The 53,402-nt window shown below is 68.6% G+C and carries 58 protein-coding genes, 1 tRNA gene and 2 pseudogenes (1 of these 61 running past the window's edge); 32 read left to right on the forward strand and 29 right to left on the reverse strand.

The window, feature by feature from the left end:
• Window positions 1–196 (forward strand): annotated as a pseudogene (locus tag QQJ79_RS02735) (MotE family protein); the annotation flags it as partial.
• On the opposite strand, the gene QQJ79_RS02740 reads toward QQJ79_RS02735, so the two are convergent.
• Window positions 193–570 carry a hypothetical protein gene (locus QQJ79_RS02740; RefSeq protein ID WP_284220880.1) on the reverse strand — a complete coding sequence of 126 codons (378 nt, stop codon included), beginning with the start codon at window positions 568–570 and terminating at the stop codon, window positions 193–195. The pseudogene QQJ79_RS02735 and the gene QQJ79_RS02740 sit on opposite strands and share 4 nt — an antisense overlap.
• Window positions 571–701: 131 nt before the next feature.
• Between QQJ79_RS02740 and QQJ79_RS02745 the strand changes: the two are divergent.
• Together QQJ79_RS02745 and QQJ79_RS02750 are read left to right on the forward strand one after the other, a co-directional pair.
• Window positions 702–890 (forward strand): annotated as a pseudogene (locus QQJ79_RS02745) (glutathione S-transferase family protein); the annotation flags it as partial.
• Between the two features lie 99 nt (window positions 891–989).
• A complete protein-coding gene (locus QQJ79_RS02750) occupies window positions 990–1,322 on the forward strand; it encodes a glutathione S-transferase family protein (protein WP_284221001.1) in 333 nt (110 codons plus the stop codon).
• Here QQJ79_RS02750 and QQJ79_RS02755 read toward each other — a convergent pair.
• Together QQJ79_RS02755 and QQJ79_RS02760 are read right to left on the reverse strand one after the other, a co-directional pair.
• Entirely contained in the window at window positions 1,319–1,558 is a 240-nt protein-coding gene (locus QQJ79_RS02755; RefSeq protein ID WP_284220881.1) for a zinc-finger domain-containing protein, read from the reverse strand. The genes QQJ79_RS02750 and QQJ79_RS02755 overlap by 4 nt on opposite strands.
• 62 nt (window positions 1,559–1,620) lie before the next feature.
• On the reverse strand, window positions 1,621–1,875 hold the full coding sequence (locus tag QQJ79_RS02760) for a hypothetical protein (RefSeq protein ID WP_284220883.1): 255 nt from the start codon (window positions 1,873–1,875) through the stop codon (window positions 1,621–1,623).
• Window positions 1,876–2,042: 167 nt separating this feature from the next.
• Between QQJ79_RS02760 and QQJ79_RS02765 the strand changes: the two genes are divergently transcribed.
• The gene (locus tag QQJ79_RS02765; RefSeq protein ID WP_284220884.1) at window positions 2,043–3,017 is read left to right on the forward strand and encodes an ABC transporter ATP-binding protein; all 975 of its coding nucleotides are present in this window, start codon (window positions 2,043–2,045) and stop codon (window positions 3,015–3,017) included.
• Between the two features lie 174 nt (window positions 3,018–3,191).
• Window positions 3,192–3,479, forward strand: coding sequence for a YkvA family protein (locus tag QQJ79_RS02770; protein WP_431307565.1), 288 nt, complete (start codon window positions 3,192–3,194; stop codon window positions 3,477–3,479).
• A gap of 23 nt (window positions 3,480–3,502) precedes the next feature.
• Here QQJ79_RS02770 and QQJ79_RS02775 read toward each other — a convergent pair whose 3' ends face one another.
• From QQJ79_RS02775 to QQJ79_RS02790, 4 genes are read right to left on the reverse strand one after another with little or no spacing between them, the layout of a single operon-like run.
• Complete coding sequence (locus QQJ79_RS02775; protein WP_284220885.1) at window positions 3,503–3,877, reverse strand: Tat pathway signal protein; 375 nt, start codon at window positions 3,875–3,877, stop codon at window positions 3,503–3,505.
• A gap of 34 nt (window positions 3,878–3,911) precedes the next feature.
• Window positions 3,912–4,907, reverse strand: coding sequence for a biotin synthase BioB (gene bioB, locus QQJ79_RS02780; protein ID WP_284220886.1), 996 nt, complete (start codon window positions 4,905–4,907; stop codon window positions 3,912–3,914).
• Window positions 4,908–4,948: 41 nt separating this feature from the next.
• Window positions 4,949–6,277: an amidohydrolase family protein gene (locus QQJ79_RS02785; RefSeq protein WP_284220889.1), complete on the reverse strand. Its 1,329-nt coding sequence runs from the start codon at window positions 6,275–6,277 to the stop codon at window positions 4,949–4,951.
• A gap of 39 nt (window positions 6,278–6,316) precedes the next feature.
• Entirely contained in the window at window positions 6,317–7,246 is a 930-nt protein-coding gene (locus tag QQJ79_RS02790) for an aspartyl protease family protein (RefSeq protein ID WP_284220892.1), read from the reverse strand.
• Window positions 7,247–7,395: 149 nt separating this feature from the next.
• Here QQJ79_RS02790 and ahcY point away from each other — a divergent pair, with 149 nt between their 5' ends.
• The 3 genes from ahcY to QQJ79_RS02805 all read left to right on the forward strand — a co-directional run bounded on the left by ahcY (window position 7,396) and on the right by QQJ79_RS02805 (window position 9,720).
• Complete coding sequence (ahcY, locus tag QQJ79_RS02795; RefSeq protein ID WP_284220894.1) at window positions 7,396–8,787, forward strand: adenosylhomocysteinase; 1,392 nt, start codon at window positions 7,396–7,398, stop codon at window positions 8,785–8,787.
• A 133-nt stretch (window positions 8,788–8,920) separates the two neighbouring features.
• On the forward strand, window positions 8,921–9,127 hold the full coding sequence (locus QQJ79_RS02800) for a twin transmembrane helix small protein (RefSeq protein WP_284220896.1): 207 nt from the start codon (window positions 8,921–8,923) through the stop codon (window positions 9,125–9,127).
• Window positions 9,128–9,147: 20 nt separating this feature from the next.
• Entirely contained in the window at window positions 9,148–9,720 is a 573-nt protein-coding gene (locus QQJ79_RS02805; protein ID WP_284220897.1) for a cob(I)yrinic acid a,c-diamide adenosyltransferase, read from the forward strand.
• A gap of 60 nt (window positions 9,721–9,780) precedes the next feature.
• Here the strand turns inward: QQJ79_RS02805 and QQJ79_RS02810 are convergent, their stop codons facing one another.
• Window positions 9,781–10,113, reverse strand: coding sequence for a hypothetical protein (locus tag QQJ79_RS02810; protein WP_284220899.1), 333 nt, complete (start codon window positions 10,111–10,113; stop codon window positions 9,781–9,783).
• A 122-nt stretch (window positions 10,114–10,235) separates the two neighbouring features.
• Between QQJ79_RS02810 and QQJ79_RS02815 the strand changes: the two genes are divergently transcribed.
• Both QQJ79_RS02815 and QQJ79_RS02820 read left to right on the forward strand, forming a co-directional pair.
• On the forward strand, window positions 10,236–11,000 hold the full coding sequence (locus QQJ79_RS02815) for an electron transfer flavoprotein subunit beta/FixA family protein (protein ID WP_284220901.1): 765 nt from the start codon (window positions 10,236–10,238) through the stop codon (window positions 10,998–11,000).
• Complete coding sequence (locus QQJ79_RS02820) at window positions 11,000–11,929, forward strand: electron transfer flavoprotein subunit alpha/FixB family protein (protein ID WP_284220903.1); 930 nt, start codon at window positions 11,000–11,002, stop codon at window positions 11,927–11,929. The genes QQJ79_RS02815 and QQJ79_RS02820 overlap by 1 nt, the downstream gene beginning before the upstream one ends.
• Window positions 11,930–12,097: 168 nt before the next feature.
• On the opposite strand, the gene QQJ79_RS02825 is transcribed toward QQJ79_RS02820, so the two are convergent.
• Window positions 12,098–12,598 (reverse strand): hypothetical protein, encoded by a 501-nt coding sequence (locus QQJ79_RS02825; RefSeq protein ID WP_284220905.1) that lies wholly within the window; start codon window positions 12,596–12,598, stop codon window positions 12,098–12,100.
• On the opposite strand from QQJ79_RS02825, the gene QQJ79_RS02830 reads away from it, so the two are divergent.
• From QQJ79_RS02830 to arfB, 5 genes are all read left to right on the forward strand, one after another.
• Window positions 12,591–12,869: a DUF167 family protein gene (locus QQJ79_RS02830; RefSeq protein WP_284220907.1), complete on the forward strand. Its 279-nt coding sequence runs from the start codon at window positions 12,591–12,593 to the stop codon at window positions 12,867–12,869. The two genes, QQJ79_RS02825 and QQJ79_RS02830, sit on opposite strands and share 8 nt — an antisense overlap.
• Window positions 12,870–12,963: 94 nt before the next feature.
• Window positions 12,964–14,463, forward strand: a complete 1,500-nt coding sequence (locus QQJ79_RS02835; RefSeq protein WP_284220909.1) for an amidohydrolase — start codon at window positions 12,964–12,966, stop codon at window positions 14,461–14,463.
• Window positions 14,463–15,812, forward strand: coding sequence for an amidohydrolase family protein (locus tag QQJ79_RS02840; protein ID WP_284220910.1), 1,350 nt, complete (start codon window positions 14,463–14,465; stop codon window positions 15,810–15,812). The genes QQJ79_RS02835 and QQJ79_RS02840 overlap by 1 nt, the downstream gene beginning before the upstream one ends.
• 116 nt (window positions 15,813–15,928) lie before the next feature.
• Window positions 15,929–16,399: a YaiI/YqxD family protein gene (locus tag QQJ79_RS02845; RefSeq protein ID WP_284220912.1), complete on the forward strand. Its 471-nt coding sequence runs from the start codon at window positions 15,929–15,931 to the stop codon at window positions 16,397–16,399.
• Complete coding sequence (arfB, locus tag QQJ79_RS02850) at window positions 16,396–16,800, forward strand: alternative ribosome rescue aminoacyl-tRNA hydrolase ArfB (RefSeq protein ID WP_284220913.1); 405 nt, start codon at window positions 16,396–16,398, stop codon at window positions 16,798–16,800. The genes QQJ79_RS02845 and arfB overlap by 4 nt, the downstream gene beginning before the upstream one ends.
• A gap of 4 nt (window positions 16,801–16,804) precedes the next feature.
• Here arfB and QQJ79_RS02855 read toward each other — a convergent pair whose 3' ends face one another.
• The 4 genes from QQJ79_RS02855 to QQJ79_RS02870 all read right to left on the reverse strand — a co-directional run bounded on the left by QQJ79_RS02855 (window position 16,805) and on the right by QQJ79_RS02870 (window position 20,388).
• Window positions 16,805–17,242 (reverse strand): hypothetical protein, encoded by a 438-nt coding sequence (locus QQJ79_RS02855; RefSeq protein WP_284220915.1) that lies wholly within the window; start codon window positions 17,240–17,242, stop codon window positions 16,805–16,807.
• Between the two features lie 22 nt (window positions 17,243–17,264).
• Window positions 17,265–18,860 carry a 2-polyprenylphenol 6-hydroxylase gene (gene ubiB / locus QQJ79_RS02860; RefSeq protein WP_284220917.1) on the reverse strand — a complete coding sequence of 532 codons (1,596 nt, stop codon included), beginning with the start codon at window positions 18,858–18,860 and terminating at the stop codon, window positions 17,265–17,267.
• On the reverse strand, window positions 18,848–19,624 hold the full coding sequence (locus QQJ79_RS02865) for a class I SAM-dependent methyltransferase (protein ID WP_284220919.1): 777 nt from the start codon (window positions 19,622–19,624) through the stop codon (window positions 18,848–18,850). The genes ubiB and QQJ79_RS02865 overlap by 13 nt, the downstream gene beginning before the upstream one ends.
• A 65-nt stretch (window positions 19,625–19,689) precedes the next feature.
• Window positions 19,690–20,388, reverse strand: coding sequence for a Crp/Fnr family transcriptional regulator (locus QQJ79_RS02870; RefSeq protein WP_284221002.1), 699 nt, complete (start codon window positions 20,386–20,388; stop codon window positions 19,690–19,692).
• A 124-nt stretch (window positions 20,389–20,512) separates the two neighbouring features.
• Between QQJ79_RS02870 and QQJ79_RS02875 the strand changes: the two genes are divergently transcribed.
• Entirely contained in the window at window positions 20,513–20,812 is a 300-nt protein-coding gene (locus QQJ79_RS02875; RefSeq protein WP_284220923.1) for a 4a-hydroxytetrahydrobiopterin dehydratase, read from the forward strand.
• Window positions 20,812–21,603 carry an SDR family oxidoreductase gene (locus QQJ79_RS02880; protein ID WP_284220925.1) on the forward strand — a complete coding sequence of 264 codons (792 nt, stop codon included), beginning with the start codon at window positions 20,812–20,814 and terminating at the stop codon, window positions 21,601–21,603. The genes QQJ79_RS02875 and QQJ79_RS02880 overlap by 1 nt, the downstream gene beginning before the upstream one ends.
• A 122-nt stretch (window positions 21,604–21,725) precedes the next feature.
• Here the strand turns inward: QQJ79_RS02880 and QQJ79_RS02885 are convergent, their stop codons facing one another.
• On the reverse strand, window positions 21,726–23,012 hold the full coding sequence (locus QQJ79_RS02885; RefSeq protein WP_284220926.1) for a DUF885 domain-containing protein: 1,287 nt from the start codon (window positions 23,010–23,012) through the stop codon (window positions 21,726–21,728).
• Window positions 23,013–23,187: 175 nt separating this feature from the next.
• Between QQJ79_RS02885 and QQJ79_RS02890 the strand changes: the two genes are divergently transcribed.
• The 4 genes from QQJ79_RS02890 to QQJ79_RS02905 all read left to right on the forward strand — a co-directional run bounded on the left by QQJ79_RS02890 (window position 23,188) and on the right by QQJ79_RS02905 (window position 24,583).
• A tRNA-Arg gene (locus tag QQJ79_RS02890) sits at window positions 23,188–23,264 on the forward strand.
• 84 nt (window positions 23,265–23,348) lie between these two features.
• Window positions 23,349–23,696 (forward strand): acyl-CoA thioesterase, encoded by a 348-nt coding sequence (locus tag QQJ79_RS02895; RefSeq protein ID WP_284221003.1) that lies wholly within the window; start codon window positions 23,349–23,351, stop codon window positions 23,694–23,696.
• Between the two features lie 57 nt (window positions 23,697–23,753).
• Window positions 23,754–24,344 (forward strand): peptide deformylase, encoded by a 591-nt coding sequence (locus tag QQJ79_RS02900; protein WP_284220927.1) that lies wholly within the window; start codon window positions 23,754–23,756, stop codon window positions 24,342–24,344.
• The gene (locus QQJ79_RS02905) at window positions 24,344–24,583 is read left to right on the forward strand and encodes a hypothetical protein (protein WP_284220928.1); all 240 of its coding nucleotides are present in this window, start codon (window positions 24,344–24,346) and stop codon (window positions 24,581–24,583) included. Before QQJ79_RS02900 ends, QQJ79_RS02905 begins: the two co-directional genes overlap by 1 nt.
• A 15-nt stretch (window positions 24,584–24,598) precedes the next feature.
• On the opposite strand, the gene QQJ79_RS02910 is transcribed toward QQJ79_RS02905, so the two are convergent.
• Window positions 24,599–25,522, reverse strand: coding sequence for a dienelactone hydrolase family protein (locus tag QQJ79_RS02910; RefSeq protein ID WP_284220929.1), 924 nt, complete (start codon window positions 25,520–25,522; stop codon window positions 24,599–24,601).
• 143 nt (window positions 25,523–25,665) lie between these two features.
• Window positions 25,666–26,439, reverse strand: a complete 774-nt coding sequence (locus tag QQJ79_RS02915; RefSeq protein ID WP_284220931.1) for a helix-turn-helix domain-containing protein — start codon at window positions 26,437–26,439, stop codon at window positions 25,666–25,668.
• 238 nt (window positions 26,440–26,677) lie between these two features.
• Here QQJ79_RS02915 and fmt point away from each other — a divergent pair, with 238 nt between their 5' ends.
• Window positions 26,678–27,634, forward strand: a complete 957-nt coding sequence (fmt, locus tag QQJ79_RS02920; RefSeq protein WP_284220934.1) for a methionyl-tRNA formyltransferase — start codon at window positions 26,678–26,680, stop codon at window positions 27,632–27,634.
• A gap of 10 nt (window positions 27,635–27,644) precedes the next feature.
• Entirely contained in the window at window positions 27,645–28,382 is a 738-nt protein-coding gene (gene truA / locus QQJ79_RS02925; protein ID WP_284220936.1) for a tRNA pseudouridine(38-40) synthase TruA, read from the forward strand.
• Between the two features lie 58 nt (window positions 28,383–28,440).
• On the opposite strand, the gene QQJ79_RS02930 is transcribed toward truA, so the two are convergent.
• Window positions 28,441–28,578: an entericidin A/B family lipoprotein gene (locus QQJ79_RS02930; protein WP_284220938.1), complete on the reverse strand. Its 138-nt coding sequence runs from the start codon at window positions 28,576–28,578 to the stop codon at window positions 28,441–28,443.
• A 99-nt stretch (window positions 28,579–28,677) separates the two neighbouring features.
• Between QQJ79_RS02930 and QQJ79_RS02935 the strand changes: the two genes are divergently transcribed.
• The 4 genes from QQJ79_RS02935 (at window position 28,678) to QQJ79_RS02950 (ending at window position 35,338) form a co-directional block, all read left to right on the forward strand.
• Window positions 28,678–30,339, forward strand: coding sequence for a thiamine pyrophosphate-binding protein (locus QQJ79_RS02935; RefSeq protein ID WP_284220940.1), 1,662 nt, complete (start codon window positions 28,678–28,680; stop codon window positions 30,337–30,339).
• A gap of 9 nt (window positions 30,340–30,348) precedes the next feature.
• Entirely contained in the window at window positions 30,349–30,798 is a 450-nt protein-coding gene (locus tag QQJ79_RS02940) for a hypothetical protein (protein WP_284220942.1), read from the forward strand.
• Window positions 30,799–30,843: 45 nt separating this feature from the next.
• Window positions 30,844–33,747: a DNA polymerase I gene (polA, locus tag QQJ79_RS02945; RefSeq protein WP_284220944.1), complete on the forward strand. Its 2,904-nt coding sequence runs from the start codon at window positions 30,844–30,846 to the stop codon at window positions 33,745–33,747.
• A 79-nt stretch (window positions 33,748–33,826) separates the two neighbouring features.
• Window positions 33,827–35,338, forward strand: coding sequence for a KAP family P-loop NTPase fold protein (locus QQJ79_RS02950; protein ID WP_284220946.1), 1,512 nt, complete (start codon window positions 33,827–33,829; stop codon window positions 35,336–35,338).
• 460 nt (window positions 35,339–35,798) lie between these two features.
• Here QQJ79_RS02950 and QQJ79_RS02955 read toward each other — a convergent pair whose 3' ends face one another.
• The 3 genes from QQJ79_RS02955 to QQJ79_RS02965 form a co-directional block, all read right to left on the reverse strand.
• Complete coding sequence (locus QQJ79_RS02955) at window positions 35,799–36,521, reverse strand: hypothetical protein (protein ID WP_284220948.1); 723 nt, start codon at window positions 36,519–36,521, stop codon at window positions 35,799–35,801.
• 99 nt (window positions 36,522–36,620) lie between these two features.
• A complete protein-coding gene (locus QQJ79_RS02960; protein ID WP_284220949.1) occupies window positions 36,621–36,896 on the reverse strand; it encodes a hypothetical protein in 276 nt (91 codons plus the stop codon).
• Between the two features lie 12 nt (window positions 36,897–36,908).
• Entirely contained in the window at window positions 36,909–37,118 is a 210-nt protein-coding gene (locus tag QQJ79_RS02965) for a hypothetical protein (RefSeq protein ID WP_284220951.1), read from the reverse strand.
• Between the two features lie 559 nt (window positions 37,119–37,677).
• Between QQJ79_RS02965 and QQJ79_RS02970 the strand changes: the two genes are divergently transcribed.
• From QQJ79_RS02970 to rplS, 3 genes are read left to right on the forward strand one after another with little or no spacing between them, the layout of a single operon-like run.
• A complete protein-coding gene (locus QQJ79_RS02970; protein ID WP_284220952.1) occupies window positions 37,678–38,892 on the forward strand; it encodes a BaiN/RdsA family NAD(P)/FAD-dependent oxidoreductase in 1,215 nt (404 codons plus the stop codon).
• A gap of 10 nt (window positions 38,893–38,902) precedes the next feature.
• On the forward strand, window positions 38,903–39,667 hold the full coding sequence (gene trmD, locus QQJ79_RS02975) for a tRNA (guanosine(37)-N1)-methyltransferase TrmD (RefSeq protein ID WP_284220953.1): 765 nt from the start codon (window positions 38,903–38,905) through the stop codon (window positions 39,665–39,667).
• A gap of 1 nt (window position 39,668) precedes the next feature.
• Complete coding sequence (gene rplS, locus QQJ79_RS02980; RefSeq protein WP_284220954.1) at window positions 39,669–40,097, forward strand: 50S ribosomal protein L19; 429 nt, start codon at window positions 39,669–39,671, stop codon at window positions 40,095–40,097.
• Between the two features lie 103 nt (window positions 40,098–40,200).
• On the opposite strand, the gene QQJ79_RS02985 is transcribed toward rplS, so the two are convergent.
• The 7 genes from QQJ79_RS02985 to QQJ79_RS03015 all read right to left on the reverse strand — a co-directional run bounded on the left by QQJ79_RS02985 (window position 40,201) and on the right by QQJ79_RS03015 (window position 49,505).
• Complete coding sequence (locus QQJ79_RS02985; RefSeq protein ID WP_284220956.1) at window positions 40,201–43,905, reverse strand: calcium-binding protein; 3,705 nt, start codon at window positions 43,903–43,905, stop codon at window positions 40,201–40,203.
• 89 nt (window positions 43,906–43,994) lie between these two features.
• Window positions 43,995–44,480: a PA2169 family four-helix-bundle protein gene (locus tag QQJ79_RS02990; protein ID WP_284220958.1), complete on the reverse strand. Its 486-nt coding sequence runs from the start codon at window positions 44,478–44,480 to the stop codon at window positions 43,995–43,997.
• 75 nt (window positions 44,481–44,555) lie between these two features.
• A complete protein-coding gene (locus QQJ79_RS02995) occupies window positions 44,556–45,362 on the reverse strand; it encodes a tryptophan 2,3-dioxygenase (RefSeq protein ID WP_284220960.1) in 807 nt (268 codons plus the stop codon).
• Between the two features lie 31 nt (window positions 45,363–45,393).
• The gene (locus tag QQJ79_RS03000; RefSeq protein WP_284220962.1) at window positions 45,394–45,648 is read right to left on the reverse strand and encodes a hypothetical protein; all 255 of its coding nucleotides are present in this window, start codon (window positions 45,646–45,648) and stop codon (window positions 45,394–45,396) included.
• The gene (locus QQJ79_RS03005) at window positions 45,633–46,019 is read right to left on the reverse strand and encodes a DUF1318 domain-containing protein (protein ID WP_431307566.1); all 387 of its coding nucleotides are present in this window, start codon (window positions 46,017–46,019) and stop codon (window positions 45,633–45,635) included. Before QQJ79_RS03005 ends, QQJ79_RS03000 begins: the two co-directional genes overlap by 16 nt.
• Complete coding sequence (locus QQJ79_RS03010; protein WP_284220964.1) at window positions 46,019–46,219, reverse strand: YnbE family lipoprotein; 201 nt, start codon at window positions 46,217–46,219, stop codon at window positions 46,019–46,021. Before QQJ79_RS03010 ends, QQJ79_RS03005 begins: the two co-directional genes overlap by 1 nt.
• Window positions 46,220–46,301: 82 nt before the next feature.
• Window positions 46,302–49,505: an intermembrane phospholipid transport protein YdbH family protein gene (locus tag QQJ79_RS03015; RefSeq protein ID WP_284220965.1), complete on the reverse strand. Its 3,204-nt coding sequence runs from the start codon at window positions 49,503–49,505 to the stop codon at window positions 46,302–46,304.
• A gap of 424 nt (window positions 49,506–49,929) precedes the next feature.
• Between QQJ79_RS03015 and QQJ79_RS03020 the strand changes: the two genes are divergently transcribed.
• Window positions 49,930–51,255, forward strand: coding sequence for a M23 family metallopeptidase (locus tag QQJ79_RS03020; protein ID WP_284220967.1), 1,326 nt, complete (start codon window positions 49,930–49,932; stop codon window positions 51,253–51,255).
• A 9-nt stretch (window positions 51,256–51,264) separates the two neighbouring features.
• Here QQJ79_RS03020 and QQJ79_RS03025 read toward each other — a convergent pair whose 3' ends face one another.
• On the reverse strand, window positions 51,265–51,909 hold the full coding sequence (locus QQJ79_RS03025) for a glutathione S-transferase family protein (protein WP_284220969.1): 645 nt from the start codon (window positions 51,907–51,909) through the stop codon (window positions 51,265–51,267).
• Window positions 51,910–51,957: 48 nt separating this feature from the next.
• Here QQJ79_RS03025 and QQJ79_RS03030 point away from each other — a divergent pair, with 48 nt between their 5' ends.
• Window positions 51,958–52,851 (forward strand): alpha/beta fold hydrolase, encoded by an 894-nt coding sequence (locus QQJ79_RS03030; RefSeq protein ID WP_284220970.1) that lies wholly within the window; start codon window positions 51,958–51,960, stop codon window positions 52,849–52,851.
• 3 nt (window positions 52,852–52,854) lie between these two features.
• Here the strand turns inward: QQJ79_RS03030 and maiA are convergent, their stop codons facing one another.
• A protein-coding gene (maiA, locus tag QQJ79_RS03035; RefSeq protein ID WP_284220971.1) for a maleylacetoacetate isomerase crosses the window boundary here: on the reverse strand, window positions 52,855–53,402 show its 3' portion. The gene runs 85 nt beyond the window's last position; only the last 548 of its 633 coding nucleotides appear in the window; the start codon falls outside the window, past its right edge; it ends in the stop codon at window positions 52,855–52,857.

Here is a 53,402-nt window from a genome sequence, read left to right on the forward strand (position 1 = left end):
GCGAACGCCCCCGTCCCCCACGGCCCGGCCGGCTTCACCTCCGCCCGAGGTGGTCGCCCCGCCGCCGGCGGTCGCTGCCGCGCCCCTGATCGAGATTGTTCCCGCGCCGGTCCCCGGCCCGGCCCCGACCGAGGCCGAGCGACCTTCGACCGACCCCGATGCGCCGATCGCGACGCGGCCGCAGCCGCTCGGCTAACGGATAACGGCGTAGCCGCGTTCGACCAGGCGTCGCAGGCCCTCATAGGCCTCGGCCAGCTCTTCATAAGCGGCGCGCGCCGAGGCCAGTCGCGCGATCTGGTCCGGGGTCGAGGGCGCGCCCGATTCCGACTGGCGAAGGCTTTCGGCCACCCATTTGGCCCGCGCCGTCGCCGTCAGCACAGCCAGCCTCTGGAACATGGACGCGTCCAGTTTCGGCAGCATCTGGCCGATGACCTCGCGGTTGGCCACGAACGCCGAATAGTCGATCTGTTCGAGCAGGCCGCGCAGCCGCCGCTGTTCGTGGGGATCGGTGTCCTGGGGCTCGAAATGGTCGCGCTGGCGGCGATAGCTGGACGTCTGGATGGTCGACATGGGCTGTCTTCCGAATTGGAGCGGGTTCGAGGGTGCGCTCCCCGCCTTAACGAGGGGTTGCGAGGCCGCACAAGACGCGCGAGCCTCGGCTGATGTCCCTGATCCTCTAGTCCCATCCCTACGCGGCCTATGGCCAGAAGGCCTCCGTCGCCCTGTACGAGCTCGGCCTGCCGTTCGAGCTGAAGCTGGTCGAGGCCGCGAACGAGGCCGTGATGGCCCAGTTCCGCGCCCTGTCGCCCTTCGCCAAAATGCCCACCCTCGTCGATACGACGACGGGCGAGACCCTCTACGAATCCACCATCGTCATCGAGCACCTCGACCGCCTGGCCGGCGCCGGGCGGCTGATCCCCGCCGAGCCCGGAGCGGCGCTGGAGGCGCGTCTGGTCGACCGGATGGTCGACACCTACGCCGGCGGGCCGATGAACCGCATCATCCCGCGCAAATTCCGCCCGGCCGGCCATGAGGACCCCTTCGGCGACGCCCAGGACGCGGAAATCCTGGCCGGGGCGTGGGACTGGTTGGAGGCTCGGCTGGCCGACGGGCGGACCTGGGGCGCGGGCGAGACCTTCACCCTCGCGGACTGCGGCGCCGCCCCGATCCTCACCTATGCGCGGCGGCTGGTCCCGTTCGGCGACCGGCCGCGCCTGCGGGCCTGGCACCAGCGCCTCATGGCGCGGCCTTCGTTCGTGCGGGCTCTGGAAGACGCAGCGCCGTTCGGCGACCTGATGCCGGCGCCGCCCGCCGAGGACTAGTGGGCTTCAGGCGGCCGTGCGGCGGGGCTGAGGTATTCATTCTCGGGCTTCGGATGGGCGTCCAGCACGAAGCGGCGGTCGCAATAGGCGCATTCGACGAAGTCGTCCCCGCCCATGTCCATATAGACCAGCGGATGGCCCAGGGCCCCGCCGCCGCCGTCGCAGGCCACGCGTTTGGTCGGGACCACGATGGCTTCCGGCGGCGGAATGATCGCATCGGCGTGGCGCGGCGGCATGGACGACCCTGACTGGTGGCGGCGGACAACGGCCGACTCCCTAGAAGCCCGGGCGCGCGGCGTCAAACCATCCGGGGCTTGCGGCGGAAGACCCGGTCGAAGAAGGCCTTGCGCTTGCGGAACAGGGACCAGCCGAGACAGCCCGCGGCGACCCACAGACCGATCTCGCCGATCACCGCGGCCGGGCCGCCGATCAGCATCGTCTCCCGCAGGGCGATCTCGCCCATCCGGTTCAGCACCACCACGGCCGTGAAGGCCCCATAGCCGAGAAGACAGAAGGCGAAGGCTGTCCAGCCGATCATCTTCGTGCGGGTCATTGCGGTCGCTCCGTCAAGCAAGCTGTTCATAATGACAAGCGTGCTAGACATTTTATTGAGTCATGTCAAGCGTCATTGACACTTCGGGACAGCGTCGCCCGGCGGGGCCTTGGCGACGGCGGACGGCGCGCCTACCTAGGCCGGTCCCGACGATCGAAAGCCGCCGCATGTCCGAAGCCGCCGCCCTGCCTGACAACGCCATCGAGGTGCGGGGACTGGAAAAGACCTATGCGGGTTCGAAGAAGGCGCCGCCCAAGGTCGCCCTGCGCGGCGTCGACCTGGTCATTCCGCGCGGCTCGATGTTCGGCCTGCTGGGCCCCAACGGCGCCGGCAAGTCGACCCTGATCAACATCCTCGCCGGGGTGGTCAACAAGACCGGCGGCACGGCCGAGATCTGGGGCCGCGACATCGACAAACAGCCGCGCGACGCCCGCGCCGCCCTCGGCGTGGTGCCGCAGGAGATCGTCGCCGACGTCTTCTTCACCCCGCGCGAGGCGCTCGAGGTCCAGGCCGGCTTCTATGGCGTGCCGGCCAACGAGCGCCGCTCCGACGAACTGCTGGCCGCCCTCGGCCTCAGCGACAAGGCCCACGCCTATGTCCGCGCCCTGTCCGGCGGCATGAAGCGTCGTCTGATGGTGGCCAAGGCGCTGGTGCACAATCCGCCCATCCTGATCCTCGACGAGCCCACCGCCGGGGTCGACGTCGAGCTGCGCCGCCAGCTGTGGGACTACGTCCGCCGCCTCAACGCCGAGGGCGTGACCATCCTGCTGACCACCCACTACCTCGAAGAGGCGCAGGAGCTCTGCGACACCATCGCCATCATGAACCGCGGCGAGGTCGTGGCCTGCGAGCCCACGCCCCAGTTGCTGCGCCGTCTGGACACCCGCAACGTCGTGGTCACCCCCGAGGGCGCGCTGGACGGCCTGCCGAAACTCAAGGGATTCGAGGCCGTGGCCCGGCCCAACGGGGCCTTCGCCGTCACCTATAAAAAGGGCCAGTCCTCGGTCGAACAGGTGCTGGCCGCCGTGCGCGCGGCGGGCGTGACCATCGCCGACATCGTCACCGAGGACCCGGATCTTGAGGACGTCTTCCTGGCGTTGACCTACGGGGACACAAGTCAGGTGAGCCCGACGAAGGACTGAGTCGCGCGGGAGGCGGCGCATCGCCTGTCCTTCGGGTAAGGGGCCTCCCGACCGGTTGCTGGCGCTTTGGGAGAGACAGGCTTGGACATCGGCGAGCGGCTGACAGCCTGGGCCAGGAGCCTGAAGCGTGACGTGGCGGCTCTCTGGATCGCCGCCAGAAGCCCGCGAACGCCCATGGCCGCGAAGATCGTGGCCGGCGCGGTCGCGGCCTACGCCCTCAGCCCGATCGACCTCATCCCCGATTTCATCCCTGTCCTGGGCTATCTGGACGACATCATCCTCGTGCCGCTCGGGATCGCCCTCGCCGTCCGGATGATCCCTGCAGCCCTGATGGCGGAGTTCCGCGCCGAAGCCGTGTCCATGGACAGGCGCCCCAGCCGCTGGGCGGCGGCGTTCATCGTGGGGCTTTGGTTTTGCGGGCTCGGGGCCGGGGTCCTGTGGTTCTGGGGAAGGAGTCGCTGACCGCCCATGGCGGTCGCTCGCCCCTAGACGACCATCACCGTCCCGATGAGCAGCCGGGCGCCGGCCCGCCCCATCACCGTATTGGTCGCGGCCTGGAGCTGGGCCACCAGTCGTTCGACGTCCGGCGGCGTCCCGGGCAACAGCGCATTGGCCGACTGCTGCACCACCGCCGCATAGGCGGCCCGCAGGCGCGGGGCCGACTGGGCGACGCGGGTGCGGAGGGCGGCGTCGGGGGTATCGACCCCGGTCTCGACCGTCATCACGCCCAGCCGACCGCCGGGCCGCCTGACATTGGCGGTGATGGTCGGCAGCCGCAGATAGGTCGCCTGGGCCGCGCCTCCGCCGCCGCTGGTCCTGAGCGGCTGGGTCTTCAATCCGAGAAGGGCGCGACGTTCCATGGGCCGACGCTAGCGTCCGGCGCTTAAGACGTGGTTACGCCGCCGCCTCGACCGCGACCGGCTCCATCGGCTTGAGGTCCAGCAGGGCGAACAGGGCGGCGTCCTCGTCCTGTTCCGGATTGGGCGTGGTCAGCAGCTTGCCGCCGACGAAGATGGAGTTGGCGCCGGCGAGGAAGCACAGGGCCTGCATCTCGGCGCTCATCGTCTCGCGCCCGGCCGACAGTCGCACCATGGCCTTCGGGCAGACGATCCGCGCCACGGCGACGGTGCGGACGAATTCGATCGGATCGATCTCGCCCTCCCGCTTCACCCGGTCGCCCAACGGCGTGCCGGTGACCGGCACCAGGGCGTTGACCGGCAGGCTGTCCGGATGGACCGGCAGGGTCGCCAGCGCGTGCAGCAGGCTGGCCCGGTCGCGCCGCGCCTCGCCCATGCCGACGATGCCCCCGCAGCAGGTGCTCATGCCCGCCTCGCGCACATGCTGCAGCGTATCCAGCCGGTCCTGATAGGTCCGCGTCGTCACGACCTGGGCGTAGTACTCCGGGCCGGTGTCGAGGTTGTGGTTGTAGTAGTCGAGACCGGCCGCCTTCAGCTGCCGCGCCTGGTCGGCGGACAGCATGCCGAGCGTGGCGCACGTCTCCAGCCCGAGGGCCTTCACCCCCGCGATCATGGTCGCCAGCTTCGGCGTGTCGCGGTCCTTGAGCTCACGCCAGGCCGCCCCCATGCAGAAGCGGCTGGCCCCGCCGGCCTTGGCCGCCATGGCCTCGGCGATGACGGCGGTCGCGTCCATCAGCTTCTCGGCCTTCAGGCCGGTGTCGAAACTGGCCGACTGCGAGCAGTAGCCGCAGTTCTCGGCGCAGCCGCCGGTCTTGATCGACAGCAGCTGACTCTTCTGCACTTCCGACGGATCGAACCACGCCCGGTGCACGGTCGCGGCGTCATAGACGAGGTCCATGAACGGCCGGGCGAAGAGTCCCTCGACCTCGTCCAGGGTCCAGTCGTGGCGGGGCGTCGAGAGGTCACGGGTCATGGGCGCCTGCTTAGCGCCGCCGCAGCCGCCCGCCAAGCCGCCTACTCCTCGTCGCGATAGACCCGTCCGTCGCGCATGACGAAGTCCATGGAAGTCAGAACCGACACATCGGTCAGCGGGTCGCCGTCGACAGCGATGATGTCAGCGCGCTTGCCGGGCTCGAGCGTCCCGATCTCCGCGGACAGGCCGAGCAGGTCGGCCGCGTTCACCGTCGCCGCCTGGATCGCGCTCATCGGCGTCATGCCGTTGGCGACCATCAGGGCGAACTCATCGGCGTTGCGGCCATGCTTCGACACGCCCGCATCGGTGCCGAAGGCGATCCTCACCCCCGCCGGGACCGCCCGCTGAAGCGACTGGCCGGTGATCGAGATGCGCCACTGGATCTTGGGCAGGACCTCCGGCGAATAGGCGTTCGGATCAGCGGCCAGACGCTCGATATAGCCGTTCACCGTCGACAGGGTCGGGACATAGTAGGCGCCCGACTGACGGAACAGGCGAAGCGTCTCGTCGTCGAAAATGGTGCCGTGCTCGATGGAATCGGCGCCCAGACGCAGCGCCATATTGATCCCGTCCGCGCCGTGGGCGTGGACCGCGACCTTGAGTCCGTACAGGTGCGCCGTCTCGATCAGGGCGCGGGCCTCGTCCTCGAACATCTGGGCGCCCAGACCGGCGCCGATGCGGCTGTTGACCCCGCCGGTGGTGGCGATCTTGATCACCCGGGCCCCGCGTCCGACCTGGATCCGCACCGCCTCCCGGCAGCTCTCCGGGCCGTTGCAGACGTTGTCGTGCGGAATGGTCTCGCGCAGGTCGTCATTGAACCCCAGCCGCCCGTCCATATGGCCGGAGGTGGTCGAGATGCTCTCGCCCGAATCGATGATGCGCGGCCCCGGCAGGCGGTGGGCGGCGGTGGCGTCCGCCAGCGCCAGGGTCACCCCGCCCTCGTCGCCGAGGTTCCGCACTGTGGTGAAGCCCGCCATCAGCGTCTTCTGCGCATTCTCCGCCGCGCGATAGGCATGGGTCGGCAGGTTCTCGGTGACGCCGGACAGAAATCCCGCCTGGCCGCCGAGATCGGAGACCAGATGCACATGGCTGTCGATCAGGCCCGGCAGGACGAAACGGTCGCGCTGGTCGATGACGGTCGCGCCGGGGAAGGCGGCGGCGTCCACGAAACCGTCGCGGATCTCGACGATCCGGCCGTCGCGCACCACCACGGTCGAGGGTCCGCGCGGCGCCTGACCCGGACGATCCAGCAGCCGTCCCGCCTGGATCAGGGTGACGGGGCCGGCGCTCGCCGGAGCGGCTTCCTGGGCGAGACCCGCGCCGCCCATTGTCAGCGCCGCCAGCGCGCCTGCGATCATTGCTTTCATCATGGTCTCCCCGGAATTACGCCAGATAGACACAAATCGCGTTCAGGGGTCCAGCAGCAGTTCGCCGCGCCGCAGGTCGATGGTCACCGTCTGGAAAAGCCCCAGCAGGTCCACGCCCAGAAGCATCGCGGGCTCATCGGCCAGGCCCCAGACGGCGAAGGTGTGCAGGTCGCCGACCAGAACCGGAATCCGCGTCAGCTGCACCCCGCCGAGCTGGAGCTCGGGCAACAGCATGGCCTGGGTCAAGGCCCCGCTCCCTGTCGGCGACAGAACGCGGCTCAGGCTCGATCCGTCGGGAAGGATGAGCGGCTGGGCGTTGGCGTGAACGGCGAGGGCGGAGTTGATGATCGTCATCTTGGCGCCGGTGTCGACGATGACCTTGCAGGGGGTGGCCCGCGCGATCGCGTCGATCAGCAGCAGCCCGTTGAACCGCTGCCGCCCCGCCGCCCGCGCCCGCGCGTCCAGGTTCAGGCCGTCGAGGGCGCGCTCGCGGCCTCGTCGCGGAAGGGTGACATTGACCCGGGTGCGGCCCCTGAAATTGAGCACCAGTCTCAGACCGGCCAGAAGGTCCGTCCCCAACAGCCCGTCCAGCCCGTCCATGTTCGCGCGGCCCGCGACCACCAGCCTGGCGTCGCGCACATCCAGCGCCCCGGTGCGCAGCCGGGCCGCCCGGACGGTCGGAGCCTGCTCCTGCGCCACCACCGTGTGCATCGTCACCTCGCCCGCATCGGCCAGGCCGAGGCTGACGGCCAGATCCTGCGCAATGACCGAGGCGTTGGCGGCGCTGTCGATGGCGAACGCATAGGGGCCCTGATCATGGATCATGACCGGAACGGTCAGCAGGCCCCGTTGCTGGCTGCTCGTCGCGAAGGCGAGCGCCTCCTGCGCCCGGGCGGGCGCCGGGCGTCCGAGGGCCGCCGTCAACAGCCCTGCCAGGGCCGCCGCCCGACGGGTCATCTCTCCGCTCGGCATGGTTCGCTCCTCGCGGCGAGGGTGACACGAAACGCCGGGACGCACGAGACGGCGCGACAAACACATAAAGATATCCTTATGTGTTTCTTGCCCCCGCGCCGCGACCGGTCTATAGGCCGCGCGAACACTCTCCCGGAAAGCCCCGCTCCATGACCGACTACATCGTCCGCGACATCTCGCTTGCCCCCTTCGGCAACAAGGAAATCGCCATCGCCGAGACCGAAATGCCGGGCCTGATGGCGCTGCGCGAGGAGTTCGGGCCGCAACAGATCCTCAAGGGGGCCCGCATCGCCGGCTCGCTGCACATGACGATCCAGACCGCCGTCCTGATCCAGACGCTGGAAGCCCTCGGCGCCGAGGTCCGCTGGGCCTCCTGCAACATCTTCTCGACCCAGGACCACGCCGCGGCCGCCATCGCCGCCAACGGCACCCCGGTGTTCGCCACCAAGGGCGAGACGCTGGAAGAGTACTGGGACTACGCCCACAAGATCTTCGAATGGGCCGACGGCGGCTATCCGAACCTGATCCTCGACGACGGCGGCGACGCCACCCTGCTGTGCGTCCTCGGCCCCAAGGCCGAGAAGGACCTGTCGCTGCTCGACAACCCCCAGAACGAGGAAGAGGAAGCCCTCTACAAGGTGATGAAGCGCTACATCGCCGAGAAGCCCGGCTTCTACTCCGCCATCCGCGACGCCATCGGCGGCGTGTCGGAAGAGACCACCACCGGCGTCCACCGCCTGTACGAAATGGCCAAGAAGGGCGACCTGCCGTTCCCGGCCATCAACGTCAACGACAGCGTCACCAAGTCCAAGTTCGACAACCTGTACGGCTGCCGTGAGAGCCTCGTCGACGCCATCCGCCGCGGCACCGACGTCATGCTGTCGGGCAAGGTCGCCGTGGTCTGCGGCTACGGCGACGTCGGCAAGGGCTCGGCCGCCTCGCTGCGCCAGGGCGGCGCCCGGGTGAAGGTCACCGAGGTCGATCCCATCTGCGCCCTGCAGGCGGCGATGGAAGGCTATGAGGTCGTCACCGTCGAGGACGTGGCCCACGAGGCCGACATCTTCGTCACCGCCACCGGCAACAAGGACGTCCTGACCGTCGATCACATGCGGGCGATGAAGAACAACGCCATCGTCTGCAACATCGGTCACTTCGACTCGGAGATTCAGGTCGCCGGCCTGAAGAATTTCAAGTGGGACGAGATCAAGCCTCAGGTCCACCATGTGGAATTCCCGGACGGCAAGAAGATCATCCTGCTGTCGGAAGGCCGTCTGGTGAACCTGGGCAACGCCACGGGCCACCCCTCCTTCGTGATGAGCGCCAGCTTCACCAACCAGACGCTGGCCCAGATCGAACTGTGGACCAACGCCAAATCCTACGAGAACCAGGTCTACGTCCTGCCGAAACACCTGGATGAAAAGGTCGCCACGCTCCACCTGGCCAAGCTGGGCGCCAAGCTGACGACCCTGTCGAAGGAACAGGCCGACTACATCTCGGTCCCGACCAGCGGCCCGTTCAAGCCGGACCACTACCGCTACTAGGCCGAGGCGGATCAGAACATCGAAGGGGGTCGGCATCTTCCGGATGCCGACCCTTTTTTTGGCGCGCTCGATCATGGCGCACTGCGGCGTCGCCGCACTGGCCTCGCCCCGCGACCGCGCCTAGATTGCCGCCATGGGCGACATCATCAACATCCTCATTCTCGTTGCGATCCTGGCGGTGACCGTCACCCTGGGGTTCGGCATCTATTCCCTGCACAGGGGCGGCGACCAGGATCGGTCGCGCTCCAACAAGCTGATGCGGCTGAGGGTCGGGCTTCAGGCCGTGGCGATCGTGCTGCTGTGCGTCGGCATGTGGTGGAAGTCCACGCATGCCGGTTAGCGGCTTGGGGAGCTGAGCCTGTGGTGGTCCTGAACCGCATCTATACGAAGACCGGCGACGGCGGTCAGACGCGGCTGGCGTCGGGGGCGACGGTGTCCAAGAGCGACCGCCGGGTCGAGGCCTACGGGGCCGTGGATGAGCTGAACAGCGTCCTGGGCGTCGCCCGGCTGCATTCCGGCCAGAACGACCGCATCGACGCCATGCTCGGCCGCATCCAGAACGAACTGTTCGACCTCGGCGCCGACCTCGCCACCCCGCTGGATCCGCCGCCGAAATGGGAGGCCCTGCGCATCATCGACAGCCAGGTCGAACGGCTCGAGACCGAGATCGACTGGATGAACGAGAGCCTGAAGGAACTGGACAGCTTCATCCTGCCGGGCGGCTCTCCCCTGTCGGCGCATCTGCATCTGGCCCGCACCGTCGCCCGTCGGGCCGAGCGCGAGGCCGTGCGGCTGATCGAAGCGGGCGAGGCGGTGACGCCGGAGGCGATCCGCTACCTCAACCGGTTGTCGGACCACCTGTTCGTCGCCGCCCGCCGGGCCAACGCCAACGGCGCCGACGACGTCAAATGGAAGCCGGGCGCGACGCGCTAGAGCGAAATCGGTCTTGGAGGACGCAGTCCGCCCAGGCTCAGATTTTGCGCCGCCATGATGTTATTGCGCCGCCAGGGCTATGCGCTGGCGTTCTGCGTCGGCGTCACGGGCCCGCTGCCGGGCGGCCAGGGAGTCCTCGATGGCCACCAGTTCGCGGTTCTTCTCCGCCGAGGCCGCGGCGCGTTCGCCGGGGTTGGGCCGGCCGGTGATCTCGGCGATGGAGATCGGCCGGCCGCATTCCTTGCCCTCGGGGTCCCACCACCCGCCGCCCGCCTCGCAGCGATCGCCCGGGGCCACGACCAGCCGCTCATAGGCGAACATCCCGGCCATGAGCACGGCGAAGATCGACAGGAACAGGACGCTGAGCCGTTTCATGGTCAGGAGGCGATGCATGGAAGCGTTCCGAGGCTGGGCGAGACGGACGATCCGGTCCGTTGACGCGGCGTTACGTTGACAGGCCGGGTGAGGCGTACCATTCCCTCACCCAACATTCCGGCGCTTTCGTGGATAGCACAATGAAGGTTCTCGTCCCCGTCAAACGGGTGATCGACTACAACGTCAAGGCTCGCGTCAAGGCGGACCAGACCGGCGTTGATCTCGCCAACGTCAAGATGAGCATGAATCCCTTCGACGAGATCGCCGTCGAAGAGGCCGTGCGCATGAAGGAGGGCAAGGAGCACCACGCCGCCGGCACGGCGACCGAGATCGTGGTCGTCTCCATCGGCGTGACCCAGGCCCAGGAGACCATCCGCACCGCCCTGGCCATGGGCGCGGACCGCGGCCTGCTGATCCAGTCCGACGCCGACCTCGAGCCCCTCGCCGTCGCAAAGCTGCTCAAGGCCGTGGTCGATGAGGAGAAGCCGGACCTGGTTCTGCTCGGCAAACAGTCTATCGACGGCGACAACAACGCCGTCGGCCAGATGCTGGCGGCCCTGCTCGACTGGCCCCAGGCCACCTTCGCCGGCAAGATCATCATCGGCGGCGGCAAGGCGACCGTGACCCGCGAGGTCGACGGCGGCCTGCAGACCCTGGCCGCTTCCCTGCCGGCCGTGGTCTCGGTGGACCTGCGCCTCAACACCCCGCGCTACGCCTCCCTGCCCAACATCATGAAGGCCAAGAAGAAGGAGATCGCGGTCAAGGCGGTCGCCGACTACGGCGTCGACACGGCGCCGCGCCTGACGGTCAAGAAGGTCACGGCCCCGCCGACACGCTCCGCCGGGATCAAGGTGGCGGACGCCGCCGAACTGGTTGCGAAACTCAAGACCGCGGGGGTCCTGTAATGGCCGTTCTCGTTATCGCCGACCGCGACGGCGACGCCGTCCGCGACACCACCCACAAGACCGTCACCGCCGCCCTGAAGCTGTCGGGCGACGTCGACATCCTGGTCATCGGCCAGGGTTCGAAGGCCGCGGCCGACGCCGCCGCGAAGATCGCCGGCGTACGCAAGGTCCTGCTCGCCGAAAGCGCCGGTCTGGGTCACCAGCTGGCCGAAGCCGTCGAGGCGACCGTCGTCGGCCTCGCCGGCGGCTATGACGCCATCCTCTCGCCGGCCACCACCGACGGCAAGAATTTCATGCCGCGCATCGCCGCGAAGCTGGATGTCGCCCCGATCTCGGACATCATCGAGGTCGTGTCGAACGACACCTTCGTGCGCCCGATCTACGCCGGCAACGCGCTGGAGACGGTGCAGTCGTCCGACGCCAAGAAGGTCATCACCGTGCGTCCGACCAGCTTCGACGCCGCGGCCGAAGGCGGCTCGGCCAAGGTCGAGACCGTCGCGGGCGCCGACGCCGGCAAATCGGCCTTCGTCAGCGAGGAGATGGTCAAGTCGGACCGTCCGGAACTGGGCGCGGCGAAGATCGTCGTCTCCGGCGGCCGGGCCCTCGGTTCGGCGGAAGAGTTCCACGCCGTCATGGACCCGCTGGCCGACCGCCTCGGCGCCGCCGTGGGCGCCTCGCGCGCCGCCGTCGACGCCGGCTACGCCCCCAACGACTATCAGGTCGGCCAGACCGGCAAGGTTGTCGCCCCGGCCCTCTACATCGCCATCGGCATCTCGGGCGCCATCCAGCACCTCGCCGGGATGAAGGACTCCAAGATCATCGTCGCCATCAACAAGGACGCCGACGCCCCGATCTTCCAGGTCGCCGACTACGGCATCGTCGGCGACTACAAGACGGTCGTGCCGGAGCTGATGAAGGCGCTGGGGTAGAGTCCAGCCGGCGACAAATCCGTTGTCATCCCGGACGCCTCAAGGCGGCGATCCGGGGCGCCAGAGGACACTCACCTGATCCTCCCGGAAGCGGCTTCAGCCGCTGTCCGGGAGACACGTCAGGGCAAGTGCGACTGTCGCCCAGGCTGGACGAGCCGCGGGTTCGCCCTATTTCTGGTCCCGGATAAGAATCGGGGCCTGCCAGGCATGGATATGCATGAGTTCTTGCATCGCCGCGTTCCGTGGCGAGTGGCACGTCTCTACTATCGTGCGTGCGCTCATTTGCGCCGTCTGGGCCGCCTTCTTCGGTACCGGCGAATGCCACGGGGCGGCTGGGGCAAGGGCTGGCGGGTGCTGGTCTTCCGCTACGCACACAAGCCCCGGCGGCAGCTCCATGTTCTGGCGCCCGTCGACGGGGACGAATTCGACTGGGAAGTCTTGCGGCTTCATGTCCGGGGCGAGCCCTGGCCCCGGCATACGCACGAGGCCGGACAGCAGACGGGCGTGATGGGCCGGGCCGGTCACCACACCTGTGTGGTCACGGAAGAGTTCGGCGCCCAGCGACTCTCGATGGGAAAGCTTGTACCCGGCGAATTCGGCGGCGGGGTCGACGTGGGGTTCGTTCTCATCGATGTCCGGGACGCAGCCATATGAGACGACCGTGGCCAATCTCGCCGTTCGCCTGACCCCCGGCGCCGCCGCCGACCGCATCGACGGTTGGGACGTCGACGTCGAGGGCCGCCCTGTCCTCAAGGTCCGCGTGCGCGCCCGGCCCATCGAGGGCGAGGCCAATGAGGCCCTGATCAAGCTGATCGCCAAAACTCTCTGCGTGCCGAAATCCGCGGTGGCGATTCAGCGCGGCGGCCAGTCGCGGACCAAGATCCTGGTCGTCGCGGGCCTGTCCGAAGACGAAGCGAAGGCGCGCCTTACCGGTTTGTAATGTTTCCGGCTTTGACGGATCACCCCGGAGGCTTTTGTAATCCGCCCCGACCTGCGCCCCACCCTTCACGACGGGCGCTTCCGGGGAGCGTCCGATGAGATTCCACGCCTTGCGGGGCGCCAGCCTCGCCACCCTCGCCTGCGTGCTGGCGGGTTCACTGGCCCTGTCGGCCTGCGCCACGACCGGCGACGGCGACGAGACCCCCGCGGCCGACGGCTCGTCCGACGCCGAGGCCCGCGAGCCCCTGGCCCGCGGGCTGGACGTCGCGGACGTTCCCGACCCCTTCCCCTCGACCTATCGCGGCCTGCCGCGCGAGAACATGGCCATCGTCGGCGGTACGGTCTTCACCGGCGCCGGCCAGAAGATCGAGAACGGCGTGGTCATCGTCACCGACGGCAAGGTGGCCGCGGTCGGCGACGCCTCCACCCCCGTGCCCGCCGGCTATCGCGTCGTCGACGCCCGCGGCCGGTTCGTGACCCCGGGCATCATCGACGTCCACTCGCACCTCGGCGTCTATCCCTCGCCCGGCGTCTCGGGGATGAGCGACGGCAATGAGGCGACCAACCCCAACACCGCCCAGGTCTGGGCCGAGCATTCGCTCTGGCCCCAGGACCCCGGCTTCAACGCCGCCCGCGCCGGCGGCGTGACGACCCTCCAGATCCTGCCCGGCTCGGCCAATCTGTTCGGCGGCCGCGGCGTCACCGTGCGCAACGTGCCGTCGGTGACCATGCAGGGCATGAAGATGCCCGGCGCCCCCTACGGCCTGAAGATGGCCTGCGGCGAGAACCCCTCGCGCGTCTACGGCGGCCGCAACACCTCGCCGGCCACCGGCATGGGCAATGTCGCCGGCTATCGCGCGGCCTTCATCGCCGCCCGTGAATACAAGGCCAAATGGGACAAGTGGCGCGAGGACGGCGAGGGCTCGCCCCCGACCCGCAACCTGCAGCTCGAGACCCTGGTCGGGGTGCTGGACGGCTCGGTGCTGGTCCAGAATCACTGCTACCGCGCCGACGAGATGGCGGTGATGATCGATATCGCCAAGGAGTTCGGCTACCGCATCACCGCCTTCCACCACGCCATCGAGGCCTACAAGGTCGCGCCCCTGCTGGCCCGCGAGGGCATCTGCGCCGACATGTGGACCGGCTGGTGGGGCTTCAAGATGGAGGCGCTCGACGGGGTCGAGGCCAACGCCGCCCTGGTCGATGCGCCCCAAGGCTCCTGCGCCGTCATCCACTCCGACGACGCCGAACTGACCCAGCGGCTGAACCAGGAGGCCGCGGCCGCCCTCGCCGCCGGCCGCCGCATCGGCATGAACATCTCCGAGGAGCGGGCGATCAGCTGGATCACCCTCAACCCCGCCCGTTCGCTCGGCATCGCCGACCAGACCGGTTCGCTCGAGGCCGGCAAGCGCGCCGATGTGGTGATCTGGAGCGCCAATCCGTTCAGCGTCTACGCCCGCGCCGACCAGGTCTTCATCGACGGCGCCCTGACCTTCGACCGGATGAACCCGGCCTATCAGCCCCTGTCCGACTATGAACTGGGCCAGCCCGGCTTCGGCCTGCCGGCCGCCAACGTCCTGCAGGGAGCCCGCTGATGCGCCTCAAGAGCCTCATCCTCGGCGCCGTCTGCCTGGCCGCCGTCGCCACCCCCGCCCTCGCCCAGACCCTGACCGCCATCACCGGCGGCCGGGTGCTGACCGGAACCTCGGTGATCGAGAACGGCACCGTGGTCATCCAGAACGGCCGGGTCGTCTCGGTCGGGACCGGCGCAGCCCCCGCCGGCGCCCGCGTCATCGACGCCCGCGGCAAGGTCGTCACCCCCGGCCTGGTCGCGGTCGACAGCGGCCTCGGCGGTTCGGAGATCTCCTCCGTCGCCGGCTCGGACGACCTGTCCAACGGGGCCAACTCCATCAGCGCCTCGTTCGATGTCAGCTACGGCCTCGATCCCTGGTCCTTCACCCTGCCGGTGGCCCGTCTCGGCGGCATCACCCGCGCCATCGTCGTGCCCAGCCATGCGGGCGGCGGCGGCGGCGGTCATCGCCATGACGACAGCGATTTCGCCGGCGTCGGCGACGGCGGTCTGCAATCGCCCGGCCTGTTCGCCGGTCAGGCGGCCATCATCCATCTGGCCGCCGGGACCGACATCCTGGTCAAGCCGCGCGTGGCCATGGTCGCTCCGTTCGGCGAGGCCGGGGCCGGCATCGCCGGCGGCGCCCGCGGGGCCCAGTTCACCCAGTTCAAGGAAACCCTGGCCGAGGTCCGCCTCTACGCCCGCAACCGCGGCGCCTATGACCGGGCGGGCCTGCGCGACCTCAGCCTGTCGCGGGCCGATCTCGAGGCCCTGATCCCCGTCGCCAACGGGACCATGCCCCTGATCGTCACCGTGCGCCGCGCCGCCGACATCCAGCAGGTGCTGCGCCTCGCCCGCGAGGAAGGCGTCCGGATCATCCTCGACGGCGCCGAGGAAGGCTGGCTGGTCGCCGACCAGATCGCGGCGGCTGATGTCCCCGTCCTGCTGAACCCCATCTCCAACCTGCCGGGCAATCTCGAGACCCGGGCGGTCCGGATGCAGAACGCCGCGGCGCTCGACGCCGCGGGGGTGATCATCGCCATCAAGGGCAATGACGGCTCCCACCGGGTGCGCGAGACCCGCTACAACGCCGGCAACGCCGTCTCTCACGGCCTGTCCTATGAGTCGGCGATCGAGGCGATCACGGTCAATCCGGCCCGCATCTTCGGCATGGCCGGCCAGTTCGGCGAACTGCGCGCCGGCGCGGCGGCCGACGTCGTGGTCTGGTCCGGCGACCCGCTGGAGCCGCTCAGCAACGCCGAGACCATCTTCATCGGCGGCGCCGAACAGGCCCCGACCAGCCGCCAGTTCCTGCTCCGCGACCGCTACCGCGACGGCGGCGAAGGGGCGATGCCGCCGGCTTACAGCCGGTAGGGTGTCGGGTATGGGGTGCGGGGTGTAGGGAAAGGCGGTCAGGTTTTACGGACAACATGCTCGGGGTATGAGCGGGCTGTCTTCCTAACCCCCACACCCCACACCCCACCCTGCCCATGACCGCGTCCGCCCTTCCCCGCCTCTTCATCGACGCCGACGCCTGTCCGGTGAAGGACGAGGTCTATCGCGTCGCGGCCCGCTACGGCCTGCATGTGTTCGTGGTCTCCAACAGCTGGATCAACACCCCGCGCGAAAAGTGGATCGAACAGGTCGTGGTCGACGCCGGCCCCGATATCGCTGACGACTGGATCGCCGAGCGGGCGGGACCGGGCGACATCGTCATCACCGCCGACATCCCCCTGGCCGACCGCTGCCTCAAGGCCGGCGCCCAGGCGCTGAAGGCCAATGGCCAGCCCTTCACCCCGGACTCGATCGGCTCGGCCCTGGCCGGACGGATGGTCGGCGAGCATCTGCGCTCGATGGGGGTGGCCACCTCGGGCCCGCCGCCGTTCGGGCCGAAGGATCGCTCGGCCTTCCTGCAGGCGCTGGACCAGGCCGTGGTGCGGGCGAAACGTGTGGTCCGGTGACCGTCATCCCCGAAAGCGAGCTGGAGTTCCGCTTCTTCCGCGCCGGCGGGCCGGGCGGGCAGAACGTCAACAAGGTCTCGACCGCGGTGCAGATGCGTTTCGACGCCCGCAACTCGCCGTCGCTGACGGAGCCGGTTCGGGCGCGGCTGATGAAGCTGGCGGGCAGCCGGCTGACGCTGGACGGGGTCATCCTGATCACCGCCGTCCGCTATCGCACCCAGGAGCGCAACCGCGCCGACGCCATCGAACGGCTGCAGGGTCTGGTCGACAAGGCCTCGATCGCCCCGGTCTATCGCGTGCCGACGAAGCCGACGCGCGCCTCGAAGGAGCGGCGGCTGGAAGGCAAGGCCAAACGCTCGACGATCAAGAGCGGGCGCGCGCGGCCCGGGGGCGACGACTGACGGCCTATTCCGCCGGGCGGAACAGCAGGGCGGCGACCTTGTCGGCCTCATTGAAGCCGATCACCCACTGGGTCGCGGCGTTGGCGAAGATCACGGCGAACAGGTCCGCGCCATTCTGATTGCCGACGAAGTCGACCGCCTGCACCGGACCGAAGCCCGCGATCAGGGGCTGGATCGCGGCCTCCTGCTCACGCACCCGGGCGGCCAAATCGTCGCTCATCAACGAATAGTCGATCGTGCCCGCCTGGGCCCCGGCGATGATCTCGCGCAGCACGTCTTCGGCCCGGGGATTGGCGGGCGTCGGAGCCGCCGCAAGAACCGGGGCGGCGCGCGCGGCTGTGGCGGGGGCGTCGAAACTGTTGGGCATCGATGCGGCGGCGACCTGGGCCTGGGCCGCGGCGGGAAGGAGCAGGAGGGCGGCGGCGATCAAAAGCGGCTTCATGGGGTCGTCTCCAATACTGGGATCAGACGATGGCGGGCCAAAGCGACAGAACAAGGGCGGCCGCGGCCGCCGACATTGCAAGCGTGACACAGACAATTACCCAGGCCGGCGTGTGCGCCTCGCGGATGACGACGGTCTGCGGCTGCGGCGGGTTCTGCGCCAGCCGGGCCAGCGCCTTCAGGGTGGCGCGAATTTCCTCGATGGCGTCACGGACCTGGGCCTGCGGCCCCAGTTCGCGGCGGATCCAGCGCTCGACCACCGGACTGGCCGCGGCCCAGAGGTCGTGATCCGGGTTCAAACGCCGCGCCACGCCCTCGACCGAGACCATGGTCTTCTGCAGCAGGATCAGTTCGGGGCGCAGGTGCATGTCGAACAGGTCGGTGATCTCGAACAGCTGGCCCAGCAGCCGGCCCATGGACACCTGGGACGCCGCCTTGCCGATGACCGGCTCGCCGACCGCGCGCAGGGCCTGGGCGAAGGCCTCGACCGAATGTTCGGGCGGCACATAGCCGGCCTCGAAATGCACGCGGCTGATGCGGTCGTAGTCGCGGCTCAGGAAACCCCAGAGGATCTCGGCCAGATAGCGCCGCTCGGCCGGGCCCAGCCGCCCGACGATGCCGAAGTCGATCGCCGTCAGCTCCGCCGGCGCATGGCAGAACAGGTTCCCCTCATGCAGGTCGGCGTGGAAGGTCCCGTGGTCCAGCGCCTGGGTCAGGAAGGCGCGGACGACGTTGTCGGCCAGGGCGTTCCTGTCCAGCCCCGGCTGGTCGGCGGCCGCCGGATCGGTCATGGCCATGCCGGGCGCCCATTCGAGCGTCAGCACCCGCTTGCCGACCCCGTCCCAGATCACCGCCGGCGCGGTCATATGGCCGCCGGCCGCGGCGTCCCTGTCCATGATGTCCTTGAGTTCGGAGGCGGCGGCGGCCTCGAGCCGCATATCCAGCTCCAGCCGCAGGGTGCGGGCCACCGTCTCGACGAAGGCCAGCGGTTCCAGCCGCCGGGCCACAGGCACGAAACGCACGGCCAGCCGCGCGGCCAGCCGCATCGAATCCAGTCCCTGGGCCACGCGGCGTTCGACGCCGGGACGCAGCACCTTGACCGCCACCTTGCGGCCGTCGGCCAGCCAGGCCGGATGGGCCTGGGCCAGCGAGGCCGCCGCGACCGGCGGGCCGAAATCGGTGAACAGGGCTTCGACCGGCCGGCCCAGCGACCGCTCGACCTCCCGCCGGGCCTCCTCGACGGAAAAGGGCTCCAGGGCGTCTTTCAGGCGTCCGAGGTCGCGCGCGAACTCGATGCCGAAGATGTCGGCGCGGGTGGCCAGCACCTGACCCAGCTTGATCGCCACCGGCCCCAGATGCTCGAACGCCTTGCCCAGCCGCTGGCCGGGGCGGCCGTCGCGGCCTTCCTTGCCGGCGAAGGCGTGCAGCAGATGCGCCAGCCAGCGGATCCAGACCGGCAGCAGGGGGGTGATCTCCCGCGGCGCGAGGGCGTCGTGGCGCACCAGCACCCAGCCCCAGCCCAGCAGGCGCAGGGTCGCCTCGACCGGGCGCCGTACGGGCTCGGCCAGCGGCGGCGGGGGCGCGGTCTTGTAGTCGGCGGGACTGGTCAGATCGCCCACCCGTGATGGATGGCGGCGACCCCGCCCGACAGATTGGTCACGGTCACGCGGCTGAAGCCGGCGTCCTCGATCATGCCCTTGAAGGTCGTCTGGTCGGGGAAGCGGCGAATGCTCTCGACCAGATACTGGTAGCTGTCCCGGTCGCCCGCGACCCAGCCGCCGATGCGCGGAATGGCGTGGAAGGACCAGGCGTCGTAGGCCTTGCGGATCGCCGAGGCGGTGGGCCGCGAAAACTCCAGACACAGGAACCGCCCGCCGGGCTTCAGAACGCGCCGAGCCTCGCGCAGGGCCTGCGGAATGTCGGCCACATTGCGGATACCGAAACTGATCGAATAGGCGTCGACCGAGGCGTCCGGCAGCGGCAGGGCCATGGCGTCGCCGACCGACCACGACATCTCCGGCTCGCCGCCCTTGTGCACGCCGGCCATGATCATCTCGGCGTTGTAGTCCAGCACGATGACCGAGGCGTCGTCTCCGCCCCGCCGCTCCTGCGCCGCCCGCGCCATCTTCGCATAGCGCCGCGCCATGTCGCCGGTGCCGCCGGCGACGTCCAGAATGGTCTCGCCCGGCCGCGGGTTCAGCTTCGCCGCCGCCGCATCCTTCCAGAGCCGGTGCACGCCCCCGCTCATCAGGTCGTTCATCAGGTCGTAGCTGGAGGCCACGCTGTCGAACACGCCACGCACCAGTTGCACCTTCTCCGTCGCATCGACATCGCGAAAGCCGAAGGAGGAGGTCTTGCCGGTCGAGGCGGAGGCGTGGGTCATGGGCGCGGTCTAGCGCGTCGCCGTCCCGCCGTCACCGGGCCGCGTGGTCGCGGTCGCGGGCGCCGTCAGTGAACCCCTGTCCGGGGACGCGGCACGCCGAGGTCCTTCATCAGGCTGCGGATCGCGCCGTAGCAACCGCAGGCGGCGGCCTCCAGCGCCTTGCGGTCGGTGACCTCGACCCATCCGCGGCCGCGGCGGATCAGCCCCTTGTCGACCAGCAGGGTTCCCACTTCCGACACCGTGGCGCGGCGCACGCCCAGCATTCCGGCGATATCGGCCTGGGTCAGGTCGAACCGGTCGCTCTCGGCGCGATCGTGGATGGTCAGCAGCCAGCGCGCCAGCCGTTCGTCCAGCCGGTGCTGGGCGTTGCAGGCCGCGGTCTGCTGGACCTGGGCGAACAGGCTCTCGGTGAATTTGGCCAACGCCGTCCGCATCGCCTCGCTCTCGTGCAGGGCGTCGGCGAAGACGTCCGAGGGACAGCAGGCCGACACGCCCTCGACCTGGGCGATGGCCCGGCTGGCGGCGCGGGCGTTCATCGGCCCGCAGGTGACGCCGACCAGACCCTCGCGGCCGATGGCGGCGGTCTCGATCATCCGGTCGTCGTCCAGAATGGTCATCAGCGACACCACCCCGCTCATCGGGAACCAGACCTCCTCGACCGCCTCGCCGGCGTCGTACAGCATCTGGCCCTGCTCGAAGGGCCGCTCATGCAGATGGGGTTCGATCCTCCGCCGGTCGGCGGGAGCAAGGGCGGCGATCCACATATTGTCCAAGGTCGACTCCCGGCGTGAATGGTGACGCTGGGTAACGCCAAAGCTTGACCGCGCGTTCCGTACAGCTTGTGGACCCCCGGCGGGCGCGATACGGCGGAGGGAACAGGAGGACGCCATGGCCGACCGGATTGACGTTACGGAAGCTCTGAAGGACCTGCCGCTGTGGGGCGCCCACGGCGGCGACCGGCCCGCCATCGTGCGCAATCTGGCCTTCGCCGACTTCAACGCCGCCTTCGGCTTCATGACCCGCGTCGCCCTTCTGGCCGACAAGGTCGATCATCACCCCGAGTGGTCGAACGTCTACAATCGGGTCGAGGTCCTGTTGACCACCCACGACGCCGGCGGCGTGACCGACAGGGATATCCGGATGGCCCGCTTCATCGACGAGGCGGCCGGCGCGATGGGAGCGAAATGATGACGGGCAAGGCGGGACGGGTCGCGGGCAAACAGGCCCTGATCACCGGCGCGGCCGGCGGTCTGGGCGAGGCCATGGCCTGGATGCTGGCGCGCGAGGGGGCGAAGGTCGCGGTCACCGACGTCAATCTGGCGGGCGTCCAGGCCCTCGCCGACGCGATCAACGCCGAGCTGCCCGGCTCCGCCTTCGCCTTCCGGCACGACGTCGCGAGGGAAGACCAGTGGGTCTCGGTCATCGACGGCGCCGTCCAGGCGATGGGCGGCCTGTCCATCCTCGTCAACAACGCCGGCGTCGGCGACGTCCTGGCCTTCGTCGAGCAGGATACGGTCGCGTGCTGGCAGCGTCAGTTCGAGATCAACCTGCTGTCGATCATGCTGGGCTGCAAACACGCCATGCCCCACCTGCGCGCCTCTGCGCCCGCCTCGATCATCAACATCTCCTCGATCGCCGGTCTCGCCGCCGCCCCGGGCATGGGCGCCTACAACGCCACCAAGGCGGGCGTCTGGATGTATTCCAAGACCGTCGCCCTCGAGGCGGCCAAGATGGACTGGAACGTCCGCTGCAACTCGGTCCATCCGGTCTTCATCAAGACCCCGATCCTCGACCCGTTCATCGCCATGGCCGGCGGCGACGAGGCCAAGGCCCACGAACGCCTCAGCCGCGGCATCCCGCTCAAGCGGATCGGCGAGCCTGACGACGTGGCGTACTGCGTCCTCTACCTCGCCTCGGACGAATCCAAATTCGTCACCGGCGCCGAGTTCAAGATCGACGGGGGAATGACGGCGCAGTGAGCGAGTGGCTAGTGGCTAGTGGCTAGTGATTGCCGCTTCTCTGGCGGCGGAAGGGCGGCGCGGTCCGCGCCGTCGCACCAGCGCCGGCCAGCCACTAACCACTAGCCACTGACCACTTCTTCTCAGTCCAGGTCCGCCGGCAGGATCTGGCTCGACAGCAGCCGTTCCATCCCCTCCCACCGGTCCGGCCCCTGCCGTTCGACCCAGGCCTGCACCACGTCGCGGCCGAGGCCGTAGTTGATGATGTAGCTGCGGTAGGTGTCGATGAAACGGAGCCGCTGGGTCGCCTTGGCCTCGTCGGCGAGGGTGTATTTCATCAGCCGCCGGATCGCCTCGGCCCGCTCGATCCGCCCCGCCAGCCAGTCGTCGGCGATCGTGTACTCCGCCCGCGCCAGACGCCGCTGCAGCGCGCCCAGCTGCGCCTTCTTCGCCGCCGTCGCCGGATCGAGGCCGGCGAGCGGGAACAGCACGTCACGCTCGAAGCGCGTGCCCTCCTCGCCCGGGAAGGCCAGGTCGATGCCGTAGTTGGCGCTGCCCTCGGCCACGAAGGACATGGGCGAGAACAGCGGATAGACGCTCATCTCGACCCAGCCGCGCTCGCGCACGAAGGTCTGTTCCAGCAGGGCGTTGTAGACGTGGTGGCCCGGATAGGCCTCGTGGCAGCCCAGATCGATGGCGCGCTCGGTATAGATCGGGAAGTCGGCGTTGATCTCGATCCGGCTGGCCGCGCCGCCGAGATAGTAGTTGTAGCCCGACCACGGCTTGTCGCCGACGAAGCTCAGCGTGAACCGTTCGTTGGCCGGCAGGGCGATGTGGCGCACCGTGCGGGCCCGGCATTCGGCGATGGCGGCGTCCATCACGGCCTGCAGCCGGTCCCGGGGGATCACATAGTGCGACTTGAAGGCCGTGACCCGCTCGGTCAGCGTGCCCTCGCCCGGCAGCAGGGCGTCGATCTCGGCCAGGACGGGGTCGAAGCTCTCCAGCGGCCGGAGCTCGGGCCGGATGCCGAACAGGGCCTCGGCCTCGTCGGCGAAGCCCATCTTTTCGCCCGACAGCATCCGCAGGCGGGCCGAGGCCGCCGAGACATGGGCCAGCAGATAGGCCTTGCGCTGGGCCACGGCCGGTTCCGCCCCGCGGGTCGAGACCGCGTTCAGTCGTTCGGTCAGGCCGGCGGCCCCCTGGATCAGCTGCGGCACGGTGCGCGGACTGGCCTTGGCCGCCTCCTGCCATTCGGCCGGGCCATAGTAGGCGTCGACATAGCCGGGCTCGCGCTCGCCGATCTCGAGGATCAGGGCGACATAGTCGCGTGCGATCGCGTCCAGACTGTCGCCCGAGGGATCGGCGACGGGCGCCGGCTGGGTGGCGCAGGCCCCCAGAAACATCAGCAGGGCAAGCAGAAAGGCGCGCATCGGGACCTCCATCTTCGAAGCGAAGCGCACGCTAGATCACGATACGCCGGCCCGAACCTTACAAATCGTCCAGAATGGCCCGGGGTTCACCGGAGCGTTCAGCGCCGGCGCATTCGGGATTGAGGGCGGGCCGCTCCTGCTGTAAGGCCCTTCGTCCGGCGTTTCGCCGTCAGACGCACCCGTAGCTCAGCTGGATAGAGTACTGCCCTCCGAAGGCAGGGGTCACAGGTTCGAATCCTGTCGGGTGCGCCATCTTCCTTCCCACGACCGGAGCCGCGCGTGACCGACGCCCTTCCGACCGCGCCAGCCGGCCAGCCCGTCGGGCGCGTCATCGCCATGCCGGCGGACACCAATCCCGAGGGCGACATCTTCGGCGGCTGGCTGCTGGCCCATATGGATCTCGCCGGCGCGACGCCGGCCTTCGAACTGGCCCAGGGCCGCTGCGTCACCATCGCGCTCGACGGCATGGTCTTCCATCAGCCCGTCTCGGTCGGCGACGAGGTCTCGATCTACGCCCGCGTGCTCAAGACCGGCCGGACCTCGGTCCGCGTCCATGTCGAGGCCTGGAAACGGCCCCGAAACCACGCCCAGGCCGCCTCTGTGCGGGTGACCGAGGGAGTCTTCACCTATGTGGCCATCGATCAGGACCGCAAGCCGAGGCTGCTGCCCGAGGCCGCCGCATAACCCAGTGCGACAGTGGGAAATCTTGACCTTTGGCCTCCGCGCCCCTACCTCGCGGGCATGGCCGTCCGTCGCATCCTCACCATCGACAACGCCGCCGACCTGGCGGTGCTGAAGCAGATCTCCGCCCCCGTCGAAGGGCCGGTGACCGATGAGCTGCGCCGTCTGATGGATGACATGCTCGACACCATGTACGACGCGCCCGGCATCGGCCTGGCCGCGGTCCAGATCGGCGACACGCGCCGGGTCATCGTCATGGACCTGAACGATCGCGACGGCGTCGCCGACGATCAGGACCCCGCCGAACTGTCGGACGAGGACCGGGCCAAATGGGAGCGCGCGCGCCGCAACCCGCGCTATTACGTCAACCCCGAGATCGTCTGGGCCTCCGACGAGCTGTTCACCTATGAGGAGGGCTGCCTGTCGGTCCCCGAATATTACGACAGCGTCGAACGCCCCGCCCGGGTCCGCCTGCGCTACATCAACTATGCCGGCGAGACGGTCGAGGAAGAGGCCGAGGGCCTCTACGCCGTCTGCATCCAGCACGAGATGGACCACCTCGAAGGCGTCCTGTTCATCGACCACCTGTCCCGGCTGAAGCGCGAGCGCGCCGTGGCCAAGGTCAAGAAGAACGCAAGGCTGGCCGCCTGATGGCCCGGATCGCCACACGCCTGAAGCGCGGCCGCGACCGGATCATCGACCCCCAGGGCCGTCGGCGCCTGACCCGCAATGAAAAGGTCGGCATCGGCAGCCTCGCGGTCCTGCTCGGCGTCGCCGCGGCCGGCGTGATCGCGGGCGTGCTCATCGACCGCCTGCTCGATTTCGACGACGTCCTCGACGCCGGCGGCGAATGGGACGAGGGCGGCGGGGTGCATACCCGCTGGGAGTAGACCCCAAGGCCTGCGTCAGGCGGCAGCGGCCACGCGGGTGTGTTCGTTGAACCATTCCAAGGTCCGCGCCCAGGCCTGGGCCGCCGTGACCGGATTGTACCGTTCGGGCGTGGCGTCATTGAAGAAACCGTGGACGGAGTCGGGCCACAGGTGGCCCTCGTGGCGGACATTGTGGCGAGCCAGTTCGGCCACCTGCGCCGGATAGTCGGCGGCCAGCCGGGAATCGAGCGCCCCGTGATGGATCAGGATGGCGGCGCGAATATTCGCCACCGCGTCAGGCGGCGTGGCGGCTCCGTAGAAGGGCGCCGCCGCGGCCAGTTCCGGGCCCAGAATGCCGGCCAGCGCATTGGCCTGCGCCCCGCCGAAACAGAAGCCGGTCGCCGCGATCCTGCCGTTGCAGTCCGGTCGCGCCTTCAGCCAGCGGGCGGCCGCGACCAGATCCTGGGTCATCTTCGCGCGGTCCAGCGAGGCGAACAGCTGCCCGCCCCGGTAGTCGTCGCCGGGATAGCCGCCGACTGACGTCAGGGTGTCCGGGGCGAAGGCCATGAAGTTCGCGAGGGCGAAGCGACGCGCCACATCCTCGGTATGGGGATTGAGCCCCCGGTTTTCGTGAATGACGATGACGCCCGGCAGCCGGGCGGGCGTGGCGCTGCGCGAGTCCGCGCTGAAGGGGCGAACCAGATAGCCCCGGATGAAGCCGTGGCCGTCCGGCGAGGGCACGGTGACATAGGAGGCCCGTATCCGTTCGTCGTCCTTCTGCACCTGCTGGCCCAGGGCGTAGTTCGGCATCAGGGCCTCGACGATCGCGGTCGCGGTCAGCCCGCCCACGGCATAGCGACCGACCCCGCGCATGAAGGCGCGGCGCCCGATCTCGCCATGGATGAAGCGCGTGTAGAGGTCGATCGCCGGCGCCGGGATCTTCCTGTGATCGTCCGTCATGGCCGGCGCCCCTGTTCCACAGCCCCTCGCGACCGGGGTCCGGGCAATGTGCACCATGGTTCAGCGGACGACCACTGCGGCAAAACGGATGCGCGCCCCGTCGACTCTTCGGGCGTCCTCAGCGGACAAGAACCAACGCGGACCTAGCCGGCGGCGGATACGATCAGGCGCGGCATGATCACGAACCGATAGGGTGTGCCCTCCACCGAATACTCAAAGGAGGGGGTGAGCTCGAGCCTGGACATCATCGACATTTCCTTTGCGGGTTGCCACGCATTGTCCTGGAACACCTGCATCGTCGCGGACGTGTAGAATTCGCCGTCCGGGTTCCGCTCTCCGGTGAGCAGGCTCACGCGCATGAGGCCGGGGATTTCGACCTGAACCCACCGTCCGAACTGGCTGGCGACCGTCGGGGCGGCGAGCAGGTCGTCGCCCGCGCTGAAATGCACCTGATAGACCAGGTCCGGAGGACCGGACGCCGCCGCCTCCGGGGCGCCGTCGGGGGCTCTCGTGCCGGCTTGCTCAGCCTGGCCGGGCACGCTGCTCTGGTAGGCGAGTACGCCGGCCGCGATCAGTACGCCGAAAATCATCATCGTTCTCCCGTTGATCAGGGTCATGACCGGGCCCAACGACAGGCCCGGCTGTGATCTCCGGTGATCGGGGACCGCCGGGTTTTCAACGCCGAATAAATTGTCCCGAACTTCTTGTGACGGAACCGGCGTTTCGCCCAGGACCAGACGGGCGAGTTCGCGACTGCTGGATGCGCCCGTCTTGCGACGGGCCGACCGCAGGTGTTCGTTGACGACGTTCGCTGAAAGCGACCGGATTCTGGCGATCGTCTTCGCCGTATGCCCCCGGGCGAGAAGCATCAGGATGTCTCGCTCACGGTCGGACAGGCGATCAAGCGAATGAATCATGGTGGCTGCCGTGGACCCTCGGGGGCCTCATCATTGAGCATCGAAGGGGGCCGCTCAATGAGACGCGCCGGTCGCAGGGCTCCGATTTTTTTGTGAGGCGAATCCGCGATTCCCATAAATCCCCCCTGTCCGCCCCGGGGCCGGCCCTTGAGGTCGATGCGCGGCCGCGCTCCGGCCCGCCCGACCGCGGATCGCCCCTCGCCTTGTCCCCGCCCCGCGCATAGGGCAAAGCGCCCGCATGCGCCTCGCCTTCATGGGTACCCCCGAATTCGCCGTGCCGTCGCTGGCCGAGCTCATCGCCTCGGGCCATGAGATCGTCGCCGTCTACTCGCAACCGCCGAAGCCGCGCGGCCGCGGCCAGAAGCTGACGCCGTCGCCGGTCCAGGCCTTCGCCGAGACCATGGGCCTGCCCGTCTTCACCCCCGCCTCGATGAAGTCGCCCGAGGCCATCGAAACCTTCAAAAGCCTCGACGTCGACGCCGCCTGCGTCGTCGCCTACGGCCAGATCCTCAAGGCCGAGGTGCTCGACGCCCCCCGCCTCGGCTGCTTCAACCTGCACGGCTCCCTGCTGCCCCGCTGGCGCGGCGCCGCCCCCATCCAGCGCGCCATCATGGCCGGCGACCGCCAGACCGGCGTCCAGATCATGCGCATGTCCGAGGGTCTCGACGAGGGCGCGATCCTGCTGTCGGAAATCCTCGACATCCGCCCCGACGACACCGCCGCCTCGCTCGGCGAACGCATGTCCCACATCGGCGCCGGCCTGTGGCCCCGGGCGCTGGCCGCCATCGAACGCGGCGGGGTCGAGGGCACGGAACAGGTCGGCGAGCCGACGTATGCGAAGAAGATCACCCCCGCCGAGGCCCGCATCGACTGGTCCCGCCCGGCGGCGGCGGTCGACGCCCACATCCGCGGCCTGTCGCCCTTCCCCGGCGCCTGGTTCGAGGTTCCTGGCGAGGACGGCCCGGTGCGGATCAAGGTGCTGATGTCGCGGGTCTCGACCGGCTCCGGCGCGGCGGGTCAGGTGCTGGACGACGCCCTGCGCATCGCCTGCGGCGAGGGCGCGGTCGAACTGCTCCGGGTCCAGCGCGCGGGCAAGGCGGCCCAGTCGGCCGAGGAAATGCTGCGCGGTTTCCCCCTGCCCGTCGGGACGATGCTCTCTCCCTCAAGCAGCGAGCCCCCGCGGGGCGCGCGATAGGGAAACAACCATGCCGCGCTACAGGCTGACCCTCGAATACGACGGCTCGGGCTACAACGGCTTCCAGGCCCAGACCGACCAGCCGACGGTGCAGGGCGCGGTCGAGACGGCCATCACCGCCTTCTGCGGCGAGACCGTGCGCCTCGCCGCCGCCGGCCGCACCGACACCGGGGTCCACGCCACCGGCCAGGTCATCAGCCTGGATCTGGACAAGGACTGGCCGGCGCAGACGGTGATGAACGCCCTCAACGCCCATCTGGTCGGCGAGCGGATTTCGGTGCTGGATTGCGTCGGCGTCGACGGCGACTGGCACGCCCGCTTCTCGGCGACGGGACGGCGCTATCTGTACCGCATCCTCAACCGCCCCGGGCCGCCCGCGCTCGACCACGGCCGGGTCTGGCACATGCGCAAACCGCTGGACGCCGACGCCATGCAGTCGGCGGCGCAGAGCCTCGTCGGCCTGCACGACTTCACCACCTTCCGCGATGTGAACTGCCAGTCGAAATCGCCGGAAAAGACGCTCGACGTCGCCCGCGTCTTCCGCGTCGGCGACGAGGTGCATCTGGTGTTCGAGGCGCGCAGCTTCCTGCACCGTCAGGTCCGGTCGATGACAGGGACCCTGACCGAGGTCGGGCTGGGACGCTGGAAGGTGGAGGATGTCGCCGAGGCCCTGGCCGCGCGGGACCGCGCCGCCTGCGGACCCGTGGCGCCGTCGCACGGCCTGTATCTGACCGGCGTGGTCTACTGAAACCGCAAAAAAGGGCCCGCCATCGCTGGCGGGCCCTCCTGAATCACGAGGCCAAGGCCTAGTTCTTGGCTTCTTCGGCGCCCGCGGCGACGGCGCTGCCGGCGGCGGAGACGTCGCGGCCGACGCCCGAGATGGTGTTGCAGGCCGAAACGGCCAGGGCGGCGGCGACCAGGGTCAGGGTGATGATCTTTTTCATGGGATGTTCCGTTACAGGCATTGAACCTTGACCATAAACGCAAGCGTGGCGGCGGGGTTGCATGGCCAAGCCGGGGTCTGATCTGCTAACCCCCGCCGCATGAGCCAGCCCGCCAATACCGCCGCCCGACGCATCGTCGACACCCTCGTCATGAACGGCGTCGACCGCGTCTTCTGCGTCCCGGGCGAAAGCTATCTGGCCGTCCTCGACGCCCTCGCCGACGTGCGCGACCGGATTCAGGTCATCGCCTGCCGCCATGAGGCGGGCGCCGCCAACATGGCCGAGGCCTACGGCAAGCTGACCGGCAGGCCCGGCGTCTGCATGGTCACACGCGGACCCGGCGCGACCCACGCCTCCATCGGCGTGCATACGGCGCATCAGGACTCCACGCCGATGATCCTGTTCGTCGGCCAGATCGCCCTGACCGACCGCGGCCGCGGCGCCTTCCAGGAGGTCGACTACCGCGAGGTCTTCGGCGGCCTCGCCAAATGGGCCACCGAGATCGAAAGCCCGGAACGCACCGTCGAGGTCGTTGAACGCGCCTTCGCCACCGCCCTGCAGGGGCGGATGGGGCCGGTGGTCATCGCCCTCCCCGAAGACATTCTGCATGCCGACGGCGGCCCCGCCCCGATCCGGCCGGTGACGCCCGCGAAGGCGGCGCTGGACCCGGCCTTCGTCGAACAGGTCCGCGCCCGGCTCGCCAAGGCGGAACGCCCCCTGCTGGTGCTGGGCGGCTCGGGCTGGACGGAAGAGGCCGCGACCGCCATCGGCGACTGGGCCGAGCGGATCGGCCTGCCGGTCGCCCTGTCGTTCCGGCGCAAGGACGTCCTGTCCAACGACCGCTCCAACTACGCCGGCGACCTCGGTCTCGGCTGCAATCCGAAACTGACCGCCCGGGCCAAGGCCGCCGATCTCATCCTCGCCATCGGCGCCCGCCTCGGCGAGAACCCGACCCAGGGCTACACCCTGTTCACCCGCGCCCGCACGGCGGAGACCCTGATCCACATCCATCCCGGCGCCGAGGAGCTGGGCCGCGTCTGGACCCCGGCGCTGAGCGCCACGGCCGACAACTCGCTCGCGGCTCTCGCCCTGTCGACCATCGATCCCGGCCGCGACTGGCAGGCCGAGGCCGCCGCCGCCCACGCCGACTACCAGGCCTTCTCGACCCCCGTGCCGGTCACCGGGGCGGTGAACATGTCGGAGTGCATGGCTCACCTCGGCGAGGTCCTGCCGCCGACGGCCATCATCACCAACGGCGCCGGCAATTTCGCCGCCTGGCTGCACCGCTTCTACCGCCACCGCGCCTGCCGCACCCAGCTGGCCCCGACCTCGGGGGCGATGGGCTACGGCTATCCCGCCGCCCTCGCCGCCAAGAGCGTCCATCCCGACCGCGACGTCATCTGCATCGCCGGCGACGGCGACTACCTCATGACCGGGCAGGAGATCGCCACGGCGGTCCAGTACGGCATCAATGTCGTGGTCGTGGTCGTCGACAACGGGACCTACGGCACCATCCGCATGCACCAGGAGATGCACTATCCGGGCGGACAGCGGACCATCGCCACCGATCTGAAGAACCCCGACTTCGTCAAATACGCCGAGGCCTTCGGCGCCTTCGGCGTCCGCTGCGAGACTACCGCCGACTTCCCCGCCGCCCTCGCAGCGGCGCGGAACGCCGGCCGCCCCGCCCTCGTTCACCTGATCACCTCGGCCGAGGATATCGCCCCGACCCGCACCATCACCGGCCTGCGCTCGCAATAAGGAGCCGTCATGCGCGTCCTGCCCGCCCTGCTCGCCTCGACCGCCCTGCTCGGCGGCTGCGCCACGCCCCTGGAGCCGGGTCCGGACGGCCCGCCGACCGGCGGCGACAGCAACGACTGCGCCGTCATCGCCGCCATCGCGAAGGAGCACTACCGCTTCAACACGACCGACAACCGGCCGCCGCCGATCCGCTTCGAGGGCGACTACGCCCCGCGCTGCGACTGGAGCCGCCACGGCCTCGCCTTCACCCCCTACAACCCGGACGCCGCCGGCGACCCGCGCCAGCGGATGCGCTGGGTCAGTTTCGCCCGCCCGGTCTATGACGGCCGCGGCGCCGTGGTCGACACGGGGATCATGCACGGCCCGCTCGCGGGACAGGGCTATGAGTGCCGCGTCCTCTCCGGCTTCGCCGGCTGGACCGTCCCGGAGGGCTCGTGCCGCCGGACCTGGGTCTCCTGACGCTCAGCCGGTGACGCGCGGGCCGCGCCCGCCTATGTTCCGCCGATGACCGACACCGCCGCCGACTCCGCCGACCGCTCCCTCACCCAGGACGGCCCCGCCGTGCGGCTGTGGATGATCGACGCCTCGGCCTACATCTTCCGTGCCTATCACGCCCTGCCGCCCCTGACGCGCAAGTCCGACGGGCTCCCCGTCGGGGCCGTGCAGGGCTACTGCAACATGCTGTGGAAGCTGATCCGGGACATGAAGGGCGACGACGGCCCGACCCATCTGGTCGCCGTCTTCGACCATTCGGAGAAGACCTTCCGCAACGCCATGTACGACCAGTACAAGGCCAACCGCTCGGCCCCGCCCGAGGACCTGATCCCCCAGTTCCCGCTGGTGCGCGAGGCCACCGCCGCCTTCGGCGTCCACTGCGTCGAGCTGCCCGGCTACGAGGCCGACGACCTGATCGCCACCTATGCCTGCAAGGCGCGGGACGCCGGCGGCGAGGCGGTCATCGTCTCCTCCGACAAGGACCTGATGCAGCTGATCGGCCCCTCGGTCGTCATGTGGGACCCGATGAAGGAGCGCCGCCTCGCCGAGGAGGCGGTGTTCGAAAAGTTCGGCGTCACCCCCGACAAGGTGGTCGAGGTCCAGGCCCTGATCGGCGACAGCGTCGACAACGTCCCCGGCGCCCCCGGCATCGGCCCCAAGACCGCCGCCCAGCTGATCCTCGAGTTCGGCGATCTGGACACCCTGCTGGCCCGCGCCCACGAGATCAAACAGCCCAAGCGGCGCGAGACCCTGATCGAATTCGCCGACCAGATCCGCCTGTCGCGCGAGCTGTGCCGCCTCGACTGCAACGCCCCCGCGCCCGAGCCGATCGACGACTTCCTCGTCCGCCACCCCGACCCGGAGCGGCTGGCCGAATTCCTCGACCGGATGGAGTTCCGCTCCCTGCGCAGCCGCGTCGGCGACGGCAAGGCCCCGGCCACCAACGGCACCGCCTTCGTCGCCCGCCCCAAGGCCCCCTCCGCCCCCGTCGCCACCCCCCGCTACGGCCAGGTCCCCGCCGGCCCGGCCGAGGTCCAGACCGTCGATCACGAGGCCTACCACTGCGTCCAGACCCTCGAAGACCTCGACCGGTGGATCGCCCGCGCGACCGAGGCCGGGGTGATCGGCTTCGACACCGAGACGGATGCGCTGAGCGCCACCCACGCCGGCCTGTGCGGCGTGTCGCTGGCCATCGGCCCCAATGACGCCTGCTACATCCCCCTGACCCACGCGCACCCGCCCGCGCCCAACGCCGGCGGCCTCGACTTCGGCGGCGAGAGCGACCAGCGCGAACCCCTGACCCAGATCGACAAGCCCACGGCCCTGGCCCGGCTCAAGCCCCTGCTCGAGAACCCCGCCGTCCTCAAGGTGATGCAGAACGGCAAATACGACATCGCCGTCATGGCCCGCCGCGGCATCCGCGTCGCCCCCTTCGACGACACCATGCTGATCTCCTATGTGCTCGAGGGCGGGCTGCACGGCCACGGCATGGACGAGCTGGCCCGCCTCCACCTCGGCCACGACCCCATCGCCTTCAAGACCGTCGCCGGCACGGGCAAGGCCCAGAAGTCGTTCAAACACGTCGAGCTGAAACCGGCCACCTGCTACGCCGCCGAGGACGCCGACGTCACCCTGCGCCTCTGGCGTATCCTCAAGCCGCGCCTCGCCGAGGAAGGCCTCGTCACCGTCTATGAGACGCTGGAGCGCGGCATGCCCGCCGTCCTGGCCGACATGGAGCGGGCCGGCGTCCGCGTCGATCCCGATCGCCTCAAACGCCTGTCCTCCGAGTTCGGCCTGCGCATGGCCGAGCTGGAGCAGCAGGCGCACGAGCTCGCCGGCCGCCCGTTCAACGTCGGCTCCCCGCGCCAGATCGGCGACATCCTGTTCGGCGAGATGGCCCTGACCGGCGGCAAGAAGACCGCCAGCGGCCAGTGGGAGACCGGCGCCGCCACGCTCGAGGCCCTGGCCCTCACCCACGACCTGCCGCGCGTCCTCCTCGACTGGCGCCAGCTCTCCAAGCTCAAGGGCACCTATACCGACGCCCTGATCGAGGCCGCCGACAAGACCACCGACCGCGTCCACACCAGCTACCAGCTGGCCGCCGCCACCACCGGCCGCCTCGCCTCCTCCGACCCCAACCTCCAGAACATTCCGATCCGCACCGAGACCGGCCGCCAGATCCGTCAGGCCTTCATCGCCGCCCCCGGCCATGTCCTGATCAGCGCCGACTACAGCCAGATCGAGCTGCGCCTGCTGGCCCATATCGGCGACATCCCCGAGCTCAAGCGCGCCTTCGCCGCCGGCATCGACATCCACACCGCCACGGCCTCCGAGATGTTCGGCGTCCCCGTCGACCAGATGGACCCCGAGACGCGCCGCCGCGCCAAGGCGATCAATTTCGGCATCGTCTACGGCATCAGCGCCTTCGGCCTGGCCGCCCAGCTGAACATCGACCAGGGCGAGGCCGGCGCCTACATCAAGACCTATTTCGAGCGCTTCCCCGGCATCCGCACCTATATGGACGCCACCAAGGCCCAGGTGCGCGAGACCGGCATGGTCAGCACCGTCTTCGGCCGCCGCATCCACATCCCCGCCATCCATTCCAAGTCAGGGGCCGAGCGCCAGTTCGGCGAACGCGCCGCCATCAACGCCCCCATCCAGGGCGCCGCCGCCGACATCATCCGCCGCGCCATGATGCGGATGCCGGGGGCTCTGGTCGAAGCCGGCCTGTCAACGAAGATGCTGCTCCAGGTCCACGACGAACTGGTCTTCGAGGCCCCCGAGTCCGAGGCCGAGCGCGCCATCGCCGTGATCAAGCGGACCATGGAGGGGGCCGCGGAACCGGCCGTGGCCCTGACGGTGCCGCTGGTGGTGGATGCGCGGGCCGCCGCCAACTGGGACGAGGCGCACTGAGGGGGCGGGTTGTCAGAGTTGAGTATTTGAAATTTGTACGCGCGCCCGATTGAGGTGCGCTCTAGTCACCGGGGGGACCATGGCCGTAGATCTGGATACTATCTGGAAGGGTGACCTTCTGAATAGAAAGGCTGACGGGCAGCTTCTCTATGACTTCCTCGTCAGGCGCCATGCGGAACGCCGGGCCGCTTCGATACCCGGCGCTTACGTCGTCAACCTCAATGCAAGCTGGGGTCACGGGAAGTCGTTCTTCATGGAACGCCTCGCTGCGCAAATGCGCGCAGAAGGCCATCTGACCGCGTTCGTCAATGCTTGGCGAGATGACAGCACCAAGGAGCCCGTGGTTGCGGTTATGGCCGCGATCGAAGAGTGCTTGTCGCCCCACTTCACCAAGCACGATGCGATCCGGAAATCATGGGACGCCACCAAAGCCCACGGCGCAACAATCGTCGCTTCCCTGCTGAAGGGAGCCTCACGAAGGCTCGCCGAAAAGTACGCCGGCCAGGCAATCGATGAGATAGAAAATCTATTAGAAACAGACACCTTCGTGCCTGACCAAATCGAGGATTTCCTCGATGGCAACAATGCCGCCGTCAGCGAGGCGGTAGCGACGGAAGTTACAACTCTTCTAACTAAGTTCATCGATCGGAAGATCGCCGATTACAAAGCTAGAATTGACAGCGCTGCTCAATTTCAAAATCGTCTAAAATCAATATTATCAAATCTTGAATCGCGATCTGAAGCGACACTTCCTCTATTTGTTCTAATTGACGAACTTGATAGATGTCGTCCGACATATGCGATTGAAATGTTGGAGCAGGTTAAACATTTATTTGATATAGACAACACGATTTTTTTGATCGCGACCGACGGAGACCAACTGTCGCACTCTATAAAAGCAGTTTATGGGGAAGGATTTGACGGATCTGGATATTTGCTTCGATTCTTCCATCGACACTATCGCTTTGAGAGGCGTGATCTTGGTGCATTTAGCGATTATTTGTTCGCGTTGAATGAAATTGATCAGTCAAAACTGGCTACACCTCTCGAGACTTCTCCCTCGGCGATATTTGTCGGAGCGATGATTTCTTATGATGTTACCCTTCGTGACGCAGAGCAGATATTTGATATTCTGAGGTCATGCGTAACGATGTGGTCATACCCCATCCCCATCCAGCTAAATATCATTCTGCCGCTCATAATTCACCACCATAGACGGCAGTTTGCTGACATGGGCGCTTACATGGACTCTAGGCAAAGAGCTAACACGCCGAAATCTCCATGGAACGTGAACGCACAATACTTAGATGGCGGCAGAATGAGAAAAGGTGACGTAGGAGTGCAAAACTTGAACGATAGCGTGCTCAAGAAATTGAGCAATACTATTGTCTCTTCTCTCAACAGTACGACAAATGACTACAAGAGCTCATACGTTAGTTCCATATTCGGTCAAGAGCTCCAAGTTCTTCATAAATCACGGCACCACGGCGATGGACCAAAGTCGGTAATCCTTGAATACCCCGACTTGGTTCAAAGCGTGGGCAGACTCGCAGCGCCGGCGGATGATGGAGGGTTAGAGACCGTCGGTTGACCCGCTGGATGCCAAGTCACCAATCTTGTGCGATTCAGGCTGGAGACTCACCGTCAGCCCTCCACCCCAGCGCCCGCAGCTCGATCCGGGCCGCCTGTTGCAGGACGGAGCCGGGGGAGAGGCGCTCGATCTCGGACAGGAGGCCGCCGATGCCGGCACGGCCGTCGGCGCTGGTCAAGTCGAGGCCCCCTCACGTCATCGCCACATCCCCGCTCGCCCCATGCGGCCGCACCCAGAAGGTGACCCGCCCCGGGCAGCCCATCCTGCGGCAGGTCGTGGCGCGGCCCCACAGGACGAAGCCGGGGCCGCGCTCGCGGGCGATGCGTTTCAGATCGGCGCGGATGCGCAGCTCGCACAGGTCGCACTCGGTATAGACCAGCCAGCGGTTGGCCAGGATGGCGCCGACCGTGGGGCCCGCTTCCTGTTCCGGACCCGGGCCCCATAAACAGCCGCTCGTCCGCTAGTCCTTGGTGATATCGAAGGCGAAGTCGAACGTCTCGCCCGCCACTTCGACGATGAAGTTTGTGGGCAGCGCGCCCGCTTCGGGGAATACCACGCGGTCCGAAATCACCTGCCCGCCGAAGGAGGTGTCCGGATCGATGGTCGTGGTCTGCAAGACGCTGCCGCTCAGCGACGTCAGGGTGTTGTCCAGATTGGCGCTGATGTTGTTCATCTGGTTAGCCGCGCCGGCGACAGCGACAGAACTGGCGACGGCTTGAGCCGCATAGTTGGTAGCGACCGTGTTGTAGGTCCCATAGGGCGTCACCGTCGTGCTGCGGTAGGTAGGCCCCGAAGAGGCGGCGGCGGCGCTGGCGGCGCCGGCCAGAGCCGTCAGCACCAGCGCGGTGGTCGCGTCGTTCCTGGCCATGCGCTCAAGCTCGGCATAGGTGAAGACGCGAACCGGAGCGCCGAGAGCGGAGACGGAGACGTTTTCAACGCCGAAGTTCATGGCGGTGTCGCCGCGATTGAACACAGCCACGGCGAAGATCAAACGACCTTTCTCATTCGGACCAAACGAGGTGACCTGCACCGTGGCGTTCCGGCCATCAGCCTGGGTCGTGGCGACCCCTTGAACGTAACGGATCGTCTGGCCAGCAGTCGGGCGCGGCGTCGACGTATAGGTCGACGCGCAGGCGGATACGGACATGGCGGCACAAACCGCCAAGGCGACAGCGTATTTCATTTGAGGAGCCCCCTCCAGGGCCGGGCAATGCACCAGACCTGAGTACTGCATAGGTTCTAGCGAGGGTGGTGTCGAGCAATGGTTACAATCGAGACACACTCACGTCATCCCCACATCCCCGTACGCCCCATGCGGCCGCACCCAGAAGGTGACCCGGCCCGGGCAGCCCATCCGGCGGCAGGTCGTGGCGCGGCCCCACAGGACGAAGCCCGGGCCGCGTTCGCGGGCGATGCGTTTCAGGTCGGCGCGGATGCGCAGCTCGCACAGGTCGCACTCGGTATAGACCAGCCAGCGGTTGGCCAGGATGGCGCCGACCGTGGGGCCCGCCTCTCTCCAGTCGCCCGCCGTGTAGCGGTCGTGATTACGGCGGCTCATGGTGGTGGGGCGCTATCGCTCGGCCCGCGGGGCCTCGCTGCTTGAGCGCCAGCCGATCGCCCGCAGCTCCATCCGCGCCGCCTGCTGCAGCAGGACGCCGGGGCAGGCGCGCTCGATCTCGGACAGCAGGGTGTGGATGCCGGCGCGGCCGTCGGCGCTGGTCAGGTCGAGGCCCTCCAGGGCCTCCAGCAGGCGGGCGGTCGGGTCGTCGGGCGTCATCATCTGTTGTCCTCTTTCCGTAACGCCGACCCGGGATGATCCAGCCCGCCCGGGCGGGCGGAGTCAATCGGAACGTTCGTGATTTGTTCTTTTTAGCCACAGCGTCGGCCCTGCCCCCTCCGGCCCTTCGGGCCACCTCCCCGTCGGGGGCGGAAACAGTGTCTTCCCGCCCCCTATAATCCCGCCCCTTTCAACCCCGAAAGGCACCCTCCCGACCCCTGATCCGCCGCCGCGCACCACCGCCAACCCACCATACCCCGGCCCCGGGGTATAATGCGGTCCGGGGCGGCCAAAGGCCCGCCCCGCCTGACCGGTCTTTGACATCGCCGCCCTGAAACCCCGCCCGACCGCTCCAGGCCGAAGCGGATTGTCAGCATATTGACGCTGCTCACCGACGCGCGCCGCCTGTCCTGAATTTTTTCCCCCGCCGACCGTGCCTTTCCGCCCCTTCCGGACGCATCGGACGGAGTGGACGCAGTGGACGCATCGGACGCTTCGGACGCTTCGGACGCTTCGGACGGTATTTTTTCAACCGGACCCGGCCCGTGCTAATCCCCCCGCCATGACCCCCCAGTCCGTGGATGTCCTGATCGTCGGCGCCGGCGCGGCCGGGATGATGTGCGCCATCGAGGCCGGGCGGCGCGGGCGCTCGGTCCGCCTCCTCGACCACGCCCGGGCGCCGGGCGAGAAGATCCGCATCTCCGGCGGCGGCCGCTGCAACTTCACCAACACCGGGACCGGCCCCGCCAACTTCCTCGGCGAGAACCCGCGGTTCGCGACCTCGGCCCTGAAGCGGTTCAGCCAGCACGACTTCGTCAAACGCGTCGACCGCGCCGGCATCGCCTGGCACGAAAAGACCCTGGGCCAGCTGTTCTGCGACGACAGCGCGAAACAGATCATCCGCATGCTGACCGACGACATGCGGGCGGCGGGCGTGGTCCTGTCGCTGGGCGTCTCGGTCGAGCGGGTCGCGCGCGTCGCCGACGGCTTCGAGGCCGCCCTGTCCGACGGGACCACGGTCCGCAGCCGCGCGCTGGTCCTGGCCACCGGCGGCAAGTCGATCCCCAGGATGGGGGCCACCGGCTGGGCCTATGACGCCGCCCGCCAGTTCGGCCTGCGCGTCACCGACACCCGCCCGGCCCTGGTCCCCCTGACCTTCGAGGCCGGCCTGCTGGAGACGCTGAAACCCCTCGCCGGCGTCGCCGTGGATGTCAGCGTCACCGCCGTCCCGGCCTCAAGTAGCCCGAAGGGCGATAGGCCAACCTTCAATGAGGCCATGCTCTTCACCCACCGCGGCCTGTCGGGCCCCGCCATCCTCCAGATTTCGAGCTACTGGCGCGAGGGCGAGGCCATCACCGTCGCCATGGCCCCCGGCGAGGACCTCTACGCCCGCCTCAAGGCCGCCAAGGAAGAGAACGGCAAGCAGATGGTCCACACGGCGCTGGGCCACATCATCCCCCGCCGCCTCGCCGAAAGCGTCTGCGACCGCGAAGGGATCAAGGGCAAGCTGGCCGAGGTCGGCGACAAGACCCTGCGCCGCCTCGACGCCGCCGTGAACGGCTGGACCGTCAAGCCCGTCGGCTCCGAAGGCTACCGCACCGCCGAGGTCACCCTGGGCGGCGTAGCCACCGACCAGCTGGACCAGCAGACCATGGCCGCGAAGGAGGTCCCCGGCCTCTACGTCATCGGCGAGGCCGCCGACATCACCGGCTGGCTCGGCGGCTACAATTTCCAGTGGGCCTGGTCGTCGGGTTGGGCCGCCGGGCAGGTGTGCTAGGAGACCCGCCATGACCGCCCGCCCGCCCTTCACCGCCACCGTCCTGACCATGTTCCCCGAGGCCTTTCCGGGCCCGCTGGGCGTCTCGCTGATCGGCACGGCGTGGCGTGAGCGCGGGCTCTGGAGCCTTGATACGGTTGACATTCGGGCCTTTTCCACAGATACGCGCGGCTTCCTGGACGACACCCCCGCGGGGGGCGGGCCGGGAGCCGTGCTGAAAGCGGACGTGGTGGCCAGGGCGCTCGACAGCGTTTCGGGCCCGCCCCGGCCGCTTTTGTACATGAGCGCCCGGGGTCGGCCCCTGACCCAGGCGCGCGTCAAGGAATGGGCCAAAGCGGACGGGATCACCGTCCTCTGCGGCCGGTTCGAGGGGGTGGACCAGCGCGTGCTCGACGCGCGCGGGTTCGAGGAGGTCTCCGTCGGGGACGCGGTGCTCGCCGGCGGCGAGGCGGCGGCCATGGTGGTGATCGAGGCGTGCGTACGACTGATCCCCGGAGTGCTGGGCCAGGCCGAGAGCCTGAGTTCGGAGAGCTTCGAGGACGGCCTTCTGGAGCATCCGCAGTACACGCGACCGCGGACGTTCGAGGGGCTGGAGATACCCGAGGTTCTGCTGTCCGGAGACCATAAAAAGGTCGCCGCATGGCGCGAAGAGCAGCGGCGACTGACGACCCGGGAACGACGGCCAGACCTCTGGGCGGCTTACCCGGACAAGACCCATGCGGGCCCCGAGCCCGCCAAATCACAGGTAAAGAGCGCAAAAGCTCGAGGAGAATAGAATGAACATCCTGCAGACGATCGAAGCCGAAGAAAAAGCCCGCCTGATCGAAAAACGCGCGATCCCCGACTTCCAGCCCGGCGACACCCTGCGCGTCATGGTCAAGATCAAGGAAGGCGAGCGCGAACGCATCCAGGCCTTCGAGGGCGTCTGCATCGCCCGCGCCGGCGGCGGCGTGAACGAGAATTTCACCGTCCGGAAGATCTCCTTCGGCGAAGGCGTGGAGCGGGTCTTCCCGATCCTGTCGCCGAACATCGACGCCATCGAGGTCAAGCGCCGCGGCGTCGTCCGGCGCGCCAAGCTCTATTACCTGCGCGACCGTCGCGGCAAGTCCGCCCGGATCGCCGAGAAGCAGACGGTCCGTCCGGTCAAGGGCGTCGTGGTCCCGGAAACCGGCGCCGCCCAGAAGGCCGACGACACCGAAGCCTGAGCCGCTTCGTTTCGCTGAAATAACAAAGGCCCCGGCGCAACCGCCGGGGCCTTTTGGTTTGGGCGACACCCGCAACCGGAGATGAAGACGCAGCGCCGGTTGATCAGACGAAGAAGCCGTCGGCATCCCAGCCGCCGCCCACCCGGTCAGGAAGCAGCGGCGCCAGGACCCTGTTTCCGAAGGGCTCAGGGCCGTCCGGACCCGCACGGCTCTGCCCGCCGGACACAGGCGTCTCCGCCGCCTCCCCGGTTCCCGGGAGCACCCAGGGCTCCGGCCCGCTCTTGCCTCCGGACTCGACGATCAGGGGCGGCTGCACCAGGGGCTCATCGTACATCCGGCCGAGATCCCAAAGGGTTCCGTCGCCGAACTGGATGACCTCGATGCTCGTCAGGCGGTCCGTGCCGTCCACGCCCTTCAGGATGAAGTCGTCGCCGTCCCGCAGCAGGACATAGTTCGAAGCGGCGCCGCTGGCGTGAAGGCGGTCCGTTCCGGCGCCGCCATCGATCAGGTCGTCGCCGGCGCCCCCGTCGAGGCTGTCGTCGCCGTCCTGACCGAACAGGGTGTCGTCGTCCGCCCCGCCCCGGAGCTGGTCCGCGCCCCCCGCGCCGAAAAGGGTGTCCTTGCCGGCCGAAGCGACCAGTTCATCATTCGCATTTTCGCCGAACAGCTGATCATTGCCCGCCGTATCCGAAAGATAAACGCCCCCGCCGGGCTGCATGATCCAGGTCTGGTCTCCGAACAGAATGCGCTCGATGCCGGTGAGCAGATAGCTGGCGCTCTGATCCTGAACGAGAACGAGACCGCCGTACTGAACCAACTGGTAGTTCCCACGGCCGGCGCCGAAGACGACGGTGTCGATCCCCGCGCCACCGTCGATGAGGTCATGGCCCCTCTCCGGCGTGATGATGTCGTCGCCTCCGGAGCCGAAAATGATGTCGTCGCCCCATGTGCCTGCGATCGCGCCGCCTCCGGCGGGGGCCGTCAGGGTCGGCACTACAGGGTTTCCGGCGATGTCGTAGACGCCATCGGTGAAGCAGAGGAACTCGACCCCGATGAGGGTATCGGTCCCGTCCGGTCCGGCGACCGTGGTCGCGCCGCCGGAGACGCCGAGGACATAGCTGGACCGAAGACCGGAGAAGAGGGCGAAGTCCGGGTCGGCGCCGCCGTTCAGGCTGTCGTTTCCGGCGTGGCCGAACAGAAAATCCCGGCCCGTCCCGCCATCCAACAGGTCATCGCCGGCGCCGCCCAGGAGTCTGTCGTCGCCGACGTCGCCGGACAGATGGTCAGCTCCGTCCCCGCCATTCAGCTGGTTCACGCCGAAGCCGCCGACGAGGACATCGTTGTGGTTTGAGCCGTTCAGATTGGCGATGGACATCAGATAGTCGCGACCGGATCCGACAGTGTCCTGCCAGCCGTCGATCCTGAGATCGACCCTGACCCCGATCGTGGCCTCACTGTAGTCGGCGGTGTCCACGCCCGCCCCGCCTCCGCCGTAGATTTGATCGTCGCCGGCGCCACCTTGCAGCCAGTCGTGCAGGTTGGACCCGCGGACGTCATCGTCGCCGTCCCCACCATAGGTCCGGCCGTAACTTGCGGCGTACAGACGGTCGTTGCCGGCCCCGCCGTCGATCTCGGCCCAACCGGCCTGGACCGCGCTGATCGCATCGTCTCCATCGCCGCCGTAGAGCCGGGCGGTGATCCCCAACGCAACAATGCTGTCGTTGCCCGCACCGCCATAGACGGTGTCGTCGCCGCTGAAGGTGTCGATGGTGTCGTCGCCGTCGCCGCCGTGGATCACGTCGTCGCCCATGTCGCCGTAGAGCAGGTCGCCGCCGCCGCCGCCGTGGATGACATCAGCGCCGAAACCGCCCCGGATCAGCTCTCCTTCCTCGCCGCCATGGATTGTGTCGTTCCCCGCCTGCCCCAACAGGGCGTTGGAACCCGAGCCCCCCTCGATGTAGTCGTCTCCGTCTCCGCCTTGAACGGTGTCGGCCCCCTCATCGCCGAACAGCCGGTCATTTCCGGCGCCGCCCGACAATGAGTCTTCGTCCGCTCCGCCGTGGATGACGTCATCCGCATCCGACCCGAAAATCCGGTCATCGCCGGCTCCGCCGGAAAGTCGCCCCCCGCCCGCGTGATCCGTCAGGCGGTCGTCCCCGGCGGCGCCCTCAAGAATGTCATAGCCCGCCCCGCCTTCAAGCACGTCGTCGCCCATGGCGCCGTCGAGCTGGTCGTCGCCACCGCCCCCGAGAAGGATGTCGTCGCCCCCCAGCCCGGACAGGATGTCGTTTCCTCCGTGACCGACCAGCAGGTCCGCACCGGCGTTGCCGGAATGCTGTCCGCCGAGGTCCGGCGTTCCCCCGCCGGCGCCGGTCGCGAACGCGTTCCACTGCGCCAGGGAGAAGCCGGCGACACCCCGAACGACGACCGTTCCACCAGCATGGACCAGGCTGGTGTCGCCGGCCGTCACGGTCGCCGCGGTGAACGAAGAGCCGGCGAGGGCGAAGCGGTCGACAGCAGCGTCGAAGCCTTCGAGGATATCAACGCCAGCCTCAAGGCCGAGCACTACGATATCGGCGCCGCTGGCGAGGCGGTAGGTGTCGGCGCCCCGTCCGCCGAACATCTGGTCACCGCCCTCAGCGATCAGAACATCGTCTCCCTCGCCGCCGACCAGAGTGTCCATGCCGGCGCCGCCCGCGAGGATGTCGTCGCCGCCATCGCCGATCAGGATGTCGTCCCCCCCGTCGCCGTGAAGTGCGTCGGAGCCGGCGCCTCCGTGGAGTTCGTCGTCGCCGTCGGCGCCCCACACCCGGTCGTCCCCCCGACCGGAGAAGGCCCAATCGTCGCCGGCCCCCATATCCAGACCCCCGAGCAGGCGTCCGGTCGCGCCGAGGAAGCGGTCGGCGCCGTCGACGAAAGTGACGTCGCCCTCGATCAGGCCCTGGTTGAGGATGCGGTCGGAGCCGTAGGTGAAGACGATGTCGCCGCGTATCTCGCCCCGATTGTCTATGACATCGTCGCCATTGGGGAACGGTATGAAGGTGCTGCCCGGGACCAGTTCCTTGATGGCGGTGCGTCCGCTGATCAGACCTGTGTTGATAACGAGAGAATCGAACACGCCGGCCGAAATGGTCAGGCCAATGCTGTCATCGAGGCCGTCGATATCGCAGGCGACAATCGACCCACTGTTCAGCAGTTCGGTCCGGTGGCTCCAGATCAGCATCCCGATGACGGAGCCTGCCCCGGTGACGATGATCTCGCCGGAGTTAACAGCCCGACCGCCGTTGTAGAGCATCGCGCCGTAGGCGTTGCGCCCGCCCGTCACCTCAATCCGTCCGCTGTTTGAGAAGTCGAAGCCGAACCCGGTATAATCTTCGATCATGAACGCGGCGCCAAAGGTATGCAGACCCCAGGCGTCGCCGGCGCCGGTCACGGTGAACAGGCCGTCGTTGCGGAAGTCAGGCGTCTGATCGTTACGGGTGTAATATCCGTAGAGGTCCAGTTCGGTCGCCGACCGTATACGAACCACGCCCGCTTCAGTGTTCCAGAATGACGACTGCCGGTAGCTGCCGCCTGCGTACTGGTCAGTGAAAACGCCGTAGAGGCCAGAGGGCATGTAGACGCCCCCGCCGTCCAGATCGGCTATGATCTCTCCAGAGTTGATCAGATGCGGGCCCGGGTTGATGCTGGGATGGATATAGCCGACCGGATAGTCGACCAGCCGTACGCCATACAGGCCGTTGGTGATCTGGACCGTCCGCCCCGGGCCGATCTCTACCATTTCGTCGACGATATCTATCGGCGGCATACCCCTACCCCTCTACTCAAGATAGAAGGGTAGGGGTCAAGACACGCCTCGGGCAAGCCCTCCCGGAGCGGGAGGTGTGCACAGCCCTGCTACTGCGGATACAGCCGTCCGTCCGCGTCCTTCTGGCCTTCCAGGCTGTGCTTGAGGTCGCGCATCTGGTCGTGGCCGTCCTTCACCGTCGTATAGGCCCGGCGAATGGTTTCGCGGGTGGTGGCCGATACCGCCGAGTCCTCAAGGGCGGTTTCAAACTTCGCCTTGATGAAGTCCTCGCCGTTCTCGACCGAGTTCACGACCGCCTGCTCATCGCGGAGCAGGGCGTGTTTAACGTCGAGGAAGGCGCGATGGGCCTTGGCCAGGATGGAGCCGTCATCCTCGGGCTCGCCGCCCAGGTTTCGGACCGTGCCCTGGAGGTCGGCGGCCACCTGCTGGCGCTCGAAGCTGCGGGCCTCGAACAGGGAGCGGTAGTTGGGCTTGTCGGTTTCCTTCGCGGCTTCGCGGTAGCCGTCAGCGCTGTCGATCGTGGTTTCGATCAGGCTGTTGAGAACGTGGATGTCGTGGTCGTTGGGGGCGGTCATATTCAGGCCTTTCACAGCTTCCGGGAGGAGACCTGAAAGCGCGGTCGGGCCTGAAAAGGTTTCAGCTTCGCCGTTCTACAATTTCGTGCGCAGCGACCAGAGCTCGGGAAAGCAACGGCGCTGGAGGGTCTCGGTGAGGTAGGCGACGCCCTCGGTGCCGCCCGTGCCGCGACGCCGGCCGATGATGCGTTCGACCGTGACCACGTGCTTGTGCCGCCAGGTCAGCAGGGCGTCGTCGAGGTCCACGAGTTTCTCGGCGAGCTGGTAGAAGGGCCACCAACGGGCGGTGTCCCGATAGACCTCCAGCCAGGCGGCCTCGACCTCTTCCGACGGCTCGTAGGGCTTGCTGACGTCCCGGTTCAGCACCGCGACCGGGATCGGCAAGCCCGCGACGGCCAGTTGCGACAGGGTGTCGTCGTAAAGGCTGGGCGCGGCCAGGGCGGCCTGGAGCGCGGCGTGGGCCGCGGGGCGTTCGACGTGGAAGCGCAAGAAGCGGTCGTCCTTCAGGCCCAGCATGAATTCGAAGCGGCGGAACTGGTCGCTCTGAAAGCCGGAGGAGGAACCCAGCACGCCGCGGAAGCGCAGATAGTCGGCCGGGGTCATGGTGGCCAGGATGTCCCAGCTCATGGTCATCACCGCCTGGATGCGGCTGACGCGGGCCAGGCATTTATAGGCCGGGACCAGATCGCCGCCGCGGATCAGGGCCTGGGCCAGCGTCACCTCGTGCAGGATCTGTTTGAGCCACAGCTCCTTGGTCTGGTGGATGATGACAAACAGCATCTCGTCATGCTCATCCGACAGCGGATGCTGGGCGGCGAGCAGGTCGTCGAGCGCCAGATAGCCGGCGTAGGTGATCTCGGAGGGCTTTCGGGCGTCGGTCATCCGCGACCTATCGCGCGGGAGGCGACGAGGCTCAAGGCTTGTCGGGGTCGTCGGGTCGGTCGTCCCAGCCTTCGCGGCTGGACTTGAAGGCCAGCGCCATAAGGATCCAGGTCAGTCCCACCGTGCCCAGCACGCCGAGAGACAGGGCGATCAGGCCATGCAGACCCAGCGGACCGCCGCCGATGGCGGTCCATGCCAGACTGACAGCGGCCGTCGCGACTGTAGCGACGCCGATGACGGCAAGGAGTTTCAGCAGCAGGCCGCGCGCGGTCAGCGCTGGACCCACTGGCCCTGGGCGTTGCGGTACCACTGCCCGGTGCTGATGCGGGGCAGAAGCTGCGTCTGGAACATCCGGGCCGCAGCCGCCTCGGGCGTCGCGCCATCGCCGGCGGCCTGGGCGCTGCGCGCATAGGCTTCACGGCGGGCCGCGTTGGTGACCTGCACGGCCTCGGTCAGGGCGGCGTCAGACGCCGGGACGCGGAATCCGAGATAGCCATCGGCCTGTTCGCCGACCGTGCCTTGCGCCTTGGCGGCGTCGATCATCGACTTCTGGGCGGCTGTCTGGGCGAAAGCCGCGCCCGCGGCGACGCCGAGTGCCGCGATGGCCGCGGCGACGACGAAGAACTTGCGGAAAGACATCTGGGTCAACTTTCGCATCAGAACAGGTTGGGGTTTTCGATGAGGAGGTCCTGAAGCTCCTTGTCGAGGCGCACGCGAACATCGGCATCGAGCTTCGCGTAGATCTGGATCGGATCGACCTGCAGCCGGACCGTGGGCGTGCAGGCGCCGAGGCCGACTGCGGCGACGAGGCCGAGGAGGGCGAGGCGGGTGCGCGTCCGGGTGTGGTGCCGAGTCATGAGCGGTGGTCTCCGGTCTTCAATCCACGGCGATCTAACGCGATTGAGCGTGAACGGGTTCTGAACGGCGAAGATGGCCTGATCACGGCGTGGTCGGGGGCGGGGTCTCGGCGGGGGCGGCGGCGGCCGCCGACGGCCGACCGTCGCGGGCGCGGTTGAGCTCCAGCAGATCGCCGATCAACTGGTTCAGGTTGAGGGTGGTGTCGAGGGTCAGGTCGATCCCGGTGCCCGACGGCAAGGGCAGGGTCCGGTTGAGGAACTCCCGGCTGATGAATTCGGCGAGCGGTATGCGCAGTTCCTGGCGCACTGGAGGATCGTGACGACCGCGGATGCGGAACAACACCCCGATGCGGCCCTCGTCGAGGCTGTTGACCTCGGCCGACAGGATATCGAACGAGAGGTTCTCCATCGCCTGATAGGCCAGATCCTGAACCGTGTTGGGCGGCACCGCCTCGCCGCCGCCGCCGGCCTCAAGGCCGCTGAGCGCCTCGCGGGCGATGGACAGGCGGCCGGGCTGGACCGCCGCCAGAGAGCCGCCCGCTATGCGGACGCCGTTCACCCGGTCAGAGGTGAAGGGCAGGCGGCCCGAGACAACGGCGTCGAGATTGACCTTTTCCCCGAAGCCGGAGCCGGCGATGACCTGACCCAGCTGGACATTCTCGAGCACGATGACGCCGGTGATGGGCTGGTTCGGGTCCAGAGGCACGGCGAAGGGCTCGACGCGGATGCGGCCGCCGGCCACGGCCAGGTCCCCGCCCTCGATCGTCACCGCCGCCTTGTCGAGGCCGAAGGTCAACTCGATGTCGGTCAGGGGGACGACCGATTCCAGGAGGTCGGCGGACAGCCGTTGCCCCGGGACGGCGGTCAGGGGCGCCAGATTGATGAAGTCGACGGTTCCGCGCAGGCCCTTCACCGGACCAGCCGGGCTGGTGAAGTCGAGGCCGGGAGTGGTCAGGCGACCAGAGCTGGTCCCTTCCGTTCCGGCCCGCCAGTCGATGCGGCCGGTGAATGCTGCGGAGCCGGTCGCCGGCGAGCCGACGAACTCCGCCAAGGGGCTGAGATCGGAGGGCTGGAGCCCGCCTTCCGTGAAAACGATGGACGGGGCGTCGATGGTCAGCCCGCCCGCGCCCTCGGAGCCGTCATGGGCGAGGGTGAGGCGGCCGAGCACGGTCTGACCCCGCGCCAGATCGAAGGCGCCGGTCCAGTCCTCGTCGGCCAGTCGGGCGGAGCCGGTCGCGGTGAGCGGATGGAATCGCAGGGGCGTGGTGGCGTCCGCGACCGTCGCCCGGGCGATGCGGGCCTCGAGACCGACGCCGCCGGGACCGCCGGTGGCGGTGAAGCCGCCCTCGGCGTCGCGGAAATTCAACGCGAGGAAGGGGGTCGAGGCTTCGAGGCCTCGCAGGGCGCCGTCGGCCCGCCAGCGACCATCGGCGACGCTGACCAGCGGACGGGCGACAGGGCATATGTCGCCCGAGACATCGACGACATCGCTTTCATCCAGCTCCAGCCGTTCGACGGTCAGGGGAATACAGCGGGCGGCGACATAGGCGAGACGGCTCCCGGAAGAACTCAGCTCCCCCCGCGTCTGGACCGTGATCCCCCGGGCGAGGCCGAAATCCAGCGCGGCGCGGCCGTCGAGCGTGGCGGTGAAGCCGGACGGCGTCAGCCGCCAGGCAGGAATGGCGAAGGCGGCCTCGGGCAGGCCCTGCCCCCGGATCGCTGTCAGCGACAGGGCGCCGCCGCCGGCCTGGCCCCGCGCCGCGACGAAGATCGGGGTCGAGGCGGGGTTCAGGGTGAGGACGCCGCCGTTCGCCGGACGCAGGGTGGCCGGGCGGGTCAGGTTCAGGCGTGTACCTGAGTGCCCGGTGCTCAGATCGAAGCCCGGCACATCGACTGCAAAGGCCGACAGGGCGCGCTTCATCCCCGCCAATTCCGGCACGTCGTCGCCGGAGGGCGCGCCGAACAGGGGCCACGCGCCGCGGGTGGATCGGAACGCGCCCGTGGCGGTAATGCGCAGGCCGCCGTCGGAGACCAGATCGAATTCGGTCGCCCCCCGCACGCCCGTCAGGCTCAGGTCGTTCCAGTTCAGCCGCTCCGCCGACAGGACGACGGGGCCTGCCGCCTCCACCGCCGCGCCGCGCCCGCCGATCGCCAGCCGGCTGGAGGTGAGGGTGAGGCCGGCTCCGTTCAGCCCGGCCCCGTACGCCCGGGCGGCGCTCATGGCGGCTCCGCCATCCAGTCGCCAGCTGACGCCGCGGGGATCCCGCGCCACCGCGGTCCGGGCGGCGATCAAACGCAGACGCGCGCTCGCCGCCGACGCGCCGGGGCTTTCGATCCGGGCGGCGCGAAGATCGGCCGCGCTGGTCCCGTCGATGCGGAAGGTCTCGATCCAGCCGGTCGTCTGGCCGTCGAAGCCCAGTTGCAGGTCGGCGTCGCGCGCCGAGGCGTCTCCGGCGGAGAGACGGGCGGCCGCGACGCGCAGGTCGAGCCGCGTCCGACCGTCGCCACGTCGGGCCTTGAGATCAGGATAGGGCAGATCGCCGGTCAGGGTCAGGCGGACCGATTCGCCGCCGAAGCCGGGCAGGCTCGCGCGTCCGGCGGCGGCGGCGACCCGCAGGGCGACGCGATCGCCCGTCGTGGTCAGGTCAACCGTGGCCTGCAGCCCCCGCGCCTCGGCGTCGCCGCTCTTGAAGGCCGTCGCCGGCATCCGGGCGGTCAGCCGCATCAGCTTGCCGTCGTCAATGCGGGCGTCGCCGAGGATGTTGGCGGGGCCATAGTCCGTGTCGAGCCGGACCCGGGCGCTCTCGACCAGAACCAGCGGGCCGCGACTGTCGGGACGCGGCGGCCGGCCCATGAACCGTTCGACCAACGGGTCCAGGGAACCGAGGGTCAATTTGCCGTTGCGGACGCTGGCGCGCATCACCGGGCGGACCAGACGGATGCGCGTGGGCGTCAGGCCGATCCCCCCCTTCGACCAGGGCGCCCCGATGGCGTAGTCGACCTCGACCCGTTCGATGGTGACATCGGGGTCGGCGGCGTCGCCGATCCGGACGCTGGCCACCAGGCCATCCAGTTCGAGCCGCTCGACCTGCATGTCGGCCTCGATGCCCTGCTGTTCGAGCCAGCCGATCAGGACCTGCCGCGTCGCCGCGCGCCGGTTGAGGTAGAGCAGGGCCGTCAGGATCAGCAGAACGCCGATGACCACGCCCGCAATCAGCAAGGCGCGGCGACCGCCTGCGCGCGCAGGCCGCCCGGGCGGCGGAGCAGGATCGGTCGCGGTGGTCATGAGCCGGTCATATCGGGACGGACGCGCGGGAGGAAAGGTCGGAGAGCAAAGGAATCGTCCCGTTCAGCACTGGAATCGTGTCTATGAAAACACAGTTGAGTGGCGCATCGGCCACTTTGAGTGCCGGACGGGCTACTTTGGGACACGACGCCGCAGGGATGAGTCAATTGATCGCCCAAGCGCACCGAATACACAGTCCTGCACTCAAGATAGTCTCATGGTTCACGCAAGCTTTACCCACGACTACGGCTCCGGTTAACGCGCTGTAACGAACCACCTTCCCATGATGGGACGGACGGGCTATACGGCCTGTCTCGCGCAGGGGGCTGCTCCGGCGCGATCCTTGCTACCAGTGGCTTTGGCGCCGTCCGGCGTCGTTGTTTCTCGGGGACCGATGGCTCAGTTCGATCCACGTCGCCAACCGATGCGCATAGCGCCCCACGCCCTCACGGCGGTGGCCGCGATCTCGGTGGCGCTACTTGCAGGTCGTGTGTACCAACCCGCGAAGGCGGAAGAGGCTCCGCCTCTCACCCAGAATCAGATCGCTGTCCTGGCCGACCAGGCCTTCGCGGCCGCCGGCATGCCGGCGGGCCTGACCACGCCGGAAGCCATTCCGGTCCAGATTCGTCGCGGCGAAACCTTCGAGCAGGCCGTGCGCCGCACCGGCATCGCACCGGAAGAGGCTTCGGCCGTCGCCGCCACCCTGTCGAACGCCATGGACGTGAACGCCATGCGCGCCGGCCAACGCTTCGAAACCGCTATTTCCCAGCCGCGCGGCGGCCGGGGCGAGGCCCGCCTGATCGGCCTGACGATGCGCACGGGTCCGGCGACCCAGCTGACCGTATCGCGCAGCTTCGACGGAGCCCTGCGACTTCGGGCGCTGGAGGAGAAGGTCACCCACGAGACCGTGGTCCTGACCGGCAAGGTCGAGGGCTCCCTGACGCGCACGGCCCGTCGTGAAGGCGCGCCGGCCGATGTGGCGCGCGCCGCCGGCCGCCTGTTCTCGCACCGGTTCGACATGGACCGCGACATCCGCGCCAATGACGAATTCACCTATGTCTTCGGCCGCACCGTCACCGAGAACGGCCGCACCATCGGAACCGACGGCCTGCTGTATGCCGAACTGAAAGGCGTGGCCTTTTATCGCTTCCAGCCGGAAGGCGCCCGCGAGCCCCAGTATTTCGACGCCACCGGCAAAAACACGCGCTCGGCCTTCATGCGCACCCCGCTGGAGCGCGGCTTCCGCGTCTCGTCGTCGTTCGGCTTCCGCCGGCACCCGATCGCCGGCTATCGCAAGATGCACCAGGGCATCGACTTCGCGGCCGGAAGCGGCACGCCGGTCGTGGCCCCGGCCGACGGCGTCGTCGTCGAGGCCCGCCGCTGGGGCGGCTACGGCAACTGGCTGCGCATCCGCCATTCCAACGGCCTGGAGACCGGCTACGGCCACCTCTCCCGTTACGCCTCGGGAATGCGCGCCGGGCAGCGGGTCCGTCAGGGCCAGATCGTGGCCTATGTCGGCTCGACCGGCGCCTCCACGGGACCGCACCTGCACTATGAAATCTGGCGGCGCGGCCAGCGGATCAATCCCGCCGGCGTGCGCACCACCGAAGGCACGGTCCTGGCCGGCGCCGATCTGGCGGCCTTCAAGGCCGAGAAGGCCCGCATCGACCGCATCCGTGCCGCCGGCGGCGAGCGCCGTCCGGTCGTGCAACGCGCCGCTGTCGAGGGCCTGCGCCCCGCCCAGGGCTAGGCTTCCGCCTCAGCCTCCCGCATTGGCCGCCGCGATCAGGGCGTCGTCGATCTCTCGCGTGCGGAGAGCCGCGGGGCGTTGGGAAATCCGGCCAGCGTAAGCCTTGAAGACGTCCCGGTCCGGCAGACTCCTGAACTGCAGGCCCCAGCCGATCTGGCTGCCCAGATAGACGTCCAGCGCGCTGAACCGTTCGCCCAGCAGCCACGGCCCCGCGCCTGAAACAATGGTTTCGAGGGCGTCGACCACCTGTTCGAAACTGCCGTAGCCCGCCATTCCGGACTTGTCGGCCGGAGCGAGCAAGCCCAGGGACTTGGCGGTCACCGCGGCCTCCAGCGGACCGGCGCCGAAGAACATCCAGCGCAGATAGGGCCCTCGCTGGGGTTCATCGAGCGCGGGAGCGAGGCCCGCCCGGGGGAAGGCGTCCGCCAGATAGGTGCAGATCGCGGCGCATTCGGTCACGGTCACGCCGCGATGCGTGATAGCCGGGACCTTGCCCATGGGATTGATGGCCAGATATTCGGGGGCCTTCATCGTCGTGCCGTAATCCAGAACCACCGTGCGGTACGGTTGGCCGATCTCCTCCAGCATCCAGCGCGCGATACGGCCGCGCGACATGGGGTTGGTGTAGAAGACGATCTCGTCGGACTGGCTCACTGCGCTCTCTCCCTCGCGTTCCGGCGCGAACGCTAACCCGAAGACGACATGGAACAAAGACGAAACATCCTCCGGGGCCTGGTTGGCGGCGCGGTGCTGTGGAGCGCGGGGTCCGGTGTCCGGGCGCAAGCCGCCGCCTTCAGTTCGCGACGGATCACCGTGACGACCCGCGGGCGGGGCGCCGATGTGCTGCTGATCCCCGGCCTGGCCTCGACCGCCGAGGTTTGGCGAGGCGTGGCGGACAGGCTGGCCGGGAAGCGGCGACTTCACCTTGTTTCGGTGCGCGGCTTCGGCGATCTGCCGGCCGGAGCCAACGCCAGCGGCGCGGTCATGGCGGCGGTCGCGGCCGAGGTGCGCCGCTACATCGCTGAACAGGGCCTCGAGCGTCCCGCCGTCATCGGCCATTCCATGGGCGGACAGGTCGGGCTGCGCGTGGCGGCGGACGCCGGGGCTCGCATCGGCCGGGTGATGGTCGTGGATTCCTCGCCCTTCTTTCCCGCCCTGATCAGCCCGCAAGCCACGGTCGGCGACGTCGAGCCCATCGCCCAGCTGGCCTATCAGGCGATCCATTTCCTCGGCGACGAGGCGCTGCGCGCGCGGGGCCGGCAGTTGGGTGTGGAACTCGGCGGCGCCACGGACGCGGTCTTCGGAACGCTGGGCTGGCAGGGCGGCGATCGACGCGTCCTGGCCCAGTCGCTGTACGAGGTGATGACCGTCGATCTGCGCCGCCGCCTGCCCGACATCACGGCTCCGGTGACGGTGGTCTACGGCTGGAGCGCGGACGGGAACTCGCCGCGCAGCCGCACCGACAGCCTGTTCCGCGGCGCCTACTCCCGGCTGCGCACCCCGGCCGCCTTCGTGCCGATCGAGGGCGCCGAACATATGGTCATGATCGACCAGCCGACGCGCTTCATGGCGGCGGTGGACCGGTTTCTGGGCTGAGTTTCAGTCCGCGTCGGGCTGGGCGTCCGGATGGGCGGCGCCAAAGGCGGGGTGAACCGCGGCCGCCGCATCGATGGCCAAAAGGCGCGGGAAGGCCTCGAGCGGCACATTGAACCGGCGCGCCGAATAGATCTGCGGGATCAGATAGCAGTCGGCGAGGGTCGGGGCGGAGCCGAAACACCAGCCGACGCCGTGAAGGGTCACAAGGGCCTCCAGCGCTTCAAAGCCGGGCAGGATCCAGCGAGCCGCCCAGGCGTCGACGGCGGCCTGATCGGCGCCGAAGGTCTCGCGCAGCGCCTTGCCGACGCGCAGATTGTTGAGCGGATGAATGTCGCAGCCGATCAGGGCGGCCATGGCGCGGACCCGGGCGCGATCGACGGGATCGGTCGGCAACAGCGGCGGCGCGGGATGAGCCTCCTCCAGCCATTCGAGGATGGCGGGGCTCTGGGTCAGGACAACGCCGTCCACCTCCAGCGCCGGCACCATGCCCTGGGGATTGAGGGCGACGAAGGCCTCGGACCTCTGGGCGCCCGTCCGCAGATCAACGCCCT

The organism is Brevundimonas denitrificans, assembly GCF_030160755.1.
In the GTDB taxonomy this organism is placed as follows: Bacteria; Pseudomonadota; Alphaproteobacteria; order Caulobacterales; family Caulobacteraceae; genus Brevundimonas; species Brevundimonas denitrificans.

Coding starts and splice junctions, on each gene's coding strand:
- QQJ79_RS02740 (WP_284220880.1), bottom strand. CDS start 570: ATGTCGACCATCCAGACGTCCAGCTATCGCCGCCAGCGCGACCATTTC.
- QQJ79_RS02750 (WP_284221001.1), top strand. CDS start 990: ATGAACCGCATCATCCCGCGCAAATTCCGCCCGGCCGGCCATGAGGAC.
- QQJ79_RS02755 (WP_284220881.1), bottom strand. CDS start 1,558: ATGCCGCCGCGCCACGCCGATGCGATCATTCCGCCGCCGGAAGCCATC.
- QQJ79_RS02760 (WP_284220883.1), bottom strand. CDS start 1,875: ATGACCCGCACGAAGATGATCGGCTGGACAGCCTTCGCCTTCTGTCTT.
- QQJ79_RS02765 (WP_284220884.1), top strand. CDS start 2,043: ATGTCCGAAGCCGCCGCCCTGCCTGACAACGCCATCGAGGTGCGGGGA.
- QQJ79_RS02770 (WP_431307565.1), top strand. CDS start 3,192: ATGGCCGCGAAGATCGTGGCCGGCGCGGTCGCGGCCTACGCCCTCAGC.
- QQJ79_RS02775 (WP_284220885.1), bottom strand. CDS start 3,877: ATGGAACGTCGCGCCCTTCTCGGATTGAAGACCCAGCCGCTCAGGACC.
- bioB (WP_284220886.1), bottom strand. CDS start 4,907: ATGACCCGTGACCTCTCGACGCCCCGCCACGACTGGACCCTGGACGAG.
- QQJ79_RS02785 (WP_284220889.1), bottom strand. CDS start 6,277: ATGATGAAAGCAATGATCGCAGGCGCGCTGGCGGCGCTGACAATGGGC.
- QQJ79_RS02790 (WP_284220892.1), bottom strand. CDS start 7,246: ATGCCGAGCGGAGAGATGACCCGTCGGGCGGCGGCCCTGGCAGGGCTG.
- ahcY (WP_284220894.1), top strand. CDS start 7,396: ATGACCGACTACATCGTCCGCGACATCTCGCTTGCCCCCTTCGGCAAC.
- QQJ79_RS02800 (WP_284220896.1), top strand. CDS start 8,921: ATGGGCGACATCATCAACATCCTCATTCTCGTTGCGATCCTGGCGGTG.
- QQJ79_RS02810 (WP_284220899.1), bottom strand. CDS start 10,113: ATGCATCGCCTCCTGACCATGAAACGGCTCAGCGTCCTGTTCCTGTCG.
- QQJ79_RS02815 (WP_284220901.1), top strand. CDS start 10,236: ATGAAGGTTCTCGTCCCCGTCAAACGGGTGATCGACTACAACGTCAAG.
- QQJ79_RS02820 (WP_284220903.1), top strand. CDS start 11,000: ATGGCCGTTCTCGTTATCGCCGACCGCGACGGCGACGCCGTCCGCGAC.
- QQJ79_RS02835 (WP_284220909.1), top strand. CDS start 12,964: ATGAGATTCCACGCCTTGCGGGGCGCCAGCCTCGCCACCCTCGCCTGC.
- QQJ79_RS02840 (WP_284220910.1), top strand. CDS start 14,463: ATGCGCCTCAAGAGCCTCATCCTCGGCGCCGTCTGCCTGGCCGCCGTC.
- QQJ79_RS02845 (WP_284220912.1), top strand. CDS start 15,929: ATGACCGCGTCCGCCCTTCCCCGCCTCTTCATCGACGCCGACGCCTGT.
- QQJ79_RS02855 (WP_284220915.1), bottom strand. CDS start 17,242: ATGAAGCCGCTTTTGATCGCCGCCGCCCTCCTGCTCCTTCCCGCCGCG.
- QQJ79_RS02865 (WP_284220919.1), bottom strand. CDS start 19,624: ATGACCCACGCCTCCGCCTCGACCGGCAAGACCTCCTCCTTCGGCTTT.
- QQJ79_RS02870 (WP_284221002.1), bottom strand. CDS start 20,388: ATGTGGATCGCCGCCCTTGCTCCCGCCGACCGGCGGAGGATCGAACCC.
- QQJ79_RS02875 (WP_284220923.1), top strand. CDS start 20,513: ATGGCCGACCGGATTGACGTTACGGAAGCTCTGAAGGACCTGCCGCTG.
- QQJ79_RS02880 (WP_284220925.1), top strand. CDS start 20,812: ATGACGGGCAAGGCGGGACGGGTCGCGGGCAAACAGGCCCTGATCACC.
- QQJ79_RS02885 (WP_284220926.1), bottom strand. CDS start 23,012: ATGCGCGCCTTTCTGCTTGCCCTGCTGATGTTTCTGGGGGCCTGCGCC.
- QQJ79_RS02895 (WP_284221003.1), top strand. CDS start 23,349: ATGCCGGCGGACACCAATCCCGAGGGCGACATCTTCGGCGGCTGGCTG.
- QQJ79_RS02900 (WP_284220927.1), top strand. CDS start 23,754: ATGGCCGTCCGTCGCATCCTCACCATCGACAACGCCGCCGACCTGGCG.
- QQJ79_RS02905 (WP_284220928.1), top strand. CDS start 24,344: ATGGCCCGGATCGCCACACGCCTGAAGCGCGGCCGCGACCGGATCATC.
- QQJ79_RS02910 (WP_284220929.1), bottom strand. CDS start 25,522: ATGACGGACGATCACAGGAAGATCCCGGCGCCGGCGATCGACCTCTAC.
- QQJ79_RS02915 (WP_284220931.1), bottom strand. CDS start 26,439: ATGATTCATTCGCTTGATCGCCTGTCCGACCGTGAGCGAGACATCCTG.
- fmt (WP_284220934.1), top strand. CDS start 26,678: ATGCGCCTCGCCTTCATGGGTACCCCCGAATTCGCCGTGCCGTCGCTG.
- truA (WP_284220936.1), top strand. CDS start 27,645: ATGCCGCGCTACAGGCTGACCCTCGAATACGACGGCTCGGGCTACAAC.
- QQJ79_RS02930 (WP_284220938.1), bottom strand. CDS start 28,578: ATGAAAAAGATCATCACCCTGACCCTGGTCGCCGCCGCCCTGGCCGTT.
- QQJ79_RS02935 (WP_284220940.1), top strand. CDS start 28,678: ATGAGCCAGCCCGCCAATACCGCCGCCCGACGCATCGTCGACACCCTC.
- QQJ79_RS02940 (WP_284220942.1), top strand. CDS start 30,349: ATGCGCGTCCTGCCCGCCCTGCTCGCCTCGACCGCCCTGCTCGGCGGC.
- polA (WP_284220944.1), top strand. CDS start 30,844: ATGACCGACACCGCCGCCGACTCCGCCGACCGCTCCCTCACCCAGGAC.
- QQJ79_RS02950 (WP_284220946.1), top strand. CDS start 33,827: ATGGCCGTAGATCTGGATACTATCTGGAAGGGTGACCTTCTGAATAGA.
- QQJ79_RS02955 (WP_284220948.1), bottom strand. CDS start 36,521: ATGAAATACGCTGTCGCCTTGGCGGTTTGTGCCGCCATGTCCGTATCC.
- QQJ79_RS02960 (WP_284220949.1), bottom strand. CDS start 36,896: ATGAGCCGCCGTAATCACGACCGCTACACGGCGGGCGACTGGAGAGAG.
- QQJ79_RS02965 (WP_284220951.1), bottom strand. CDS start 37,118: ATGATGACGCCCGACGACCCGACCGCCCGCCTGCTGGAGGCCCTGGAG.
- QQJ79_RS02970 (WP_284220952.1), top strand. CDS start 37,678: ATGACCCCCCAGTCCGTGGATGTCCTGATCGTCGGCGCCGGCGCGGCC.
- trmD (WP_284220953.1), top strand. CDS start 38,903: ATGACCGCCCGCCCGCCCTTCACCGCCACCGTCCTGACCATGTTCCCC.
- rplS (WP_284220954.1), top strand. CDS start 39,669: ATGAACATCCTGCAGACGATCGAAGCCGAAGAAAAAGCCCGCCTGATC.
- QQJ79_RS02985 (WP_284220956.1), bottom strand. CDS start 43,905: ATGCCGCCGATAGATATCGTCGACGAAATGGTAGAGATCGGCCCGGGG.
- QQJ79_RS02990 (WP_284220958.1), bottom strand. CDS start 44,480: ATGACCGCCCCCAACGACCACGACATCCACGTTCTCAACAGCCTGATC.
- QQJ79_RS02995 (WP_284220960.1), bottom strand. CDS start 45,362: ATGACCGACGCCCGAAAGCCCTCCGAGATCACCTACGCCGGCTATCTG.
- QQJ79_RS03005 (WP_431307566.1), bottom strand. CDS start 46,019: ATGCGAAAGTTGACCCAGATGTCTTTCCGCAAGTTCTTCGTCGTCGCC.
- QQJ79_RS03010 (WP_284220964.1), bottom strand. CDS start 46,219: ATGACTCGGCACCACACCCGGACGCGCACCCGCCTCGCCCTCCTCGGC.
- QQJ79_RS03015 (WP_284220965.1), bottom strand. CDS start 49,505: ATGACCACCGCGACCGATCCTGCTCCGCCGCCCGGGCGGCCTGCGCGC.
- QQJ79_RS03020 (WP_284220967.1), top strand. CDS start 49,930: ATGCGCATAGCGCCCCACGCCCTCACGGCGGTGGCCGCGATCTCGGTG.
- QQJ79_RS03030 (WP_284220970.1), top strand. CDS start 51,958: ATGGAACAAAGACGAAACATCCTCCGGGGCCTGGTTGGCGGCGCGGTG.